Raw genomic sequence first — 57,105 nt, forward strand, 5'->3', positions numbered from 1 at the left:
GCCCAAGCCCAAGCCCAAGCCCAAGCCCAAGCCCATCGCATCCCAAGCGCATCCCAAGCGCATCCCAAGCGCATCCCAAGCGCTAAAAACCCGCCAGCCCACGCCGGCACACCGCACTGTGCAGAACGCTCCCAGCGCCAACCGCCCAAGCGAGCCTCGCCATCGACGGTAAAATACGGCCTCCGACCCGCCCGCCACCTCACTATGTACAAAGTCATCGCCACCGATCTTGACGGCACGCTGCTCAATGCCGACCACCAGGTCGACCCGTTCACGGTCGCCACCGTGCGCAAGCTCGAAAGTGACGGCGTGCAGTTCGTGATCGCCACGGGCCGGCATTTTTGCGACGTCGCCGCCATTCGCGACATTCTCGGCATCAAGCCGTATCTGATCACGTCGAATGGCGCCCGCATCCATGCGCCGGACAACACCGTAATCCATGCGGACGACCTGCCGCCCGCCGTCGTGCAGCGCCTCGTGCAGCCGGAAATCGTCGGCGCGCATGGTCGCGTGATCGTCAACCTGTTCGCCGACGACGCCTGGCTGATCGACCGCGACGCGCCGCATTTGCTGAAGTTTCACCAGGATTCAGGCTTCACCTACGAGGTGGCCGAACTGCTCGCTCATGACGGGGTGGACATCGCCAAGGTGCTCTACATCGGCGACCCAGCGGATCTCGCGCCGGTGGGGGCAAAGCTGGCTCAGGAATTCGGCGACGCGCTCTACGTGACCTACTCGCTGCCGGATTGCCTGGAGGTGATGACGTCCAATGTGTCGAAGGGGCGCGCGTTACAGATCGTGCTCGAGCGCTTGGGCGTGGACGCCGGCCACTGCGTGGCGTTCGGCGACAACATGAACGATATCGACCTGCTCGAAACCGCCGGTCATCCGTTCATGATGAACAACGCGAACCCTGACCTGATGACGCGGCTGCCCAACGTGCCCCGCATTGGCAACAACTTCGAAGCGGGCGTCGCGCACCACTTGCGCAAGCTGTTCTCCCTCGACGACGAGCTGATGGCCTGACGGCTTCCCCGCCTGGAGCGGTCAACTGGGGCAGCGGTAACGCCCCAACGCGAGCGCCGCAACCCATACGGCATCGGCGCACAGTCAGTGCCAAAAAACAAAGCGGGCGCCGCAGCGCCCGCTCGCTTACTACTAGGCTGCTACAGCCGACCAGCCAGAATCAGTCGAGCGCCAGCTTCTGCGTACTGCCGCTGCGGTTCTCCGCAATCAGCGGAAACAGCACGCCTGCAATCACGGCGCCCACAATCGGCGCGACCCAGAACAGCCACAACTGGTCCACCGCAGCACCGCCGACGAACAGCGCCGGACCGGTGGAACGCGCGGGGTTCACCGAGGTGTTGGTGACCGGAATGGAAACCAGGTGAATCAGCGTCAGGCACAGGCCGATGGCGACAGGCGCGAAACCGGCCGGCGCACGCTTGTCTGTCGCGCCAAGAATCACGAACAGGAAGAAGCCGGTCATCACGACCTCGCAGACGAACGACGCGGCGAGCGAGTAATGACCCGGCGAGCGCTCGCCGTAACCGTTGCTGGCAAAGCCGCCCGCGACCAGTTCGAAGCCGGGCTTGCCCGACGCGATCAGCGCCAGCACCGCGGCGCCCAGCACTGCGCCGATCACCTGCGCGACGATGTACGGCAGCAGATCGCGAGCGGGAAAGCGTCCGGCCACCGTCAGGCCGACGCTCACGGCCGGGTTCAGATGACAGCCTGAAATGTGGCCGATTGCGTAAGCCATGGTCAGCACGGTGAGACCGAAAGCCAGCGACACGCCGACGAAGCCAATGCCCAGGCCGTGCACCGGGCCGGCAAAGTTGGCAGCGAGAACTGCGCTCCCGCAGCCCCCCAGCACGAGCCAGAAAGTGCCGAACAACTCGGCAGCAAGGCGCTTTGACAACTGCATGATTGGTAATCCTAAAAATAGTTGATGCTTTGAAAGCACGGAGCCTGCTCGCGCGGCCGGTGCGGACGCGGGCACGTAAGCATCAATTCTAGGGAAAGAGGCGCCAATCGAGTGTCAAGAATTGTCAATGTCGGCAGGCTTTACCGTTTATTCCGCGATAAAGCCGTTTTGCAATTCAGTCATGTTTAATAATTATCAGAAGATACCTTCCTAAATCCGTATTCTTATCCATTGCGAATTTTTATAATTGCAGTTAGTCTGCGAGTCGAATGAGTTCTAAAGGGGAGAACCGGAATGTCTCAATATGCAGACCTCAAGGCGCAGATTGCCAAATTGCAGGCACAAGCAGAAGAAGCCCGCCGCACGGAAATCGACAATGTAGTAGCCGACATCCGCCAAAAAATCGCCGAATACGGCCTGACTGCCCAGGACCTCGGCTTTGCAGTGGCCGCCAAGCGGGGCCGTCCGCCCAAGAAGGCTCCGCTGCCGGCTAAATACCAGGACCCGAAAACGGGTAATACGTGGAGCGGCCGCGGCAAACCGCCCAAGTGGATCGTCGGCAAGAACCGTGAACGGTTTTTGATTGGCGCAAGCTGAGCGGTTGCGGGCAGCGCGAAAGCGGATTGAAGGACGATCGGCCGCTCGCGTTACTCGACTGTGCTAATCGGACAAGCAGGCGCATCCAAGCCGGCATTAAAAAGCCGCCTCTGCAAGGCGGCTTTTTCTGTAAAAGGAGCGCGATTAGTCGGGGTTACTGTTCGCGCAAACGATTCACATGGAAAAAACGTCCGGTTTGGTGCATCAAGCTCAAAGCGCATGCGACGAATCAGCGCGTATTAGAACTGGTGCCGGACGGTTCACAGCGCCGCAATCATAAAAACTGCGGCGCTCGCGCTCGGTCAGCCTACCGCGACCTGGCGAAGAATCGGCCGGCGTGCAGACTCGATAAGGGCCGAGTACGCGTCCACGTAGTTGCGCGCCATTGTCCTCGCGCTGAAGCGGCGCTCGAACTGGGCGCGGATTTCCGTGCGCGACAGCTCGTCCAGACGTTGCAGCGCGGCCACGGCGCCCTGCACGTCCTCGACAATGTAGCCGGTCACGCCGTGGTCGATCACTTCCGGCACCGAACCGCGGTTAAAGGCGATCACCGGCGTGCCGCAGGCCATCGACTCGATCATCACGAGGCCGAACGGCTCGGACCAGTCGATCGGGAACAGCAGCGCCTTGGCGCCTGACAGAAACTCGGGCTTTTGCGCCTCATTGATTTCGCCGACGAACTCCACGTGCGCCTGAGACAGCAGCGGCTCGATCTCGCGCTTGAAATAGTCCTGGTCGGCCTTGTCCACCTTGGCGGCGATCTTGAGCGGCAAACCGCTTTGCGCAGCAATCTTGATCGCGGTGTCCACGCGCTTTTCAGGGCAAATGCGGCCGAGGAACGCGAGGTACTCGGGCTTTTTGTGCGCCTGAGGCGTGAGCAGTTGCTCCGGCAGACCGTGGTAGATCGTGTTCAGGAAGTTCGCCTGCGGCAGCGGCACGCGCTGCGAGTCCGAAATTGAGATGACGGGCGCGCCGGGGAACGCGTCGAACACCGGCTGGAGCTCCGGCAGGTCGAGGCGGCCATGCAGTGTGGTCACGAACGGCGTGTCCATGGTGGAGAACAGCGGGAACGGCATGTAGTCGAGGTGAAAGTGCAGCACGTCGAATTCGTGCGCGACCCGGCGCACCTTCTCCATCATCAGCACGTGCGGGGCGAGTGCGTCGCGAATCGTCGGGTCGAGCCGCAGCGCACGAGGCCAGCACGCGTCGAGCTTTGCGGAAGTCACCGAGTCGCCGCTCGCAAACAGCGTGACGTCATGGCCTTCAGCGACCAGTGCTTCGGTCAGGTAGGACACGACACGTTCGGTGCCACCGTATAGTTTCGGCGGGACTGCTTCATACAACGGCGCAATTTGTGCGATTCGCATGCGTTTCTCCTTTCTGGATACGGCTTCGCACAGCAGCGCTCGGATAGAGCGGGGAGCGAATGCCTGACGGACGGTTGGGCGCGGTGAGCCGCCGCCCGGGGGTGCTCCGAACCTGCATCGGGTTATCCCTTAGCTTCATTATCGGGATCGCGCGCGCCGATTCGAGTTATTTTTCAAACGCTTAATGTTGTTACAGCGCGAAACATGGAGCGTTACACGCGCCATCGTCCGCCCCGCCTGCCTCTCGCGCCTTTTGGCACCCGCGCCTGGGGTGAGGGTGCCAAAATGCCGCGCTTCGTTGTAGCAAGCGCCGAGCCCGCCCTCCAACACAAAATATTACGCGGCGGTGAAATCGACATATAATTCCGCTCACCGTTGCACGGTGCGAGCTACGCGGCAGGAAAACTCACCGTTTAGTACACTAGGGGCGGTCCATCATGCAACGTGCATATTCAACTACGGCGCGCGTCCTGCACTAGCCGATTTCCCTCTCCGAGACCCAGCAATGTAGGAAAAAGACCTACATGAATGACGGATGAATCCGTCAAACATCCTGGGTGTCTGTCCGATTTTGTTTCCCTCCCCCTTTCGAGACAATGCTCGCAAGACTAGAGACGAGCCGATTCGTGCGTTCGAGTGCGCGCGTTCGAGCAAACGTTTCCGCAACGGCCTGACCAGCCAGATACACCCCGGGGGAATCATGAGCGCGACAAGCGAAATGCTCACTGAGATCAGAGAAGTCAACCTGTCTTATCTCCTGCTCGCGCAGCGCCTGCTGCGCGAAGACAAGCCGATGGGCATGTTTCGCATGGGGATTTCGGACCAGTTAGCCGATGTGCTCGCCAACCTCTCGTTGGCGCAGACCGTCAAGCTCGCCGCGTCCAATCAGGTGTTGTGCCGTTTCCGTTTCGACGACCACGCCGTGCTCTCCGCGCTCGCGGACAAGGGCAAGTCAAGCGCCGTCGCGCAGGCGCATTCCGCGATCCTGATGGCCAGCCAGCCAGTGGAGCAACTCGGCTGATGACGCCTGGCAGCCTGGGCAAGGCAATCGGGACGGGGACCTAAGCAGGATGGCATATAAAAGTGTGGTGCTCGAAGTCAAGGAAATCACCCTGGCCATCGAACTGATCGAACTCGGCGCGCGCCTGCAACTGCTCGAAGCGGAAACCAGCCTGTCGCGCGACCGGCTCATCAAGCTGTACAAGGAACTGAAAGGGGTGTCGCCGCCCAAGGGCATGCTGCCGTTTTCGACCGACTGGTTCATGACCTGGCAGCCGAACTTTCACTCCTCGCTGTTCTACAACATTTACCGTTTCATGGCCGACCATGGCCGCTGCGCGGGCATCCAGTCGATCGTGAAGAGCTACCGGCTCTACCTCGAGCACGTCCAGTTGCACGACGACGAACCCGTGCTCAGCCTCACGCGCGCCTGGACGCTGGTGCGCTTCTTCGACTCGGGGATGCTGCAGATCACGCCCTGCTGCCGCTGCGGCGGGCATTTTGTCGCACACGCTCACGACCCGCAGCATGGCTTCGTGTGCGGCCTGTGCCAGCCGCCCTCGCGCGCCGGTAAGACAAAGAAAGTCGCCGACGCCCGCGCGCGCGCGCGGCTGCTCGCGCTTCCTGCCTAGCTCTGGACGCCGCGGCTGCCGCTGCCGGCACCGCGCGGCGGCCTGCGCGTGCGCCCCGTACCGCGGGCCTTTACAGGCCGCTCACCAGGCCGCTTACCAGGCCCGCTCACCAGGCCGCCCGCACAGCGCGCAGCCGCTCTCTCGCCGCCTCGGCGCGCCTCTGGTTTACACCGGCGAGAGCCGCCGCTTTTCCACCAAAGTTTTCTGGTGCGTTGCCGTAAACCAGTTTAACGACGGTCACCGTCGCATCTTTGTGAGGGCTCGGCAGTGCTGATTTTCGTGGGAACACTCGTGACGCTTTTGTCCGTTTTCGGCGGTTACGCGCTGGAAGGCGGCCATCTCGGCGCGCTGTTGCAGCCCGTTGAAGTGCTGATGATCGTCGGCGCAGGCGTCGGCGCGTTCATCCTCGGCAACGGGATGAAGACGATCAAGGCAACGCTGCGCGTCATTCCAACCCTGTTCAAGGGCGCGAAGTACAACAAGGACGTCTATATGGAGCTGATGGCGCTCCTCTACGTCCTGCTTGCCAAGGCGCGCAAGGAAGGCACGCTGACGCTGGAGGCGGACATCGACGACCCGTCGAAGAGCCCGATCTTCACGCAATATCCGAAGATTCTCGCCGATCACCACATCATCGAGTTTCTGACCGATTACCTGCGGCTCATGGTGGGCGGCAACATGAACGCGTTCGAGATCGAAAGCCTGATGGACGAAGAGATCGAAACGCATCACCAGGAAGGCGAAGCGCCCGCGCATGCGCTCACCAAGGTCGGTGACGCAATGCCTGCCTTCGGTATCGTGGCCGCGGTGATGGGCGTGGTGCACACCATGGCGTCCGCCGACAAGCCGCCGGCGGTGCTCGGCGAAATGATCGCGCAGGCGCTGGTCGGCACCTTCCTCGGCATTCTGCTTTCGTACGGTCTCATCGGGCCGCTCGCGAGCGTCGCCGAACAGCGCGTGACCGAATCCACCAAGATGTTCCAGTGCATCAAGGTGACGATTCTCGCGAGCCTGAATGGGTACGCACCGGCGATCGCCGTCGAGTTCGGCCGTAAGGTGCTGTTCTCGACCGAGCGTCCGTCGTTCGCCGAGCTCGAAGAGCACGTGCGCCGCGTGAAGGCCAAGTAAGGGCGCCGGGACCGAACCGATGAGCAAGGACAAAGACCGCGCGATCGTCGTCAAGCGCTCCGCACCGAAGAAGTCCGGCCACCACGGCGGCGCGTGGAAGCTCGCTTATGCGGACTTCATGACCGCGATGATGGCGTTCTTCCTGCTGATGTGGCTGCTGAGTTCGGCGTCCACGGTGCAGTTAAAGGGCATTGCGGAGTACTTCAACCAGCCGTTGAAGATCACGCTGTGGGGCGGCGACCGCAGCGCGGAAGATTCGAGCATTCTGAAGGGCGGCGGCCGGGACATCTCGACCGACGCCCAGGGCGTGACGCGTTCCACCGACGGTTCGAGCAATCGCGCCGAGCGCACCGTCTCGCACAGCAACGAAGATTCGATGAAGCAGTTGCAGGGCGAACTGGAGCGTCGCGAGCAGGTCCGCCTGCACGATCTGCAGGTGAAGCTGATGGCCGCGATCGAAGCGAATCCGGTGCTGCGCCAGTTCAAGCAGCAGATTCGCATCGACTCGACGCTGACCGGCTTGCGCATCGAGATCGTCGACTCGCAGAAGCGGCCGATGTTCGCGACGGCGAAAGACCAGGTCGAGCCGTACATGCGCGACATTCTGCGCGAGATCGGCCACACGCTGAACGACGTGCCGAACCGCATCATCGTGCAGGGACACACCGACGCGGTGCAGTACGCGGGGGGCGAGAAGGGCTACAGCAACTGGGAACTGTCCGCGGACCGCGCCAATGCGTCGCGCCGCGAGCTGATCGCAGGGGGCATGGACGAAGCAAAGGTGATGCGCGTGCTCGGTCTCGCGTCGACGCAGAACCTGAACAAGGCGGACCCGCTGGATCCGGAGAACCGCCGCATCAGCATCATCGTGCTGAACAGGAAGTCGGAGGAGGCGCTCAATCATGACGACTCGACCACGACGACCTTGTCGGACGACGCAGCCGGCTCGAAGCCGCTGCTGCAAAGACTGGCGCCGCCCGTGACGGCCGCGCCGAAGGTACCGGCGGCAACGCCGGCGGCTCAGTAACAGGAAGGCGGTCGCCCGGCCGTCCCCGCGCCACGGCGGCGCGGCCAGCCAGGCGGCGCAAAGCGTAAGCGCAACGAGGTTTTCATGATCAGGCACATCCTGGCAATCGACGATTCGGCATCGATGCGGCAGATTCTTTCCGCGACGCTGACGGCGGCCGGCTATGAGGTGACGCTCGCGGCGGACGGCGCGGAAGGGCTCGAAAACGCGCTCGCCATGCGCTTTGACCTGGTGCTGACCGATCAGCACATGCCGGGCAAGACCGGCCTCGATCTGATCGCGGAGTTGCGCGGCAATCCGGCTTACAAGGAAACGCCCATCCTCGTCCTGACGACGGAATCGGGCGAGCCTTTCAAGGCCGCGGCGCGCGAAGCAGGCGCGACGGGCTGGATCGAAAAGCCGCTCGACCCCGATCTGCTGACCGAACTGGTGGCGGCGTTGGCCGAGCCAGATCACGCATAAAGCATCAACCCAGACAAGTTATAGAAGCTCTCGACGCTGCGGCAAGGTAGCCCAGGCCTAGACAGGAACTCTCGCGGTGACCCAGGCATGACACTCGACATCACTCAGTTCTATCAGACGTTCTTCGACGAAGCGGACGAACTGCTCGCGCAGATGGAGCAGTTGCTGCTCAATCTGGACGTCGCGCATCCCGACCCCGAAGACCTCGCGGCGATTTTCCGCGCCGCGCATTCGATCAAGGGCGGCGCAGCCACGTTCGGCTTTACCGCGCTGACGGAGACGACGCACATCCTCGAATCGCTGCTCGACCGTGCGCGCAACAACGAACTCGTGTTGCGCAAGGACATGATCGACACGTTCCTCGAGACCAAGGACGTATTGTCCGGCCAGCTCGCCGACTACCGTGCGAGCGCGGAGCCCGACGCGGCAGTCGCGAAGGCCATCTGCGCGAAGCTCGAGCAGTTGCACGCCGAAAGCCGGGGCGTTGCCGCGCCCGCTGCGGCCGCGCCGGCTGAAGCAGCGCAGGCGCCGCAGGCCGCGGTGAGCGCGCCCGTCGAGGCAATGGCAACAGTAGAAGAAGGCAGCCCGCCGGAGCACGTCGTCGAACAGGCGGTGCAGGCGGCGGGCGAATGGAATGACGGCGAACCGGCCCAGACCGGCGCAGCCGGCGACGCGAACGACGCCGCCGGCCCGCATCTGAAAATTACGCTACGGGGCGTTGATGAGAAGGACCAGGAACTGCTTGCCGAAGAGCTGGGCAACCTGGGCAGCATCGTCGGGCAGGTCAAGAGCGGCGGCGATCTGACGCTGTGGCTTCAGACCGATGTCACGTCCGACGACATCATCGCCGTGTGCTGCTTCGTGATCGACGAAAGTCAGATCTCGATCAGCCGCGGAACCGCACCGGCGGACGGCGCTCAGCAAGGCGAACCTGGAACGCCCGACGCTGCGCAACCGTCTCCGGCGCAAGCAGCACCGGCGGCTTCGGCCGCCACTCATACCGAAGCGCCTGCCGCACCGGCGCCGAGCGCCCCCGAGCCTGCGAAGGCCGCGGCTCCTGTTGTGGCTGCAGCCCCCGCTGCGGCTGCGAGCGCACCCGCGAAAGCGGCCGCACCCGCAGCAGCACCGGCTGCACCGACGGCACCGGCAGCGGCCGACTCCGACCGCAAAGCCGCGCGTCCGGCGGCAGCAGCGGCCGGCGCCGAGGGCAGTTCGATTCGCGTGGGCGTCGAAAAGGTCGATCAGCTGATCAACCTCGTCGGCGAACTGGTCATCACGCAAGCCATGCTCGCGGAAACCACCAGCACGTTCGACCCGGCGCTGCACGACCGGCTCTTCAACGGCATGGCGCAGCTCGAGCGCAACGCGCGCGATCTGCAGGAAGCCGTCATGTCGATCCGCATGATGCCGATGGATTATGTGTTCAGCCGCTTCCCGCGTCTCGTGCGCGATCTGGCGGCGAAGCTCGGCAAGGAAGTGGAACTCGTCACCTTCGGTCAGGCGACCGAACTCGACAAGAGCCTGATCGAGCGGATCATCGACCCGCTGACCCACCTCGTGCGCAACAGTCTCGACCACGGCATCGAAACCGTCGAGGCGCGGCGCGCCGCAGGCAAGGACGCGACCGGCCAACTGGTTCTCTCGGCGGCACACCATGGCGGCAACATCGTCATTGAAGTGAGCGACGACGGCGCCGGCCTGCGCCGCGACAAGATTCTTGCGAAGGCGGCCAAGCAAGGCATGCAGGTCAGCGAAAGCATGACCGACGACGAAGTCTGGAACCTCATCTTCCTGCCGGGCTTCTCGACGGCGGAGCAGGTCACGGACGTGTCGGGCCGCGGCGTCGGCATGGACGTGGTGAAGCGCAACATCCAGTCGATGGGCGGTCACGTCGAAATCACGTCGCAGGCCGGCAAGGGCAGCACGACGCGCATCATCCTGCCGCTCACGCTGGCGATTCTCGACGGCATGTCGGTCAAGGTCGGCAACGAGATTTTCATTCTGCCGCTGAACTTCGTGATGGAGTCGCTGCAGCCGCAAGCCGAAGACATCTACACGGTCGCCAACGGCGAGCGCGTGGTGCGCGTGCGCGGCGAATACCTGCCGCTCGTCGCGTTGCACGAAATATTCAACGTGGAAGACGCGAAGCAGGAGCCGACCCAGGGCATCGTCACCATCATGCAGACCGAGGGGCGGCGCTTTGCGATGCTGATCGACGAGCTGGTGGGGCAGCAGCAGGTCGTGGTGAAGAACCTCGAAACCAACTACCGCAAGGTGCATGGCATTTCCGCCGCGACCATTCTCGGCGACGGCAGCGTCGCACTGATCGTGGACGTGGCGGCGCTGAACCGCGAGTCGCGCAACGCGCATGGCGCAATGAGCCTCGCATGATGTCCGCGACAATCGCAGCAACACTCATTCAACCTGATTTATCCCAACCGTTTGGGGGCTAACGTGGCAGAAGTTCAATCCATCAATTCGAGCGTCGCGAACGCGACGAATGGTCGCCGCGACGCGCAGCAGGCCGACGCCGGCGGTCAGGAATTCCTCGTCTTCACGCTCGGTGCCGAGGAGTACGGCATCGACATTCTCAAGGTGCAGGAAATCCGCGGCTACGACAATGTGACGCGCATCGCCAATGCGCCCGATTTCATCAAGGGCGTGATCAATCTGCGCGGCATCATCGTGCCGATCGTCGACATGCGCATCAAGTTTCACCTGGGCCGCGTCGAGTACGACCACCAGACCGTCGTGATCATCCTGAACGTCGCGCATCGCGTGGTGGGCATGGTGGTGGACGGCGTGTCCGACGTGTTGACGCTCGCCGTCGACCAGATCATGCCGGCGCCCGAATTCGGCGCAACGCTGACGACCGAGTATCTGACGGGCCTCGGCACCGTCGACGGCCGCATGTTGATTTTGATGGACATCGAAAAGCTCATGACGAGCCGCGAGATGGCGCTCATCGAAACGCTCGGCGTGTAACGGCTGCGGCGTTCAGAAAAGTTTGCAACAGGGAGCAGTGAGATGCTAAGCAGGTGGTCGATTCGCACATCGCTCACGCTAGTGGGGATCATTCTCGTCGCGCTGACCATGGTGGTCGGCGTGCTTGGGCTGACGGCGCTCGGCAGCGCGAGCCGTTCGCTCGACCGTATTGCGCGCGGCGATCTGGTGGCCATTCACGCGCTCGACGACGCTTCGGCCTATCTGCTGCGCTCGCGCATTTCGCTCGACCGTGTCACCGCGCTCACCGCCGCGGGCGACACCGAAACGGCCAGAAAGGTGCTGGATCGCGCCGTCGAGCTTTATGGCTTCAGCAACAAGAACTGGCAGATCTATCTGGACGCGCCGAAGGCTGGCGTCGACCAGGCAAAGCTGGACGAGCTGGTCACGCTGCGCGGCACCCTCGTGCGCGACGGCGTGGAGCCTGAATTCGCGGCATTGCGCGCGAACGATCTGGCGGCTTACCACGCGATTGCGGACAAGAAGATCAGCCCGATGTTCGTCGCCTACGACAACGTGGCGGCCGTCGTGGTGAAGAGTCTGCAGCAGCAGGCAGTGGACCAGCAGGCAGACGCGCAGTCGAACATCTCGCTGATGACCACGCTGATCGTTGGTTTCGCCGCACTCGCGCTGCTGCTCGTGATCGGCCTGCGCTTCGCACTGCGCGGCCTGATCATTCGGCCGCTGCAGGATGCAACCGAATGCTTCGAGCGGATTGCCGCGGGCGATCTGTCGGAAACCATCGAGGTGCGCAGCCGCAATGAAATCGGCCGCCTCTTTGCGGGCATCAAGCGGATGCAGGAAAGCATGGCGTCGATGGTCACGGCGGTACGCAGCAGCACCGAGTCGATCGACACCGGCGCGCGTGAAATCGCAATGGGCAACACGGACCTGTCGCAGCGTACCGAAGAGCAGGCCGCCTCGCTGCAACAGACCGCGCAGAGCATGGAACAGCTCACGGGCACCGTGCGGCAGAACGCCGAGAACGCTCGCCAGGCGAGCCAGCTTGCAGTGAACGCATCCGACATCGCGACGCGCGGCGGCGACGTGGTGAGCCAGGTCGTGACGACGATGCAGGACATTGCGAGCAGCTCCAGCAAGGTTGTCGACATTATCGGCGTGATCGAAGGCATTGCCTTCCAGACCAACATTCTCGCGCTGAACGCGGCAGTCGAAGCGGCGCGCGCCGGCGAACAGGGCCGCGGCTTCGCGGTCGTGGCGGGCGAAGTGCGCAGCCTTGCTCAGCGCAGCGCCAGCGCTGCGAAGGAAATCAAGGAACTGATCGGCGACTCGGCCGACAAGGTGCAAAGCGGGTCGGCACTCGTCGGACGCGCGGGCACCACGATGGACGAGATCGTGCAGGCCGTGCGCCGCGTGACCGACATCATGGGCGAGATCAGCGCCGCTTCGGAAGAGCAGTCGGGCGGCATCGAGCAGGTCAATCGCGCGGTCGTGCAAATGGACGAAGTGACGCAGCAGAACGCCGCGCTCGTCGAAGAAGCCGCGGCTGCCGCGGCGTCGCTCGAAGACCAGACGCGTCAGTTGCAGGCCGTGCTGAGCGGCTGGAAGGTCGCAAGCCATGCGGCGCGTGGTTTCAACGCGCCGGGCACGTCGGCTGCGCAGCAAGTGAAGGCGCGTGTGGGCGGCGGCACGAGAAAGCCCGCTGCGAAGCCCGCGCCGCGCGCCGCGCAAGCGGCGGCCAGCGCGCCGGCCGCTCACACCGCTGCGGTTAATGCAACCAATGAGACTAACGCGACTAACGCGGCGTCGCATGCGACGACCAACGCATCGGCTCATGCAGGAAGTCATGCAGGCGCTCACGCAGCAGCCGCGAGCGCTGCACCGGCTTCGGGCAGCCACGAAGCAGGCGCCGGGCGCATCGAACCGGCACTGAAACCAAAGGCGCCGCGCGCGGCATTCGAACCGGCCGCCCGTCCGGCAGCGGCGAGCGTGAGCTCGGCGGGCTCGGACGCGGACTGGGAAACCTTTTAAACATGACGATGAAACATGCAGTCATTCGGTATCTCGCGGCTCGTGGCGCGAATCATCGAAGCACGTCCGAACGGCGTGTCGCGGGCCGACTGCATGGTGGCGCAACGTGCGGGCGGGCGCGACCCCGTACAAACAATCCCCTGCTCGCCGGCGCTGTCGTCGGGCAGGCGTGATGGCTCGTATCGCAGGCAGGAACTTTCATGATGGCAACGCGCGCACAGCAACGCACCGACCGGGCTGACCCAATCAGGTCTGGCGAACAGGGACGTGATTTCGAATTCACTTCCGCGGATTTCACCCGCATTCGCGAACTGATTCACCGCAGCGCCGGCATTTCCCTTTCCGATCACAAGCGCGACATGGCGTACAGCCGCCTTGCGCGCCGGCTACGCGCCCGCGGCCTCGATTCGTTCAGGCAGTATCTGGATCTGCTCGAAGCGGAGAACGATCCTGCCGAATGGGAAGCGTTCACCAATGCGCTCACCACGAACCTGACCGCGTTCTTTCGCGAGGCGCACCACTTTCCGATTCTCGCCGACTTCGTGGCGCGCCGCGCCCAGCCGGTTTCTGTCTGGTGCTCGGCGGCTTCGACCGGCGAAGAGCCGTATTCGATTGCAATGACGCTGATCGAAGCGCTCGGCGAAAGCGCCGCGCGCCAGGCCACGGTGCTTGCCACCGACATCGACACGCAGGTGCTCGCCAAGGCCGAAGCGGGCATGTATCAGTTCGATCAGGTCAAGCACCTGTCGCAGGAACGGCTCAAGCGCTTTTTCCTGAAAGGCACCGGCCCGCATGCAGGCATGGTCAAGGTGCGGCCGCAAGTGCGCGCGATGGTGCGCTTCGAGCAACTGAACCTGACCGACCGCGATTACCAGTTGCGCACGCAGTTCGACGCGATCTTCTGCCGCAACGTCATGATCTATTTCGACAAGCCGACGCAAGCGCAGGTACTTGGGCGCTTCGAGCCGCTCATGAAGTCGGGCGGCCTGCTGTTCGCCGGCCACTCGGAGAACTTCACGTACGTCACGCAGGCGTTCAGGCTGCGCGGCCAGACGGTCTACGAACTGACGCGCGACGCCGCCGGCGCACGCGCGCCGGCACGTGCAGCGGCAACTGCGAGCAGCACGCCGACGAGCGGGGTGACGGTATGAGCAGTGCCTTGCCTATTGCAACCAATCTCTACTACGACAACCACTTCCAACGCCCGGGCGTGAAGCTGTTGCCCAACGAGTTCTACACCACCCATGAAGACATGGTGCTCGTCACCGTCCTCGGCTCGTGCGTCGCGGCCTGCATTCAGGACCGCACGGCGGGCATCGGCGGCATGAATCACTTCATGCTGCCCGACGACGGCGCCGAAGTCGGCCAGCCCGCATCCGATTCGATGCGCTACGGCGCCTACGCGATGGAAGTGCTGATCAACGAACTGATCAAGGCCGGCGGCCGGCGCGACCGTTTCGAGGCGAAGGTGTTCGGCGGCGGCGCGGTGCTCGCGGGCATGACGACCATTAACATTGGCGATCGCAACTCGGAATTCGTGCGCCGTTATCTCGCGCTCGAAAAGATCCGCATCGTCGCTGAAGATTTGCAGGGCTCGCACCCGCGCAAGGTCGCGTTCATGCCGCGCACGGGGCAGGTGATGGTGAAGAAGCTGCGCTTGCAGCAGGACCCGGGCGTCGCCGAGCGCGAACAGGCGCTGGTGCGCCAGAGCGCCGAAGCGCGCGCCGAGCGGCTTGCAGCCGCCAGAAAACGGGTCGAGCTGTTCGCGGCTCCGGCGGCCGCGCGGCCGAAGGTGGAACTGTTCGGTTCCTCCTCGGGCGCGGCGAAGCCGAAGGTGGAGCTATTCGGCTCGACAGGCGGTGCGGGTGGCGCGGCAGGCGGCGCGACCTCGGGCGCCACGAAGTCGCGCGTCGAACTGTTCAACTCCACCGCGCGTCCCATCAATTCAAACAACGCCAGAACCGCAGAGGAGGCGTGAGCGCTGTGCAAAAGATCAAAGTATTGTGTGTCGACGATTCGGCGCTGATCCGCAGCCTGATGACGGAGATCATCAACGGCCAGCCGGACATGACCGTCGTCGCGACCGCGCCCGATCCGCTCGTCGCGCGTGAGCTCATCAAGCAGCACAACCCGGACGTGTTGACGCTCGACGTCGAAATGCCGCGCATGGACGGCCTCGACTTTCTCGAGAAGCTGATGCGCCTGCGGCCGATGCCGGTCGTGATGGTGTCGTCGCTGACCGAGCGCGGCAACGAAATCACGCTGCGTGCACTGGAACTGGGCGCCGTGGACTTCGTCACCAAGCCGAAGGTCGGCATTCGCGACGGCATGCTCGATTACTCGGAAAAGCTCGCGGACAAGATTCGCGCCGCGGCACGCGCGCGCGTGCGCCAGGCCGCGCCCGTGCAGCATGCGCCCGCAGGCGGCGCGCATGCGCCGGCCGGCGCGGCGCCGCTCTTCAACAATCCGCTGCTGAGTACCGAGAAGCTGATCATTGTCGGCGCGTCGACGGGCGGCACCGAAGCGATTCGCGAAGTGCTCGTGCCGCTGCCGCCGGACGCGCCTGCCGTGCTCATCGCGCAGCACATGCCGCCCGGTTTCACAAAATCTTTTGCGCAACGCCTCAATGGTTTGTGCCGAATTACCGTTAAAGAAGCTGAGCACGGCGAACGCGTGCTGCCGGGACATGCGTATATCGCGCCCGGTCACGCTCACCTGCTGCTTGCCCGCAGCGGCGCGAATTACATCGCGCATCTGTCGGACGATCCGCCGGTGAACCGGCATCGTCCTTCGGTGGACGTGTTGTTTCGCTCGGCCGCGCAGCACGCGGGCAAGAACGCGGTCGGAGTGATCCTGACCGGCATGGGGCGCGACGGCGCCGCGGGTCTGCTGGAAATGAAGAAGGCAGGGGCTTACACCCTTGCGCAGGACGAAGCGAGCTGTATCGTGTTCGGCATGCCGCGCGAGGCGATTGCGCTCGGCGCGGCCGACGAAATCGCGTCGCTGCCGGACATGAGCCGGCGCGTGATGGCGCGTCTTGCGTCGATGGGCGATCGGGTTCAGCGCGTATGATGCGCCATTGGGATTGAAGCGGTCATACGCCGCACCGTGAATCAAGTAAAGGGAATCAAATGGATAAGGCAATGAAGTTTCTGGTGGTGGACGACTTTCCGACGATGCGCCGGATCGTTCGCAACCTTCTGAAAGAGCTGGGCTACGGCAACGTCGACGAAGCCGAAGACGGCCAGGCCGGTCTGTCGCGTCTGCGCGGCGGTGCATATGACTTCGTGATCTCCGACTGGAACATGCCGAACCTCGACGGTCTCGCCATGCTCAAGGAAATCCGCGCCGACGCGAACCTCAAGCACCTGCCGGTGCTGATGGTGACGGCCGAGTCCAAGAAGGAAAACATCATCGCGGCGGCTCAGGCGGGCGCGAGCGGTTATGTCGTCAAGCCGTTCACGGCTGCGACGCTGGACGAGAAGCTCAACAAGATTCTCGAGAAGATGGCCAAAACCGGGAGCTGATGTGAACCTGCCGACCGAAGCGCCTAGCACCGAAGCGGTCAACGAGAGCGGCGACTTCGCGTCAGACCGCATTCTCGCCCGTATTGGACAACTGACACGCACGCTGCGTGATTCGATGCGCGAGCTCGGGCTCGACAAGCACGTCGAGCGCGCGGCGGAAGCCGTACCCGATGCACGCGACCGTCTGAAGTACATCGCGAACATGACCGAGCAGGCCGCCGAGCGCGTGCTGTCCTCGATCGACATCGCGAAGCCCATTCAGGAGCAGTTGCAGAAAGACGCCGGCGACCTCGACGCGCGTTGGGAGCAATGGTACGCAGCGCCGATCGAGCGCGCGGAAGTGCGCGCGCTGATGAACGACACGCGCGAGTTTCTGCGCGGCGTGCCCGAGGCGACCACCGCGACCAATTCGCAGCTCATGGAGATCATGCTGGCGCAGGATTTCCAGGATCTGACCGGCCAGGTGATCAAGAAGATCACCGACGTCGTGTATCTGATCGAGCAGCAATTGCTTGGCGTGCTGGTCGAGAATATCGCGCTCGAGCGGCGCGAGCAGTTCGCGGCACACGCCGCGGCGCTGGTGGCGGAAACATCGCCCACCGGCAGCCCCGAGCATCTGCTGAACGGTCCGCAGATCAATCCGGAAGGCAAGACGGATGTGATGCAGGATCAATCGCAGGTCGACGATCTGCTCGCAAGCCTCGGTTTCTGAGCGGTCCGCGCCCTTGCGGCGCGCGGCCGAATCAGTCTTCGTAGCAAGTCGCGCTCCCGGGCGGAAGTGCTGTCTATCGACGCAAATGCAGGCATACTGCAAGGTCAGCGAGGGGCGCGGCAGAAGGTGAACGCCTATCACCAGGGCTTGCAAAACGAGGCTTTAGTCGAATTTGCGGCCCGCTTCGTGTCCTATGATTTGCCTACATGCAGCCGGTCAGCACGCAGTGCGCGCCGCGCGGCAGCCAGGGAGGAATGTCGATATGTGGAGTCACGTACGCCGCGCCGGTCGGGTCACGGCGCTTGTGTTGCCCTTTGTATTACCCGGTTCGTTTTCAGCGGTGCAGTCCGCACACGCGGCACTTGGCGGCGCGCCCATGACGCCGCCCGCAGACGCATCGGTCTCGTCGCGCACCATGCATCCTTCCAGCGCCGTGTTGCGTTCGGCATCGGGTGCCGCGTCTTCCGCTTCGGCTTCCACCACGACCGCGTACACGGTTCGTCAAACCACGCTCGGCAACGGCACGGTGGTGCGCGAGTATCTCGCGGCCGACGGCAGTGTGTTCGGCATTGCGTGGAATGGCCCGCAAATGCCCGATCTGAATGAAATGCTCGGTAGTTACTTTCCGCAGTATGTCGCGGGTGTGAAAGCAGCGCGCGCGGCGCGCGGCGGCGCTCGCGGGCCGGTCGCGGTCGATCAGAGCAGCCTCGTCGTGCAGTCCGGCGGCCACATGGGCGCTTTCAGCGGCCGCGCGTGGCTGCCGCCCGCGCTGCCCGCGGGCGTGAGCGGCTCCGACATTCAGTAACGGCGAGGACGAACGATGCACACCATGCAGATTGCAAAGAAACTCAAGGACTGGACGCAGGTTGCGGCAACCGTCGTGCTCGTGTCGGCGCTTGCCGCGTGCGGCGGTGGCGGCGGCGACAGCGGCGGCTCGACGTCCACGAGCGGTTCCACGGGCGGCTCGACCAGTGGTTCGACCAGCGGCAGCTCCTCGAGCAGCTCGTTGCCGGCGAGCCCCACGCAGCAGCCGATCGCGGCAACCGCCGCGAACACGGTGGCAATCACCGTCGGCCACGGCGTGACCGGCGTGATCAACATTCCCACGATCAGCGTGACGGTCTGCGTACCCAACACGTCGACCTGTCAGACCATCGACAACATTCAGGTGGACACGGGCTCGTTCGGGCTGCGTATCGCCAATTCGGCACTCAATTCGACCATGCAGGCAGGTCTGGTCCCGAGCACGTCGACCACCGGCGGCCAGCTCGCCGAATGCGCGACTTTCGCGGACGGCTACACGTGGGGCACCGTGCGCACCGCGACCGTGACGATCGGCGGCGAAACCACGACCGCGCCCGTGCCGTTGCAGATTATCGGCGACAAGGACGCGAGCACCACACCGACGTCCGGTTGCGGCAGCGGCTCGGCCGAGAACACGCCGAGCGACCTGGGCGCGAACGGCATCATCGGCATCGGCACGGCGCTGTATGACTGCGGCGCGACCTGCGCCAACGCCTCGACTGCCGCGACCTACAGCAACTACTTCTCGTGCCCGAACGGCACCGCCTGCACGCGTGCCACGGTTCCGCTCACAAGCCAGGTGGCCAACCCGGTCGCGAAGTTCCCGGTCGACAACAACGGCGTGATCGTGCAGATGCCGCCCATCGGCAATAACGGCGCAGCCTCGGCCACCGGCACGCTGGTGTTTGGCATCGGCACGCAGTCGAACAACGGGCTGGGGTCCGCGCAGACTCTGACCACCGACGCCTATGGCGACCTGACCAACAGCGTGTTCAACGGCAGCACGATCACGGCGTTCCTGGATTCGGGCTCGAACGGCTATTTCTTCAACGATAGCTCGCTCACGCTGTGCGGCAGCAACTTCTCGGGCTTCTACTGCCCGTCCACGCCGCAGACCCGCTCCATTACGCTGGTGGGCGCAAACAGCGTCAAGACGACGGCCAATATCGGCATCATGAGCGCGTCTACGCTCTTTAACAGCGGCAACAACTACGCGTTCAACGACCTCGCCGGCCAGCTTGGCGGTCTCGCCGCGTTTGACCTCGGTTTGCCGTTCTTCTACGGGCGCCATGTCTATCACGGCTTCGACCTGCGCCCCAACGGCGGCACCCAGGCGCCGTTCGTGGCCTACGCCAGCTGATCGGCGGCAACGCGCTAACTGAGCGCTAAGCCATAACGCCCGCGCAAAACCGCGCGGGCGTTGTTTTTTTGCGGCGGCGCGCGGCCTTGCGCGCCGCTTGCCGATCCGCCGAAAAGCCCCCGTTTCTCCTTCCTTATCCGCCGATCGGCACTTGCGCCGAGCGGGAATAATCGCTCTCACTGGAAAGAGGCGCTGTGCCTCGCCCACCTGGAGAGCTTCGTGGCAGAGGAAAGCGACCTCGAAAAAACCGAATCAGCCACCCCCCGGCGCCTGGAGAAGGCGCGCGAGGAGGGGCAGATCGCGCGTTCGCGGGAGCTGTCGACGTTCGCGCTGCTCGCGGCCGGCTTTTTCGGCGTATGGGCGATGTCGGGCAGCATTGGTCAGCATTTGCAGGACATGCTGCGCACGGCCTTTACGTTCGACCATGCCACCGTTTTCGAAACGCGCCGCATGATGACCGGCGCCGGTACGGCGAGCCGCGAGGGCCTCTACGCATTGCTGCCGATTCTCGCGCTGACCGGCGCGGCGGCATTGCTCGCGCCGATGGCGCTGGGCGGCTGGCAACTGTCGACCAAAGGGCTCGAGCCCAAGTTCGACCGCCTCAATCCGATTGCCGGCCTCGGCAAGATTTTCTCGATCAACGGACCGGTCCAGCTCGTCATGTCGATCGCGAAGACGCTGGTGGTGGGCATTATCGGCGGCACGGCCATCTGGAATCGTCGCGAGGAAATTCTCGCTCTTTCCACGCAGCCGCTGCACCTTGCGCTCGCCAACACGGTGCATCTGATCGCCGTGTGCTGCGCAATGACGGTGGCGGGCATGTTCGTGGTCGCCGCGCTGGATGTGCCGTATCAGCTCTGGCAGTTCCATAAGAAGCTGCGCATGAGCAAGGAAGAAGTGAAGCGCGAGCATCGCGAAAGCGAAGGCGATCCGCACGTCAAAGGCCGGATTCGCCAGCAGCAGCGCGCCATTGCCCGCCGCCGCATGATGACCCAGGTGCCGAAGGCCGACGTGGTGGTCACGAACCCGACGCACTTCGCGGTCGCGTTGCAGTACACGGACGGCGAGATGCGCGCCCCGAAGGTGGTCGCCAAGGGCGTGAACCTCGTGGCCGCGCGGATTCGCGAGCTTGCCGCCGAAAACAACGTGCCGCTGCTGGAAGCGCCGCCGCTTGCACGTGCGCTCTATCACAACGTCGAGCTCAACCGCGAGATTCCCGGCCAGTTGTATGGCGCGGTCGCGGAAGTGCTTGCGTGGGTGTACCAGTTGCGGCGCTTCAAAACCGAAGGTGGCACGGCGCCGGTCGCACCGACCGAGCTCGACGTGCCCGCGGAACTCGACAAGGGCGGTGTATCGGATCAGGAAGCCGATCAGGAAGCCGCCGACACGCTTAACCCTGCTAACGATGACGGAGCCTCCGCATGAACGCTCGCGCCGGTTTCCTCGCTCGACGGCCCGATGCCCTGAGCAGCACCAATTTGCGCGCCTTAGCCGGCCCGGTGCTGATCTGCATGATCCTCGGCATGATGATCCTGCCGTTGCCGCCGTTCCTGCTGGATCTGCTGTTCACCTTCAACATCGCGCTTTCGGTGATGGTGCTGCTCGTCAGCATGTACACCATGAAGCCGCTCGATTTCGCGGCTTTTCCGAGCGTGCTGCTGTTCTCGACCTTGCTGCGGCTTTCGCTGAACGTCGCGTCCACACGGGTCGTGCTGCTCGAAGGCCACACCGGTCCGGACGCCGCGGGCCAGGTGATCGAGTCGTTCGGCCACTTCCTCGTGGGCGGCAACTTCGCGGTCGGTATCGTCGTCTTCATCATTTTGATGGTCATCAACTTCATGGTGATCACCAAGGGCGCAGGGCGGATCGCGGAAGTGTCCGCGCGCTTCACGCTCGACGCCATGCCCGGTAAGCAGATGGCGATCGACGCCGACCTGAACGCCGGCCTCATCAACGAAGAACAGGCCCGCAAGCGTCGCGCTGAAGTCTCGCAGGAAGCCGAGTTCTACGGCTCGATGGACGGCGCGAGCAAGTTCGTGCGCGGCGATGCGATTGCCGGCCTGCTGATCATGGTGATCAACATCTTCGGCGGACTGATCGTCGGGATGGTTCAGCACGGCATGGACTTCGCGTCCGCGGGCAAGAACTACACGCTGCTCACCATCGGCGACGGCCTCGTCGCACAGATTCCGTCGCTCGTCATTTCGACGGCTGCCGGCGTGATCGTGTCGCGCGTCGCGACCAACGAAGACATCGGCACGCAGCTCACCGGCCAGCTCTTCACGAATCCGCGCGTGCTGATGATTACCGGCTGCATTCTGGTCCTGATGGGCCTGATTCCCGGCATGCCGCACTTCGCGTTTCTGATTCTGGGCGGCGGTCTGATTCAGCTCGGCCGCACGATGAAAAAGCGCGCCGAAGAACGCAAGAACACCACGGCGCTCGTGGATGTCGCGCCGGCCGCGGTTGCCCCGGTCGAAAACACCGAAGCAAGCTGGGACGACGTGACGATGATCGACACGCTCGGCCTGGAAGTCGGCTACCGGCTGATCCCGCTCGTCGACAAGAACTCGGACGGCGAGCTGCTCAAGCGGATCAAGAGCATCCGCAAGAAATTCGCGCAGGAAATTGGCTTCCTGCCGCCTGTCATCCACATTCGCGACAATCTCGAGTTGCGCCCGAACGGTTACCGCATTGCGTTGAAGGGCGTGGAAGTGGGCGTGGGCGAAGCGTATCCGGGCCAATGGCTCGCGATCAACCCGGGCCAGGTGTCGGCCGCGCTGCCAGGCACGCCGACGCAGGATCCGGCGTTCGGACTGCCCGCCATCTGGATCGATACGAATTTGCGCGAACAGGCGCAGGTGTACGGCTACACCGTGGTGGATTCGAGCACCGTGGTGGCGACGCACCTGAATCACCTCGTGGTCACGCATGCGTCCGAACTGCTCGGGCGCCGCGAAGTGCAGGCGCTGCTCGAGCGGATGCAGAAAGATACGCCGTCGCTCGTCGACGATCTGGTGCCGAAGACGCTGCCGCTCACCACGCTGCAAAAGGTGCTGCAGAACCTGCTGGAAGAAGGGGTGCCGATCCGCGACCTGCGCACCATTCTCGAAGCGCTCTCGGAGCACACGCCGAAGCTCACCGACCCGCACGATCTCACCGCCGCTGTGCGGCTTGCTCTGGGCCGCGCGATCACGCAGCAGTGGTTCCCGGGCACCGGCGACATGCAGGTGATGGGCCTCGACTCGAATCTGGAACGCGTGCTCTCGCAGGCACTCTCCACCGGGTCCAACCCCGGCCTCGAGCCTGGCCTCGCGCATACGCTGATGACCGAAACACAGAAGGCGATGAGCCGTCAGCAGAACATGGGCCTCGCGCCGGTACTGCTCGTGCAGCACGCGTTGCGGCCGATGCTCGCGCGCTTCCTGCGCCGCAGCCTGCCGCAGCTCAAGGTGCTGTCGTATGCGGAAGTGCCGGACACGCGCAACATCAAGGTGGTGAATCTGATCGGCGCGCATGGTTGAAGCACGACGGCGAGCGCAGCGCTTGCCGTGCACATGACGAGTGGGCGAGCGGAGCCTCACTCCACAGATTGGCCGGCGCCCGAGGGCGCCGGTTTTCATTTCCGCGCCTCTTTTTGTACCGCGCGGGTACGCGTTGATGCATGCCGCGCTCGCGCTAGCCGCCCGCACCCGCGTGGCGTCAAGCGGCATGTTCGTCCGCTGCCGCGAACGTAGCTGACGGCTAGCCTCCATCGTTCGAATTACCCACGTTTCCCGGCCTTTATCCACCGATCGTCGCCCGACGGGTTTCGCAATAATGATCTCAATGGGAAGCGGTGTGTTGCCGGTCCGTCAGTCCGTATACCTCATCGGGGGTCCAGCTTGAACATTCGTAAATTTATAGGTGCCACGAGTCGCGACGCATTGCGTCTAGTGCGCGAAGCGCTGGGCGCCGACGCGGTCGTGCTGTCCAATCGGACAATGGATGACGGCAGTGTCGAAATCGTCGCGTTGGCCGACAGCGACCTCGCGGCGATCACGCCGAAAGCTCCGCGCGCAGACAACGGCGCGGCGCCTGCCGCATCGGCCAGTGCTGCGCTAGCGCAGCCCGCGTTGGCTGCATCCGCGGCGCCGCGCGCAGTGTCCTCCACACAGCCGATGCAGGCGAATCCGTATGCGAGCGGTATGCCCGACGTGTTCTCGTCGGTGTTCGGCGCGAGCCCCGAAGCCGGCACCGAGGCGACGGGCAACGCTGCCGACTCCGCGCTTGCTGCCGGCCACGATACGCAGCCCGCCGCCAAGGTAGTTCCGAGCGCGGCCATGAATGCGGCGATGAAGGCAGCGAGACCCGCCGCCGCACAGGTCGAGACCCGCAACAGTGCACTGGCCGGCGCATCTGGCTCCACGTCGGCCGCCGCAGCCGCAGCAGCGAAACAAGCAGCGGCGCCGCAAGCGCCACAGATTCACGTCGGGCAGCCGAGCGCGCGCACTGCGGCAGCACGTCTTACCGAAGACATTCGCGCCGATCTGCTGAAGGCGGCCGGCGTGCCGGCTGCGTCTGCCGCGCCCACCGCCGACATGCACGGCCCGCGCACGCTGGCCGAGTCCAATCCGTGGCTGATCGATCACGCACGACGCATTGCCGCCGAACAGGAACAGCACGGCGACTACCGTGCACGTCCGGCCACGATGACGCCGGCCGACGCAATGGCCAAGGGCCTTGGCGCCGCGGTCGAGCCGGGCAGGGTTGCCGCGGCGGCTAGCGACAACACGCCGGACTGGGCGCGCGAAGCCGCCCAGGTCGCCGCGCGCCGCGCCGCGCAGAAATTCACGCCGACGCCTCCTGCAGCCGACGACGCGCGCACGCCTGCCGCGGTCGCGGAAGCGATCAAGGCGCGCATGGAACAGGTCGTCAAGGAAACCGTGATGAGCGAGCTGTCGTCGCTGCGCGGCATGATGGAAGAACAGTTCGCGGGCCTCATGTGGGGAGACCGGCAGCGCCGCAACCCGGCGCACGGCGCCCTCACCAAGCATCTCTTTGCCGCCGGTTTCTCCGCGCAACTCGTGCAGATGATGGTGGACAACCTGCCCGAGGACGTCGACAACATGGACGACGGCATGGACTGGGTGCGCTCGGTGCTCGCCTCGAATCTGCCGGTCATGGAAGACGAAGACACGCTGATGGAACGCGGCGGCGTATTCGCGCTGATGGGCCCGACGGGCGTGGGCAAGACCACGACGACCGCCAAGCTCGCCGCGCGCTGCGTGATGCGTTTCGGCGCCAGCAAGGTCGCGCTGCTCACGACCGACAGCTACCGGATCGGCGGCCACGAACAACTGCGCATCTTCGGCAAGATTCTCGGCGTGTCTGTTCACGCGGTGAAAGACAGCGCCGACCTGCAACTGGCGCTCTCCGAATTGCGCAACAAGCACATCGTGCTGATCGATACGATCGGCATGAGCCAGCGCGACCGGCTCGTTTCCGACCAGATCGCGATGCTGAGCCGCGCGGGCCAGCCGGTGCAGCGCCTGTTGCTGCTCAACGCAACGAGCCACGGCGACACGCTCAACGAAGTCGTGCAGGCGTATCAGCGCGGACCGGATCAACAGCCGCTCGCCGGCTGCATTCTCACCAAGCTCGACGAAGCCACTAACCTGGGCGGCGTGCTCGATACGGTGATCCGCTACAAGCTGCCGGTGCACTACGTGTCGACCGGTCAGAAGGTGCCGGAGAACCTCTACGTCGCAACGAAACGCTTTCTGATCAAGAGCGCGTTCTGCATTCCGCGCGATCACTCGCCGTTCGTCCCGCACGACGACGACGTGCCTGCGCTGCTCTCCGCGCTGTCCGCGCGTTCGACCGCTGAATTGCACGAGGTCCGCTTTGGATAAGCTCGTCTCCGATCAGGCAGAAGGACTGCGGCGCCTCCTCGCGCGCAGCGGCTCGCGCGTGATTTCGGTGACGGCGGGCTCGCTGGGTGCGGGCTGTACGTCCACGGTGATCAACCTTGCGGCCGCGCTCGCGCAGCAGGGCAAGGACGTGCTCGTGATCGACGAATGCGTAGGCGGGAAGTCGGTGAGTGCGCTTGCCGGCAACCTGCGCGACGCCGGGAATTTCGCCGCCTTGATGCGCGGCGAGACGACGCTCGACGACGCCGTGTCGCGGCATCCGCTCGGCTTCTCGGTGCTGAGTGCCGCGCGTGCGCATCGCGAGGGTTATAGCGCGGCGCAATTCGGCGTGCTGCTGCATGGCCCGGCCGACATTGTGCTGATCGACGCCCAGCTCGACCCGCACGGGCATCTGTCCGCGCTCGCCATGCAGGCGCACGACGTGATGATCGTCACGCGCATGGCCGCCCAGGCGATCACGGACGCGTATGCCTGCATGAAGCGACTGCACTACGCACATGCGATCGCGCAGTTTCGCGTGCTGGTGAACCACGTGCAGAGCGTGGAAGACGCTCGCACTGCTTTTGCAAACCTGGCCGGCGTGGCCGGGCGCTACCTCGCGGTGGCGCTGGAAGACGCCGGTTGCATTGCCGCGGATGCGCGGATGGCGCGAGCCGAAGAGTTGTCGCGTTGTGTCGTCGACGCCTTTCCGTCGACACCGGCAGCGCGCGATTTCCGGCACCTCGCAGCCGAATTGCAGTACTGGCCGATGCGGCCAGCGATGTCGTCGCAAACGCCATGGATGGCGCCTGCGACAGTTTCATCGGCGCAACACGCCGACCAACCGTCTGCGCAGCACGCCTGAGAGGCGGCACAAGGACAAGGGGAGCACGATGTATAACGCTCAGGGAAAGATTTCCCAAGCCGATGTTTTGACGAAGTATGCACCGCTCGTGCGTCGCCTCGGCTTGCAGCTCGTTGCCAAAATGCCGGCCAGCGTCGATCTCGACGATCTGATCCAGGCCGGCATGATTGGCCTGCTGGATGCCGCGAGCCGCTACAAGGAAGATCAGGGCGCGCAGTTCGAAACCTACGCGAGCCAGCGGATTCGCGGAGCAATGCTCGACGAATTGCGCAGCAACGACTGGTTGCCGCGCAGCTTGCGGCGCACTTCGCGAGAAGTGGAAACGGCCGTGCACAAGGTGGAGCAAAACCTGGGACGCTCGGCGAGCGAAACGGAGATTGCGGAACACCTGCAGATGCCGCTCGACGAGTACCAGTCGATGCTGCAGGATCTGCACGGCAGCCAACTGATCTACTACGAAGACTTCGATCGTTCCGCAGACGACGAGCCGTTTCTCGACCGCTACTGCGTCGACCACTCGGACCCGCTCTCGGCCCTGCTCGACGAGAGCCTGCGCTCGGCGCTGGTCGATGCGATCGACCGCTTGCCGGAACGCGAGAAGCTGCTGATGTCGCTGTACTACGAGCGCGGCATGAACCTGCGCGAAATCGGCGCGGTGATGGAAGTCAGCGAGTCGCGTGTATGCCAGTTGCACAGCCAGGCAGTGGCGCGTTTGCGCACGCGCCTGCGCGAAATGGCCTGGGCGAATGCCGAGGCAACCTGAGCGGTTTGCGTTGCGCACCCATGCTACGTGACGCGATTGCGTTGTGAACGTGGTTGCGCAATAAGTCTGGACGGCGAAACAGTGGGCGCTGCACGCGCCCGATGTCAGGCGTCCGCCATTTCATGCTCGGCCGCAAGCGCAAGAAAAGCCGAACGCGACATGCCACGCGCCTGCGCGTATTCGTCGATGTCGTGCACCAGCGCCTCGGGTAACGAGATGTTGATGCGCACCGCTTTTTTCAGCGCGGGAATGTTGCGGGTTGTCACGAACCCCCACGTGAAACCCGCGTAGTCAGGATTACGCCGATGCTCGTCTAGCGTCAGCCTTTCGGGAATCGGCAAACCTTCGTCGAGCAGCGTGTCCAGATGCGCCTCGATTGCTTCTTTCGCGTTCGCGTAAGCCTCCTCCAGCGTATCTCCCGCCGAGTGACAACCAGGAATATCCGGCACGATGACGCCGAACGCGTGTTGCGCGTCGCCCGGCTCGATGGCGATCGGAAAGATCAGGTTTTTCATTTCAGTCCTGCCTGTTTCAAGATGCTGTTCAGCGTGCCGGGCGGGAGGTCTCGCTTGGGGTGAGGGATGGTCAGGACCCCGGCTTTCAATTCGTGCCGGTAATGATAATGACTGCCCGATATGCGCACGAGCCGCCACCCGTCCGCCTGAATCAGTTTGACGACCTCGCCACTGTTCATTTTGCACTCCCCGCACTATACACACGATTACACAACTCCGCTAGGGTGAAGTTTCGCCACGTGGCGCGCGGCGCCGCCGAAACCGGGCGCAACTGCGCACGCGCGCTGCGGGAAACGTCAGGAAAAAGAGGAGATTTGAACGCGGAAGGCCGGCTTAGCGCCACCTGGCCGGACGGCCAGTCACGAGGAAGAGGCAGAAGGCGAATGCGCGAGAGCTGCGCGGCGGGCGGAAACAAAAAGGGGTTCGTCGTGGCGACGAACCCCTTGTTCAGTGGTGCTTCGGTTCGAGTGCTTTGGTTTGAGTACTTCGGTTTGAGTGCTTCAGTTCGGGTGCCCGAGTTTCAGCGCCCGGGTTTCAGTGCGACAGCCATTGACCCGCTATCAAGCCGGGACGCGCGCGGGAATCCGCCCGTCCGGTCCATAAAAGCCGGCCTTTTGCGGCACCACGACCTGCAACGCTGCCAGGGCGCGCTGGTTGTAATCCATGCGCACGCGTATCAGTTCGCCGTTGTTCGTGTTCGAACGGCGTGCACGCTCGGCGGCTTTTTGCAGCAGCGACCATTGGGCGGCAATGCGCTCGTCGGTGCTGGCGGCGAGCTCCATGCCGGCCCAGCCGGCTGGAAAGCCCATGCCGGCGAGCAGTTCGTCGCGGCGCGTTTCAAGCTGGGCGAGTTCGCCGATCAGCTCGGTCTTTTTGTCGATCACCGACGGCAGCAGCTCGACCGGCGACAAGGCGGTCAGCGCCTTGGTCTCGAGCGTCAGTACCGACGCAAACGCCTCGACGGCGGAATACTCTTCGGAGAGGGTGGCAAGCAGGGCGTCTTTCATCTCAACAACTCGCTGAAAACGACGGCTCGCGCTGGATAGGCGAGCCGGGTCTGTCGAAAGTCGCCCGGCCATTCACCGTACTTCGATGCGTCGATTAATTGCCGGTCGACGAGGATTTGTTCTGCAACAGCTCGCGTGCGGTGCTCAGCACGCCGTCGGCGATCTTGCCGGAGTCGATGCTCAGCGTGCCGTCCTTGATGGCCTGCTTGATCGACTCGACGTGAGCCGTGTCGATGTCGGCCGAGCCGGTCGCTGCGAGGCTGCGCAGATGCTGCGACAGACCCGACAGGCTGACGCTGGCGTCGCCCGAGCTGCTGGGTGTGGGCTGCGAGGCAGTGCCCGCAGTCTGCGCGCTGGTGTTCGCGGTCGCGGCGTCGCTTTGCTGCGAGCGCGACAGCGGGTCCTTCAACGTCGGCAGATTCGAATTGGTTTGGGAATCGACTTTCACGATTGGCTTCCTGAACGATTTGATTCTGATAACGGCAAGCGTCGATCAAAACTTTAGCGCAATCGCTACAGCTTTTTCCTTGTCTATCAAGACGATCCGGCCCTGAAACGGGCGGCGCGGCCCAACTGCTGGCGACGCGCGGCGCGCTCGCTTTCACAGCTGAATCTCCACCGTCGAGCCGTCTTTGACGATGCCCGAGATGATCTGGCCGTTGGCGGTCTTCACGCGAACCTGCTGGCCCGGCGACGCGTTGTTCATCGCGCTGCCTTCCGACGAAATCGCGAAGCCGTCGCCGGCAGCCACCACCTTCACCGTCTGCCCGATCGATACCGCCGACGCGCTTCTCAGCATGTCGCGGCGCAGCGGCATGCCGGGGGAGACGCGCGTCAACGTGAGCGAGCCGACCGCCTGCGACGGGTCCGTGACGATGGCCTGCGGCAAGCCGGTCAGATCGCCTTCGCGCGCAACGAGATCGGCGGCGGTGAGGACTTCGCCTGCCGACATCGCACGCGCCGCGAGGTAGTAGGTCGCGTGCAGCGAAATGCGCGCTTGCAGATAGATGGTCCACGGACGCTGTCCCGCGCAACGCACGCCGACGGTCACACGACCCCACATGCGCGCGCCGCTCGGCATGAACGGCTCGAGCGTCATGCAGGCTGCGAGACCGCGCGGAAACGCGGGCGCGACGGTGATATCCACTTTGCCCGGCAAGCCCGCCGACTGCTGTTGCAAAAACGCCAGCGCCACCGCGCGGATCGCTTCCGGATCCTGCTGGCCTGGCAGCGGCGCGGGCTGCGTTGCCGCTGCACGCGGATTCTGCTGGGCGACCGAGGCCGCAGGCGAGGCGGGCCGTGTCGCCGATAGGCGGGCGTTAGGCGCGGCGCCCGTGCTGTTCGCCGAATTGACTGGCGCGCTCGGGCGAGCCGGGACCGGTCTGCCGTCCGCGCCGATTTGCGGCGGCTCGCCGCGCGACGCGAGCGTGTCGAAGCTGTCCGGCGCGGAAGCGTCCACAGTGGCGGCCGAAGGTGCCGAAGCGTTCGCTCCCGCCGACCGGGACATGCGCGCCGCTGCACGGCTTGCCACGCTCGACGGCGCATTCGCCGCCACCGGCTGGACGCCCGCGTTCTCGCGTGTGCCGTTGGATTGAGGCGCCGGTGTCACGACAACCGGCACGACGCGGCGCGAAGCCTGCGCAAGATTGACGCGAGTCGAAGCGCCGGCCGGGCTGGGCGGATCCGCCGCGTTGGCCGCATCGGGAAGGTTGGCCGTATTCATCGCGCCGGCCCCCGCGCGCCCCGGTGCAGGAATGGTCACGACACCGTTCGCATCCGGCTTGAAATTCGTGCGGATCATCTGCGGCGCAGCGGGCGTGTCGCCTGATCCCGCTATCACAATGGAACCGCTCGCATTGGCGGCACGCACGAACGGGTCGGTTTCGCGCGTGGAAGGACCTCGCGACAGGGACTGCGCGGTGGCGGCGGCGAGCGTGGCGGCCGAGCCGCTACGTTTCGCGGGCGCGGCCTGCATATGCTGGGCAAGTTCAGCAAGCGCCGCCGGATTCTGTTCGTTCGGACCCGCAATCACAATCGGGCCGTCCGCTTCGCCCGCCTGCGCAGCCCCGGCGAGCAGCATCAAGCTGCCGCCGACCGCGCACACGCCGGAAGCCGAACTCAACGCCAATGCCACGGCGACCCGCAACGCCGCCGCACTCATATGATGCCCAGCCGTGCGTTTTGCGCGGGGCGTCGGATCGGAAGTGGGCTGGTCCATCGGGGTTCTCCATCGAATGCATTCGGTACGCCTTGCATTCTATTGAGCGCCCCCTTTGCGCAAACGTTGAATAGAAGCCCCCTTTCCCGGTTATTCGTCCGATTGCTGCTTGCGCCCCGCCCATAAGATGCTCCTCATGCAAAAAGGCCTTCCCGTCTGATGCAGTCCTCACGCGAGGCGCACGGGAAGCCTCGGGACCGTTCTCCGGAGATTCTTATGCTGGACAAACTCGATGCCGAATTCGCTTTTGGACGTGAGGCGCTCGATGTGCGCGCTTATCGCCAGGAGCTCCTGTCGTCGAATATCGCCAATGCCGACACGCCCGGCTACAAGGCGCGCGACGTCGACTTCGCCTCTTCGCTCGCGGGCGCGCTGAAAAAGACCGGCGCGGCCGGCCACACGGCGTCCAACACCGCGACGCTCGCGATGGCCCAGCCGGCCGGCGTGACGAGCGGCATGTCGATGGCGGCGACGGCGCCGGGCCATCTGTCCGGCAAGTCGACCTTGCGTCCGGCAGGCGGCACTACCGACGACTACGGCAATCTGCAATACCGCAATCCGACGCAACCGGCGCTCGACGGCAACACCGTCGACATCGACACCGAGCGCGTGCAGTTCGCGGACAACACGTTGCACTTCGAATCGGGCATGACGGTGCTGTCGAGCCAGATCAAGACGATGTTGTCGGCGATCCAGTCTGGCTCGTAAGAGCGCCGCGGGCAACGCGCGGCGCGTGAAGAAAACGCTACGGGAACTCATTTGAAGCCGGCTCGAACCGGCACGAAAGGTCAGCAAACATGCCTTCTTTGATGAACATATTTGGTGTTGCAGGCTCCGCGATGTCCGCGCAGTCGCAACGGCTCAACGTGACGGCGTCGAACCTCGCCAACGCGGACAGCACCACCGGCCCGGACGGCCAGCCGTACAAGGCCAAGCAGGTCGTGTTCGCGGTCGCGCCGCTCGGCGGCGCACGCACGGGCTCCGGCCAGCAGGTCGGCGGCGTGCAGGTCACCGGCGTGGTCGACGACCCGACGCCGATGAAGACCGCCTACGATCCGGGCAACCCGGCGGCCAACGCCGACGGTTACGTGACGCTGCCCAACGTCGACCCGGTGCAGGAAATGGTGAACATGATTTCGGCGTCGCGCTCGTACCAGGCCAACGTCGAAACGCTGAACACCGCCAAGACCCTGATGCTGAAAACGCTCACGATCGGAACCTGAGGAGAGCACCTTGACCACTAGCACCACCATCGGCAGCAACGGCACCACGGTGTCGCAAACGCTGCTCGACACGATGAACGGCACGAACAGCGCGTCGAGCTCGAGCAATTCGACGAGCGGCACGTCCGGCACCTCGGCGACCGATCTGCAGAACACCTTCCTGAGCCTGCTCGTGGCGCAGTTGAAGAACCAGGATCCGACCAACCCGATGGACAGCTCGCAGATGACCTCGCAGCTCGCGCAGATCAACACCGTGTCGGGCATCAGCCAGTTGAACACGACGTTGAGCTCGCTCGCCACGCAAATGTCAGCCGGCCAGCAGTCGCAAGCCGCGCTTCTGATCGGCTCGACGGTGCTCGCGCCGGGAAGCTCGGTGTCGGTCGCAAGCGGCAAGGCGGACGCGTTCGGCGTGCAGCTCGCGAATTCGGTGAACGACCTGCAGGTCGTGGTGAAGAACTCGGCGGGCACGATCGTCAAGACGATCGATCTCGGCAAGCAGTCGGCCGGCACGATTCCGGTGGGCTGGACGCCGACCGACTCCTCCGGCAACGCGCTGCCCGACGGCACCTACACGATCAGCGCGGTCGGCACGATCAACGGCCAGCAGGCCACGGCCACCACGCTCGCGAGCGCGACGGTGCAAAGCGTCGTCATGCAGAGCAACGGTACGCCGGGCCTCGTGTTGTCGAACGGCTCGACTGTCGCGTTGACCGGCGTGGCCGCCATCCTCTAATTCAGATTCAGTCAGTTACGACTTTCCAGACACGGAGACCGTCATGGGTTACCAACAAGGTTTAAGTGGTTTGTCCGCATCGTCGAGCGATCTCGACGTGATCGGCAACAACATCGCCAACGCGAATACGGTTGGCTTCAAGAGCGGCGCGGCGCAATTCGCGGACATGTACGCAAATTCGGTCGCGACGGCAGTGGGCAACCAGGTCGGCATCGGCACGAAACTGTCCGAAGTGCAGCAGCAGTTTTCGCAAGGCACGATCACGAGCACGAACCAGGCGCTCGACGTCGCGATCAACGGCAACGGCTTTTTCCAGCTGTCGAACAACGGCTCGCTCGTGTATTCGCGCAACGGCGTGTTCCAGCTCGACAAGAACGGCTTCATCACGAACGCACAAGGCCTGCAACTGATGGGCTACGCCGCGAACAGCTCCGGCATCATCAACACCGCGCAGACCGTGCCGTTGAGCGTGCCCACCGCGAACATCGCGCCGAAGGCCACCACCAACATCTCGGCCGGCCTGAACCTGAACGCGCAGGACCCGCTGATGCTCGGCACGCCGAGCGTCACGGCCAACGCCTTGAACACCGGCACGCTCACCACGCCTGGCGCGACCATCACCAATACCGCGTCGGGCACGAACAACGACAACTACACCGTCACGTTCACCAGCGCGACCACCTACACGGTGACCGATACGACGCTCGGCACCTCGACGACCGGCACCTACAATGCCGGCTCGCCGATCCAGCTCGGCAACGGTCAGACCGTCACGTTCAACGGCGTGCCCGCGACGGGCGACAGCTACGCGATCGCGCCGACGCCGGTGGCGTTCAACCAGAACAGCTCGTCGACGTATAACTACTCGACCAGCACGACGGTGTACGACACGCTCGGCGGCTCGCAGACGGTCAATATGTATTTCGCCAAGACCTCGGCCGGCACGTGGGACGTGTATGCGGGCGTGTCGACCGGCACGGCGACGCTCGTCGGCCACGCGAACTTCAATTCGTCGGGCACGCTGCTCGGCACGACCGACGCGTCGGGCACGGCAACCACCACGCCGTACGTCTTCAACTTCTCGGTGCCCACCACCGACGGTTCGGCGACGCCGCAGGCTCTGACGCTGAACATTGCCGGCACCACGCAATACGGCGGCAAGAACGGTGTGAACTCGCTGCAGCCCGACGGCTACGCGGCCGGCACGCTGACGAGCTTCACGATCGGCGCCGACGGCACGCTGACCGGCAACTATTCGAACCAGCAGACCGCGGCGCTCGGCCAGATCGCGCTCGCCAACTTCTCGAACCAGAACGGTCTCGTGAACCTCGGCAACAACGTGTTCCAGCAGACGTCGCAGTCGGGCGTCGCGCAGATCTCGGCGCCGGGCTCGACGAACCACGGCGTGCTGCAAGGCGGCGCGGTCGAGAACTCGAACGTCGATCTGACGAGCCAGCTCGTGGACCTGATCACCGCGCAACGCAACTATCAGGCGAACGCGCAGACGATCAAGACGCAGCAGACCGTCGACCAGACGCTCATCAACCTGTAAGCGAGCAGGACGGACCCATCATGGATCGGCTGATCTACACCGCGATGTCGGGCAGCACACAAGCGCTCGAACAGCAGGCCATCGTTGCGAACAATCTGGCGAACGCGTCGACCACGGGCTTTCGCGCGCAGCTGGCGACGTTTCGCGCCGTGCCGATGTCGTTCGGCGACGGCAGTTCGATCAACGACAACACCACGCGCACCTTCGTGCTGTCGTCGACGCCGGGCGCGGACTACACGCCCGGCCCGATCCAGCAGACGGGCAATCCGCTGGACGTCGCCATCGAAGGGCCGGGCTGGCTTGCCGTGCAGACCGCCGACGGCGGCGAGGCCTACACACGGGCCGGCAATCTGCATATCGACCAGAACGGCCAGTTGGTGAACGCCACCAACCAGGTGGTGCTCGGCAACGGCGGGCCGATGGCGGTGCCGCCGGGCGCGCAGATCACCATCGGCCGTGACGGCACCGTGACCGCGCTCACGCCAGGCGATCCGCCGACCGCCGTGGTGACGATCGATCAGCTCAAGCTGGTCAATCCCGATCCGCAAACGCTCACGCGCGGCGACGACGGCCTCTTTCGCACCGCCGACGGCAACCCCGCCGAGGCGGACCCGACAGTCGCGGTCGCGCCCGCATCGCTCGAAGGAAGCAACGTGAATCCGGTCAGCGCAATGGTCGCGATGATCACCAACGCGCGCCAGTTCCAGATGCAGACCAAGCTGCTGGAAAGCGCCGACAAGAACGATCAGTCGGCCAACCAGTTGCTGAGCTTTAGCTAACGGGCCGCTCACGGGTCCGCAACCAGTTGCATGTGACTGAGTAAGCGCAGCGCGCTAGCCCGGTCGACAGGAGAATAGATTTATGAACCGCTCACTCTACATTGCCGCTACCGGCATGAATGCGCAGCAGGCGCAGATGGACGTGATCTCGAACAACCTCGCGAACGTCAGCACGAATGGCTTCAAGGGCTCGCGCGCGGTGTTCGAGGATTTGCTGTACCAGACCGTCCGCCAGCCGGGCGCAAACTCGACGCAGAACACGGAACTGCCCTCGGGCATCCAGCTCGGCACCGGCGTGCAGCAGGTGGCCACCGAGCGTCTGTACACGCAGGGCAACCTGCAGCAGACGGGTAACTCGAAAGACGTGGCCATCAACGGTCAGGGCTTTTTCCAGGTGCAGATGCCCGACGGCACGACCGCCTACACGCGCGACGGCTCGTTCCAGACCAACGCGCAGGGCCAGCTCGTCACGTCGAGCGGCTACCAGGTGATTCCGGCGATCACGGTGCCGAGCAACGCGACCTCGCTCACCATCGGCAGCGACGGCGCGGTGTCCATCAGCGTGGCCGGCTCGACCAACACGCAACAGCTCGGCACGATGCAGCTCGCCACCTTCATCAACCCGGCCGGTCTCGACGCAAAGGGTGAAAACCTGTTCGCGGAAACCGCGTCGTCGGGCGCGCCCAATGTCGCGCAGCCTGGTCTGAACGGCGCGGGCACGCTGAATCAGGGCTACGTGGAAGCATCGAACGTGAACGTGGTGCAGGAACTGGTCAACATGATCCAGACGCAACGCGCTTACGAAATCAACAGCAAGGCCGTGACGACGTCCGACCAGATGTTGCAGACGCTCAGCCAGATGCAGATTTAACGCTGCAGTCAGCGGGAATTAACAGGCGGTAATCAAGATGTCGTACTTCACTCGTAATCCGGTCCATTCGCGCGCTGCCGTTGCGCTCGCGCAGCTTGCGCTCATCGCGGCGCTCGGCGGCTGCGGCCTCGTGCCGAAGCAGCCGATCACGCAACAGCCGATGACGGCGATGCCGCCTATGCCGCCGCAGGCGCAGGCGCCCGGCTCGATCTACAACCCGGGTTACGCAGGCCGGCCGTTGTTCGAAGACCAGCGGCCGCGCAATGTCGGCGACATCCTGACCATCGTGATCCAGGAAAACGTCAACGCGACCAAGTCGTCCGGCGCGAACGTGAACCGCAACGGCACGACGAGCTTCGACGTGCCGACCGCCGGCTTTCTCGGCGGGCTGTTCGGCAAGGCGAACCTGAGCGCGAACGGTGCCAACAAATTCACCGCGGCCGGCGGCGCGAACGCGTCGAACACGTTCAACGGCACCATCACGGTGACGGTGACTGGCGTGCTGCCGAACGGCAACCTGATGGTCAGCGGCGAAAAACAGATGCTGATCAACCAGGGCAATGAATTCGTGCGTTTCTCGGGCATCGTGAACCCGAACACGATTTCGAACCTGAACGCGGTGTACTCCACCCAGGTGGCGGACGCAAAAATCGAATACTCCGCGAAGGGCTATGTCGACGAAGCGCAGAACCTCGGCTGGCTGCAACGCTTCTTCCTCAACGTGTCGCCGTGGTGATCATGGGTACTGTTTCTCTTCGCTTTCTCGCGCGCGCCGGCAACATCGGCCGGGCACTTGCCTTCGTCGCGCTCGCATGCGCGGCGCTGCCGGCGGCCACGCCTGCTCACGCGGAGCGTCTGAAAGACCTCGTACAGATCCAGGGCGTGCGTGACAATCCGTTGATCGGCTACGGCCTCGTCGTCGGTCTGGACGGCACGGGCGACCAGACCACGCAAACGCCGTTCACGACGCAGACGCTTGCCAACATGCTGGCGAACCTCGGCATCTCGATCAACAACCAGGCGGCCGGTTCGAGCAACTCGCAATCTTCGCTGTCGAACATCCAGTTGAAGAACGTCGCCGCGGTCATGGTGACGGCGGTACTGCCGCCGTTCGCGCGTCCGGGCGAACAGATCGACATTACCGTGTCGTCGCTCGGCAATGCGAAGAGCCTGCGCGGCGGCACGCTGCTGCTCACGCCGCTAAAGGGCGCGGACGGCCAGGTGTACGCGCTCGGCCAGGGCAACCTCGCGGTGGGCGGCGCGGGTGCCAGCGCGAACGGCAGCAAGGTGCAGGTCAATACGCTGGCGGCGGGCCGCATTGCCGGCGGCGCAATCGTCGAACGTGCCGTGCCGACCTCAGTCTCGCAAGCCGGCACGATGCAGCTGGACCTGAACGAGATGGACTACGACACGACGCAGCGCGTGGTGGCGGCAGTCAACAACGCATTCGGCAGCGGCACGGCAACGGCGCTCGACGGCCGCACGATCCAGTTGCGTGCGCCGACCGATCCCGAGCAGCAGGTCGCGTTCATGGCGCAGTTGCAGAACCTCGACGTGAAGCCGGCCCAGGCCGCCGCGAAGGTGATTCTGAACGCGCGCACCGGCTCGATCGTGATGAACCAGATGGTCACGCTGCAAAACTGCGCGGTCGCGCACGGCAACCTCTCGGTGGTAATCAACACGCAGCCGGTAGTGAGCCAGCCGGGCCCGTTCTCGAACGGCCAGACGGTGGTGGCCAAGCAGTCGCAGATTCAGATGAAGCAGGACAACGGCGCACTGAAGATGGTGACGGCCGGCGCGAACCTCGCCGAAGTAGTGAAGGCGCTCAACGCCTTGGGGGCGACGCCCGCGGATCTCATGTCGATCCTGCAGGCGATGAAGGCGGCGGGCGCTCTGCGCGCCGACCTGGAAATCATCTAAGGAAGAGAAGAGATGAATTCGGATACGACCAATTCCGCCGCGGCGGCGAACGATCTGACCCAGCGCTTCGCGCTCGACGTGCAGGGTTTCGCGAAGCTGAGTGCGCAGGCGAAAGCGTCGCCGCAAGCCGGCATGAAGATGGCGGCGCAGCAGTTCGACGCAGTCTTCACGCAGATGATGTTAAAGAGCATGCGCGATGCGACGCCTCAGGACAGTCCGTTCGATTCGCACGACACCGCGACCTTCACGTCGATGATGGATCAGCAGTTGTCGCAGCAGCTGTCGCAAAAGGGCATTGGCGTCGCCGACGCGATGCTCAAGCAGTTGATGCGCAACCAGGGCATGCAGGTGAGCGGTGCTAACGGAGCGAGCGGCGCGGGCGGTCTCGTTGGCATGGCCAACGCGCTCGGCGGCGGTAGCGGCGGCGACGAAGGTCAGACCGCGGCGCTCAACGCGCTCGCCAAGGCTTACGGCAACGCGCAAGCCAACGGGCAACTGGCCATGGGCAAGGGTTACTCGGCCAACAGCGCGCTCACGCCGCCGTTAAAGGGCGACGGCAGCTCGCCGAAGGTCGACGCGTTCGTCGACAAGCTGGCAGCGCCTGCCCAGGCCGCCAGCGCCGCGACCGGCATTCCGGCGCGCTTCATTATCGGTCAGGCCGCACTGGAGTCGGGCTGGGGCAAGAGCGAGATCAAGAAAGCGGACGGCACCACCAGCCACAACGTGTTCGGCATCAAGGCGACCAAGGACTGGACCGGCAAGACGGTTTCCACGCTCACCACCGAATATGTGAACGGCAAGCCGCAACGCGTGGTCGAGAAGTTCCGCGCGTACGATTCGTATCAGGAAGCCATGACCGATTACGCGAGCCTGCTCAAGGGCAATCCGCGCTACGCACAAGTAATCAATTCGGCGCATGACGTAAAGGGTTTCGCCACGGGCATGCAGCGCGCCGGTTATGCGACGGACCCGCATTACGCGAAGAAACTGATGTCGATTATGAGCAAGATGGGTTGAAACACCGCAACCATGCACGCGACGGGGCCAGGTGCATGACAAGACGGACGAAGCCGGCTGCTGCAAGCGGCCGGCTTACCCGCGAAGCACATCTGCAGAAACCGCCGCGTTGAAAATGCGCCTTACGATTTACCCACGCGTGATCGGCACGTTGTCAGCACGTTATAGCCGCGTTATCCAGCTTTTAACGTTTGCGCGGTGCAATGCCAAATAATTCATTGGGCGCCCCTAAATTTTAGCGGGATACTGCCGCTAATCCGTTAGAGCCCATACCGGAAGCGTTTATCTCCGGTTGAATGCGCGTGCCACGGTCTGCATGGAAAAAAGACCGCGTGAAAGCCCCGGCAGGAGCTCTGGCACGTGCCCGCAAGAACATGCATACCGGCAAGCCCATGGAAACCAATCAGTCGAACGGCCAGACCGACTCGCAGATCCAGCCGCCCGTTTCGTCAGACGACAGCGCTCACGATTTCGGCCGGCGCAATCCGCTGGAGATCGGCGTGCAGTTGCGCAACCTCGTCAATCGGGGCGATTTCCTCACCGTTCAGTATCCGGGAGGGCAGCTCGTCACGCGTCTGCTCGACGTCGACGTGCGCGCACGCACTTTCACCTTCGACTGGGGTGCGTTATCCGAGCAGAACCGCGGCCTGCTGGCTGCCGCGGGCTGCCAGTTCCACGCGGCGCCCGAGGGCGTGCGCGTGGAGTTCGAGACAGGCACGCCGCGCGAAACGCGCTTCGAGGGACTGCCGGCGTTCGAAGCCGACTTTCCGCCCGTGCTGTTCTACGTGCAGCGCCGCGAGTATTTCCGCGTCGACGCACCGATTCTCGATCCCTACACGTGTAGCGGGCGTCTGCCGGACGGCGATTCGTTCCGCTTCGAAGTGCACGACCTGTCGCTTGGCGGCGTGGGCATGCGCACGTCCGACGAACGCGTGGCGGAACTGCCGATGGGCACGCGCCTGGACGATTGCGAACTGTCGCTTGGCCGGTTAGGCCGCCTGTCGCTCGATCTGCAGCTCGTGTCGCATCGCTCGCTCGCGCTGCCCAACGGCACCCAGCGTTATCAGCTCGGCTTCCGTTTCCTGACGCTGCCGGGCAGCGCGGAAAACACGCTGCAGCGCCTCATCACGCAACTGGAAATGAAGCGTCGTTCGCTGGTTCGCTAACGCACCGGCGCAGCGGGCGCAACCCACCGGCCGTGCGGCAGCGGACTGTCTTCGCATGCCCGCCGCGCCAGCCTCGCAAACGTTGAATCGAAGTTGTGCAAGCGTCGTGAATGGCCTCAATTTTCCGTCGCGAAAGCCGTTAAACAGTAAGTTCAAGTAACGCGGCGGCATGTGTACGGTGTCGCCCTTCAGGATGACGCATGTCCAATCTCATCAATCTTGGTCTCAGTGGACTGAACGCAGCCCAGTGGGGACTCACGACGACCGGCCAGAACATCAGCAACGCGTCGACGCCCGGCTATACGATCGAAACGCCCGTCTATGCCGAATCCGGCGGGCAGTACACCGGTTCGGGCTATCTGCCGCAAGGCGTCTCGACGGTCACCGTTACGCGTCAGTACAGCCAGTACCTGACGACGCAGCTCAATGACGCGCAGTCGTCGAGCAGCTCGCTCGCCACGTATAACTCGTTGATCTCGCAACTGAACAATCTGATCGGCAGCCCGACTGCGGGCATTGCCAGCGCGATCACGAGTTATTTCACGGGCATGCAGAACGTCTCGAACAATGCTTCGAGCCTCGCCACCCGCCAGACGGCGATGAGCGGCGCGCAAACGCTCGCGAACCAGATCAATGCCGCCGGCCAGCAATACGACGCGCTGCGCCAAAGCGTCAACACGCAGTTGAACAACACCGTTTCGCAGATCAACAGCTACACGCAGCAGATCGCGCAGCTGAACGGCCAGATCAACGCCGCCAGCACGCAAGGCCAGCCGCCGAACCAGTTGCTGGATCAGCGCGACCTCGCCGTGTCGAACCTGTCTCAACTGATCGGCGTGCAGGTCGTCAACAGCAACGGCGCGTACAGCGTGTTCATGAGCAACGGCCAGCCGCTCGTGTCGGGCGGCAACAGTTTCAACCTGGGCACCGCGCCTTCTACCGGCGATTCGAGCGAGCTCTCCGTGCAGTACCTCGGGCAGGCCGGTGCGAATCCTGCAGCGGCGCCGCAGGACTTGCCCGACAGCAAGATCGAGGGCGGCACGCTGGGCGGACTCGTCGCGTTCCGCAGCCAGACGCTCGATCCGGCAGAAGCGCAACTCGGCGCCATTGCCGTCAGCTTCGCCTCGCAGGTCAACGCGCAAAACGCGCTCGGCATTACGCTTGCGGGCGTGCAGGGCGGCGCACTGTTCTCGGTGGGCGGGCCCACGGTGTATGCGAACACCCAGAACACCGGCAATGCGTCGCTTAGCGTGTCGTTTGCCGACGCCACCCAGCCGACTACCGGCGACTACACGCTCGCGTACAACGGCAGCAGCTACACGCTGACCGACAATTCGACGGGCAAGGTAGTGGGCTCCGCAAGCAACCTGAGCCAGCCGATCAACGGCCTGAACTTCTCGACGACGGGCACCATGAACGCCGGCGACTCGTTCACGGTCGAGCCGACGCGTGGCGCGCTGAACAGCTTCGCGACCGCCACCACGGACGCCGCGGCGATTGCTGCCGCATCGCCGGTACTGGGCGCGGCCGCGTCGACCAACACGGGCACCGGCGCGATTTCGTCGGGCACGGTGACGGCCGGCTACACGATGCCCAGCTCGACCACCACGCTGACCTACAACGGCACCGGCCTGACCGGCTTTCCGGTCGGCTCCACGGTGACCGTGGCCGGTTCGCCCGCGACCACGTATCCGATTACGAGCGCGACGACCGTCGTGCCGTATTCGTCGAGCACCGGCGCGACCCTGACGATCAACAACACGACCGCCGGCCAGATGAACAACGTGTCGGTGACCATCAGCGGCGTGCCCGCTGCCGGCGACAAGTTCACCATCGGCCCGAACACCGGCGCGAACAACGACGGCCGCAACGCGCTTGCGCTGTCGAACCTGTCCACGGCCAATTCGATGAACGGCGGCACGGTCACGCTGACGGGCGCGTATGCGAACTACGTCAACGACGTCGGCAACCAGACCAATCAGATTCAGACCTCGAGCAAGGCGCAGGCTTCGCTGGTGACACAGATCACCACCGCGCAGCAGTCGGTCTCGGGCGTCAACATCAACGAAGAAGCAGCCAATCTGCTTCAGTATCAGCAGCTCTATCAGGCAAACAGCAAGGTGATTCAGACCGCGCAGACCCTGTTCCAGACGCTGCTTGGCATCTTCCAGTGAGGCGTTGAACATGCGCATCTCAAGCACGCAGTACTTCACCATGAACGTGGCGACGATGAGCGATCAGCAGGCTCAGTTGTCGCAGCTTTACGCGCAGATTTCGAGCGGCGTGAGCCTTTCCACGCCGTCGGACAATCCGCTCGGCGCGGCGCAGGCCGTGCAGTTGAGCTCCACCGCGACGAGCCTCGCCCAGTACACGAGCAACCAGAACACGGCACTCGCGTCGCTGCAGCTCGAGGACTCCACGCTTGGCAGCGTCAACAACGTGCTGCAAAGCATCCACACGCTAGTGCTGCGCGCCGGAGACGGCTCGCTGAACAACGGCGACCGCGGCTCCATTGCTACCGAACTGCAAAGCCTGCGCAGCCAGTTGATGACGCTCGCCAATGCGACCGATCCGCAGGGCAACTACCTGTTCGCGGGTTATCAAAGCAGTGCGCAGCCGTACAACACGAATTCGGCCGGCGTAGTCACGTATTCCGGCGACACGGGCACGCCCGCCGTGCAGATCACCAACTCGCACGTCGTACAGACCGGCGACAACGGCATTTCGATCTTCGGCAGCGTGGCGCCTATCGGCACGAGCGCGGTGCCGGCCGCAACCGCGGGTAACACGGGCACGGGCGTCATCAGCACGGTGAGCCTGAACAATCCGACCGACCCGACCAACGCGGACACGTACTCGATCAACTTCACGTCGTCGACGACCTACACCGTGAGCCAGACCGATCCGGCGACGGGCACGGTCACGACAAGCGGTCCGCAAGCATTCACCGCGGGCTCGGCGATCACGCTAGGCGGCCAGTCGGTGACCATCAGCGGCGCGCCGAACGCAGGCGACAGCTTCTCCGTGACGCCCGCCACGCAGGGCAGCATGGACGTGTTCGCGAACCTGAGCCAGTTGATCAGTACGCTGCAATCGCCGATCTCGGGCGGTGCTTCGACGGCCAGCTTCCAGAGCGCGCTCGTCACCAGCATGACGCAGCTCGAAAACACCATGAACAATGTCGTGACCGCGCAGGCGACAGTAGGCGGCCGCCAGCAGGAGATCAAGGCGTTGCAGACGGTCACCCAGACGAACACGCTGCAAACCGCGAACGACCTGTCGGACCTGACGCAAACCGACATAGTCAAGACCGTCGGCAAATACACGTTGGCGCAGAACGCACTGCAAGCGGCACAGCAGGCGTTCGTGAAGATTCAGAACCTGTCGTTGTTCCAGTACCTGAACTGATTGCACGAGCGGCTAGCCGCTCCATGAAGAAAGGGCGGAAACCGGTGTGAGCCGGTTCCGCCCTTTCTGTTTTTCCAGCGTACCGATCGTCGGGTGTTACGAGATGGGGCTCGGCAAAAAGCGGGCTTATCTGAAGCCCAGCGCAACGCGCCCCATCTGGTCGATGCCCACCGTGAACAGACGTGCGAAGAACGGAATCATGTTCGGGATCATCAGTTGCAGAAGCAACAGACCGATCAGCATGGTGAGCGGAAAGCCGATCTGGAACACGCCGATCTGCGGCGCCGCGCGGTTCAGAATGCCGAGCGCGAGGTTGGTGATGAGCAGCGCGGCGACCACGGGCAGGGACAGCAGCAGTCCGGCCGAGAAGATCGTGCTGCCGAAGCTGGCGAGCGTGCGCCAGCCAGGCGCGCCGAGAATATTCGCCGAAACGGGCAGCGAGCTGAACGACGCAAGCAGCGCGCTGATCATCTGCAAATGACCGTCGATCACGAGGAACACCAGCATCGCGATCGTGTACATGTAGCTCGACAACACCTGGCTCGAACTGCTCGCCTGTGCGTTGAAGAAGGTTGCGAAGCCGAGACCCATGCCGAGGCCGACGAAATCGCCCGTCGCGCTGATGGCCTGAAACACGATCTGCATGGTCATGCCGAGCGCCACGCCAATCAGGAACTGGTTGACGATGATCCACACGCCCTCGGCGGAGAACACCGTCACTTGCGGCAACGCGCCGAGCGTCGGCGCGACAATGATGGTCACGAAGGCCGCGAGGCCGATCTTCACGCGCAGCGGCAGCGAACGGTTGCCGAGCACAGGGGCGGTCGCCACCAGAGCCAGAATCCGCACGAACGGCCACAGAAACGCGGTGAGCCAGGCGTTCAGTTGCGCATACGTGACGGAAAACATGGCAGCGGCTCGGCTCGTTGGGAAAAGAAAAGCGCGGCGCTCAGTTGACGAGCGTCGGAATATTGGTGAGCGTCTGGCGCAGATAGTCGAGCATCGTGGTGAGCATCCACGGACCGGCGATCACCATGGTGACCGCGATTGCCAGCAGCTTCGGAATGAACGACAGCGTCGATTCGTTGATCTGCGTGGCAGCCTGAAAGAGGCTCACCACCAGACCGACTACCAGCGCGACGAGCAGAAGCGGCGCGGCGAGCAGCAGGCCCACATACATGGCCTGATGCGCGAGTGTCATGACGGATTCTGAATTCATGGCGATTCAACCAGAAGCGTGAACAACGTGAAGGACGTGAGCGGGAACGGCCGCGCGGGCGAGCGGTGAAACGCCGCCGCGCGTCGCGTTCAGACAAAACTTTGCGCGAGCGAGCCGAGCAGCAACTGCCAGCCGTCGACGAGCACGAACAGCATCAGCTTGAACGGCAGCGAGATCGTTGCGGGCGAAACCATCATCATGCCCATCGACATCAGCACGCTCGCCACCACCATGTCGATGATGAGAAACGGAATGAAGATCGTAAAGCCGATCTGAAAGCCCGTCTTCAACTCGCTCGTGACGAACGACGGCACCAGCAGCGACAGCGGCACGTCTTCCGGACCCTGCATCGGCGCGGCATGCGAGATGCGTGCGAAGAGTGCCAGATCGCTTTCGCGCGTCTGGCGCAGCATGAACGTCTTGAAGGGCGCGAGGCCGCGGCTCACCGCCGTTTCCATCGGCACCGTGCCTTCGGAGAAGGGCTTGTAGCCGTCCGTGTACGCCTTGTCGAGCACCGGCGACATCACGAACAGCGTGAGAAAGAGCGCAAGGCCGACCAGCACCTGATTAGGCGGCGTGGTCGTCGTGCCGAGCGCCTGGCGCAGCAGCGACAACACGATGATGATGCGCGTGAAGCTCGTCATCATCAGCACCATGGCCGGCAGGAACGACAGCATCGTGAGCAGCAGCATCGTCTGCACGCTCAGCGAATACGTGGTGCCGCCGTTCGGGCCCGGGCTCGTGTTGAAGGCCGGCAAACCGGCAGTTTGTGCGAAAGAGAGCGTCGGCAGCGCGAGCATCAGCGCGGGCAATGCAACCGAGGCGACGGGCGCGGCGCGGCGCAAACCGCGCAAGACTGCAGAGACGGCCCGCGAGCGGCGGGTGGAGTGCGCGTCATGCGCCGAGTGAAGACTGAACTGCATTACCGAACCCCGTTGCCTTGCCCGTTGAAACGTTTGCTCACTTCGCCTTTCAAGGCATCGCGAAAGCGCTGGCCAAAGCTGCCGGACAATGCGCTGCCGCTGGTGCCGCTGGTGCCGCTGCTGCCGCCGAAGTTGCCTGCGCCCGGCGAGCCGCCTTGCGCCTGGCCCACCGTTTCGATGGCGACGGAGCCGGCCGGCATCGAATGAAGCAGACGCACGTTGCCGGGCGCCGCACCGAGTACGAGCCACGTATCGCCGATTTCGACGACCGCGACGCGCTCCTTGCCGCCGAGCGACGCACCGCCGACCGTTTTCACGAGCCCGCTGCGGCTGCCCGGCTGCAAGCCGAAGCGGCGAGCGAGCCACGCGCAGCCGAACACCAGACCGATCACGACGACGAGCCCGACGACGGTCTGCAACACCGCGCCGATACCCAGCGCGGGGACTGCGCTGCCGGCCCCGACGTTCGAGGCCATCTTCGCTGCGTTGTTGACGGCGTTCATGTCGGCCGCGTGAGCGCCGAGCGGTGCGCTGAGCGCGTAGCACAGCGCCGTCGCGGACAGCACCGCGCTCATCGCGCGGGAACGGGCGTGACGCGACGCTGCGAACACGGCGCGGCTAACTGCGGGTTTCATCGATTCAACTTCCGGATACGTTCGGACGGCGTGATGATGTCCGTGAGGCGAATACCGAACTTGTCGTTCACCACCACGACTTCGCCTTGAGCAATCAGGCAGCCGTTGACGAGCACGTCCATCGGCTCGCCGGCCATGCCGTCCAGCTCCACCACCGAACCTTGCGCGAGTTGCAGCAGGTTGCGGATCGCGAGCTTGGTGCGGCCCAACTCGACGGTCATCTGGACCGGAATGTCCAGAATCATGTCGATGTCGTTGCGCGTCGTGGTCGGCGCGACTTTCGACAGCGGCTGGAACACGCCAGCCGTGCTCGCGCTGATCTCGCTGCTGTTGTCGTTCTGCTCGGCGAGCGCGCTTGCCCAGTCGGCGAGCGCCGCTTCGTCGTCGGCGCTCGCCGCGTCGGCGGCAACCTGCGCCGTGGCGGAGCTCAGCTCTTCCTCGGGCTTTGCGTTCAGATCACTCATATCCACCTTCCTTCATCGTGTCGGCTGCGCTGATCATCCTCTGCACGCGCAACGCGTATTGACCATTGAAAATTCCGTAGCCGCATTCCATTACCGGCACACCGTCGACTTTCGCGGTGATCTGCTCGGGAATGTTGATCGGCAGAACATCGCCCTTGCGCATGTTCAGGATCTGTTCGAACGTGATCGGCACCTGCGCGAGGTCGGCCGTCAGTTCGACTTCCGCCGACTGCACCTGCTGCGACAGCACGCGGACCCAGCGGCGGTCGACTTCGAGCGCCTCGCCCTGGATCGGCGACGACAGGATGTCGCGAATCGGTTCGATCATTGAGTACGGCATGCAGATGTGCAGCGTGCCGCCCGTCGTGCCGAATTCGATCGAGAACTGCGTGACGATGACAATTTCGTTCGGCGTCGCGACGTTCGCGAATTGCGTGTGCATTTCCGAGCGCATGTATTCGAACTGCAGCGGGCGCACGCTCTTCCACGAGGCCGCGTAGTGCTCGAACACAAGGTTCAGCAGCTTGCTGATGATGCGCTGCTCGGTCTGCGTGAACTCGCGGCCTTCGACGCGCGTATGAAACCGCCCGTCGCCGCCGAACAGGTTGTCGACGACGAAGAACACCAGGTTAGGATCGAACACGAACAGCGACGTGCCGCGCAACGGCTTGACATGGACCAGATTCAGATTGGTCGGAATCGGCAGGTTGCGGGTGAACTCGCTGTACTTCTGCACCTTCACCGGACCAACGGAGATTTCCGCCGAACGCCGCATGAAGTTGAAGATGCCCACGCGCAACAGGCGCGCGAAGCGGTCGTTGATGATTTCGAGGCCGGGCATCCGGCCGCGGACGATGCGCTCCTGCGTCGCGATGTTGTAGGGACGTACGCCTACACGCTCGCTTTGCTCGGCTTCGGAGTCGGACTCGCCGGTTACGCCCTTGAGGAGGGCATCGACCTCCTCCTGGGACATGAACTCTTCGTGGCCCATTTCTATTCCTCGTGCATACCGTGGCGGTGAATGAGGGCAGTGCGCAACCGCGTCACTGCACGACGAATTCGGTGAACAGCACGTCCTGGACGTGGATCGGCGCGGCGCCCTTGTCGGTCGGCTGCTCGATCAGCGTGCGCAGCTCGGTGGCGAGTGCACGCTTGCCGTCCAGCGGCGCGAGTTCATCGGGATGATGGTTCGACAGCGCGAGCAGGATGCGGCTGCGGATCTCCGGCATGTGTTCGGTGAGTTCCTGCTGCGTTTTCGGATCGGTGAGCTTGAGCGTGAGGCCGATGCGCAGGAAGTGCTGCTGGCCGTCGTCCGATTGCAGGTTGACCGTCATCGAGTCGAGCGGGAAGAACGTGGGCGCCGGAGCGGGGGCGGGCGTTGCCGCCGCCGTGGCGGCCGGGGCGCGCTTCGACATGAAGAACCACACGCCTGCGCCCGCGGCGCCGGCGGCGACGATAGCGATGAGGGCGATCAGGATGATGCGCTTCATGGGGCCCGGCGTTGCGGGCGCGGCTTGCTGATTTGCGGGAGTGGTAGCCATGAGGTTTGCTGTGCTTGCCGTTAGTGCTGGTGATAGTGATTGTTGTTGATTTGCCTGCGGCGCGATGGGTCGAACAGAAGGGTTAATGCGGGCTATCTCTGGTTTTTGGGCCTGCCGGCGGTGCTTGTGGTTTTTGTTCTTTTCTGGATTGGCTTTTGGGTGAGCCCTTGGCCTTTCCTTGAATTCACGGTGGTCTATTGGCGTTGCCCCTGTGCGGGGCGGCACCTACTTTCTTTGCCGCCGCAAAGAAAGTAGGCAAAGAAAGCGGCTCAAACCGCCAGCTCATAAGTGGGTCCCCCGGCTCGCAGATGGCAGTGGTGCATCTGGAATCCGCGCCCTCGCACATTCCGCCCTGGTGACAAGGCCGTCATACTTCCCGCCTCGCACTACGTGCTCGCCGGAAGGGCCGGGCCTAAAACCGGGAGCTCGGTATGGCGGGAACAGCAAAGACCCGGCGCGCGAAGCATGCGACGGTTGGGGAACGACCGCTGCGGCGCGCGCAGCGTCGCCGGAAGAATGACTGCCTTGTCACCAGGGCGGAATGTGCGAGAAGGCAGATTCCAGATGCACCACTACCCCTTCCAGTCCGAGGGGCCCACTTACGAGCTGGCGGTGTGAGCCGCTTTCTTTGCCTACTTTCTTTGCGGCGGCAAAGAAAGTAGGTGCCGCCCCGCACAGGGGCAACGCCAATAGACCGCCGTGACCTCAAGGAAAGGCCAAGGGGGTCAACGCCCAAAAGCCCCATCCAGAAAAGAACAAGACTAGGCGAACGTATCGACGAGCCCCACAGTCCGCCGCGCAGCGGCACCGTCAGAACCGGCAACCACGCCAGCAGCACCAGCCCCAAACCGGTCGCCACCGCCCGCTGAGCGGCCACCATTGCTCCCGGAATCGGCATTCTGCTGCTGCCCGCTCTGGCGTGCGAACCCGTCGCTGACGCTCGTGCTGCCGAGCCCGATACCGTTGGCTTCCATCGCCTCGCGCAATTTCGGCAAAGCCGCCTCGACGGCCTCCCGCACCTGCTGATGCTGCGACACGAACAACGCATGCGCATGGTTGTCGGCCACCTGCAACACCACCTGCAGCGGCCCGAGATCCTTCGGGTTCAACGTGAGCTCGGCGCTCTGCGAATGCGCATTCGACAGGAACACCACCTTCTGGCTCAACGCCTCCTCCCAGTCGGGCGTGCCGACCTGCGGGCCCAACGCATTCGCCGCTTCGGCCGCGCTCGCGTTGCCCGTGGTCTGCACCGCGGCAGTCGTGCTCGCCGCGCTTGCGGCCGCGCTTGCCGCCGCCTGGCTCGCGGCGAGCGCCGCCGTGGCCGCGTCAGTTGCGCTTCTGAACGACGCCAGATCCGTCGGCAACGCGCCCGCCGTATCTGCCGACGTCAGCGCGCCCGCCGCAGCCGCCGAAGCCGCCGCGTTGGGATCGGCAACGGTCGTCGCCGCCGCCGTCAGGGCGCCGCGCGCCGCGGCCGAACCCTTGCCGCCGGCCGACAATCCGCCTTCGAGCGTCTTGCTGGTCGTGTCGTTCAGCGCAGCATTCGCGCTCGCCAGACCGTTCGCGGCTGCGACCGCTGCCGCGCCGCTCGCCAGTGCCTGCGACGGCACCACCGCCTGGCCGTTCGCGAGTGCAGCCAGCGCCGCCTGCAAAGAGTCCTGCAGCGAGCGTGGATCGGTCGGCGTTTTCTTGCCCGGCAGGCCGGGAGAAGTGGCATCCGTAGCTGCGCCGGTTGCGGTCGGGTCCGTATTCGCCGCGGCGGCGAGATTCACGCCGGCCGGATCGGCGGCCGCATTTGCGTCGGCCTGAGCCTGGGCTTGCGCCTGGGCCTGCGCGGCGGCGGCTGCGGCCGCGCTGCCGGCGTCGTTGGCACTCGCCGCATTGGCGGGCTTCGCGGGCGCGGCGTCGGCCTTGTCCGTCGATGCCTGTTGCGGCTTTTCCGCCGGGGCGGGGGGCGACGCCGCGTCTGCCGCATTGGTGTCGTCGCTGTGGCTCTTCGCGTCGTCGGCGCTCTGCGTCGCGGAATCGTCCGGCGGCGGCGCGTCATGCACGCTGGAGCCCTGCGACACATCCGCGGACGGCCGGCTTGCGCCGGCGTTCACGTCGGCCGACGCGCTCGCAGCGTTATTTGCCGCGGCACTGGCAGCGGTACTCGCAGCCGCGGAATTTTGCAGGTCGATGCTTTGCTGCAGCGTCCGCGAAAACGGCTTGGCACTGGCAGCGGCAAGCGCCGCCGCGTTGCTGGAATTGCTCGAGTTGCTGGCGGAGCTGCTGCCGCTCGTGCCGAGCAGGGAGCCGATCTGTGAGAGAAACGACATAGGTGTCCTGTCAATCCGTCAAAGGGTACGGTGTCGAGTCAGTAATCAGTGAGTGAAGGGCGGCACGGGCGTCAGGCGCCTTCCGCGCGCATCCTCAGAATTCTTGCGGCGTGTTCGTCGGCGTCGCGCTGATCGCGCCGCGCGACGGTCTTCGCTTCGGCCGCTTCGCCGCGCGCCTGCAGCACTTCATATGAGCCGAGCTTCTGCTTCTGACGCTGCCAGTCCGGCTTGGCCGCCTCCAGCCGGGCGGTCGCCGCGGCGAGCAGCTTGCGCTGCTGTTCGATGGCGGCGTCGAGCGTGTCGATGAACGCCTGGAAATTGCGCATGTTGCCGGCGGGCATGCCCGTCTGGGCGGTCGCCGTGAAACGCGCGTGGTATTCGTCGCGGTACTGGATGAGGGAATTCAGCTGCGCCTCGACTTCGTTGCGCTCGCGCTGCGCGCGGCCAAGACGTTGCGCGGCGGCGTCGACATCGTCCTGCGCGAGACCAATCAGCGTCTTGATCGGAAAGTGTTTTGCCATCGTCAGCCTCCCTGGGCAAACAGCGCGTCCAGCATCTCGATACTCGGTTCAAAATTCGCGCATTCGCGAAAGCCTTGCTGCAGGAAGGCTTCCATCCGCGGATACAGCGCGATGGCGCGGTCGAGCAGCGCGTCGCGCCCGCTGGAGTAAGCGCCCACGTTGATCAGATCGCGGTTACGCTGGTAGCGCGACAGCATCTGCTTGAACATACGCGTTTTGTCCAGATGGTTATCGTCGATCAGCGCGGTCATTGCCCGGCTAATCGACGCTTCGATGTCGATCGCCGGATAGTGGCCGGCTTCCGCGAGCGAGCGCGACAGCACGATGTGGCCGTCGAGAATCGCGCGCGCCGAGTCGGCGATGGGGTCCTGCTGGTCGTCGCCTTCGGTCAGCACCGTATAGAACGCAGTGATCGAGCCGCCGCCCGCCGGGCCGTTGCCGGTGCGCTCGACGAGCGCGGGCAGCTTGGCGAACACCGAGGGCGGATAGCCCTTGGTCGCGGGTGGCTCGCCCACGGCAAGCGCGATCTCGCGCTGCGCCATCGCGTAACGGGTGAGCGAATCCATCAGCAGCAGCACGTGCTTGCCCTGGTCGCGGAAGTATTCGGCGAGCGAGGTCGAGTAGGCGGCTGCCTGCATTCGCAGAAGCGGCGAAACGTCGGCAGGAGCCGCGATCACGACGGAGCGCGCGAGACCTTCCTCGCCGAGAATCTGTTCGATGAACTCCTTCACTTCGCGGCCGCGTTCGCCGATCAGACCGATCACGATCACTTCGGCGCTGGTGTAACGCGCCATCGTGCCGAGCAGCACCGATTTACCCACGCCCGAGCCGGCGAAGAGGCCCATGCGCTGCCCGCGTCCGACCGTCAGCAGCGCGTTGATCGCGCGCACGCCGACGTCGAGCACCTTGTGGATCGGCTCGCGGTTCAGCGGATTGATGACCGGTGCGGAAAGCGGCGCATCGGCATGCGCGCCGAGCGGGCCGAGACCGTCGAGCGGCCGGCCGGACGCGTCGAGCACGCGGCCGAGCAGTTCCCAGCCGACCGGCAGGCGCTTCGCGCCCGCCATCGGGTCGGCGATGGGCGCGCTCTCGAGCGGAAAGACCCGCGCGCCGGGTAAAAGGCCGATCACTTCGGTGGTCGGCATCAGGAACAGTCTGTCGCCGGAAAAGCCGACAACTTCGGCTTCGGCCATCGGCAAGGAGCTGCCGGGCGGCAGCTCGATCATCACTTCGGCGCCGACCGAAAGGCGCAGCCCGACCGCTTCGAGCACGAGACCCGCGGCGCGCGTCAGGCGTCCGCACGCGCGCATCGGCTTGGCGATTGCGTTGCGCGCGCGCAGGGCGTCGAGCTGGCCGCGCCAGGCCTGCACGTGCGGATTGCTGTCAAGCTTCGGATCGTAGGGCGCGGCCGCCGGTGCGCGGGACGCGGCGCGCGCGGCGCCCGGCGTGCCGGCGCCGGTTTGGGCTGCGGGTGCCGACTCGCGGCTTGCGGCCGCGCCGGTCAGCGGGTGAGCGTGGCTCCCCGCTGGCACGTGCGTCAGGTCGGTCAAGTCCGTCAGGTCCGGCACGCTCGCCGCGTCCGCCGGGTCAGTGGCCGAGGCGGCCGAGGCCGCCGGTGCGTCGGCGAACAGCGTATCCGCGGGCGCCTGCGCGCCGAACGATGCCAGCGCCAGCTCGCGTTCGAGCGGCGTCAGGTCGCTTGCGCGGATTTCCTCGAGGGTCGGCTTCACCATGTACTCACTTTGCCGAGCGCCGCGGCAACGCGTTCCCAGCGTGTCTCGATGCCTGCATCCACTTCGCCGCTGCCGGCCTGTGCGCGGCAGCCGCCGCGCTCAACTGCCGGATCGGTGCGCACGGTCCAGCCGCGCGTTTGCAGTTCTTCCATCAGATAGGCTTCGACCACCGGCAGATCGGCGGGGCTCACGATCAGCGCAGGCGCGCCCGTGAGCGCGGGCTCGGCGGCCAGCACCTCGCGCGCGGCGGCGATCAGCGCCGTCGGGTCATGCTGCACGTGCTGGCGCACCACCTGTTGCGCGATGTCGAGCGCGAGCGCGACGAGCATCTCCGAAATGGCGCCTTGCGCGCCGTCGAGCGCGACCTTGAAGGTTTCGGCGAGTGCGGCGAGCCGTGCGGCCTCCTCGCGCGCTTCGCTTCTACCCTGCTCGAAGCCTTGCGCATGACCTTGCTCGTAGCCCGCCTGATAGCCGAGCGCCTGACCGGCCACATGGCCGGAGGCGATGCCCTGCGCGTGCGCGGCTTCGCGCAGGCGTTCGAGTTCGGCGGCGAGCGCGGCTTCGTCGGCCTCCGAGTTCGGCGGCGCGGGGGGCACCGGATCGAACGAGGCCATCTCCCAGCGCTGGTAGGCCGAGAGGCTTTCCTTCGCCGCGGAGTTCCGATTAGACATATGCATCTTCCGCCTTGCCGCCAATCACGATCTGGCCGCTTTCCGCCAGATTGCGCACGATCTGCAGGATGCGGCGCTGCTGCGTCTCCACTTCGGAAACGCGCACCGGGCCGCGCGCGTCGAGGTCTTCGGCGAGCAGTTCTGCCGCGCGCTGCGACATGTTGGAGAGGAACTTCTGACGCAGCGCGGGCGCGGCGCCCTTCAGCGAGATGATCAGCGCCTCGGATTCCACTTCCTTCAGCAGCAGCTGGATCGCGCGGTCTTCCAGGTCGAGCAGGTTCTCGAACACGAACATCTGATCGACGATCTTCTGCGCGAGCTCCGCGTCGTACTGGCGGACGTTCTCGATAACGCCTTCCTCGTGATTGCTCGACATGAAGTTGAGAATTTCCGCCGCCGTGCGAATACCGCCCATCGGGCTGCGCTTGAGGTTGTCGCTGCCGGACAGCAGGTGCGTGAGCACGTCGTCGAGTTCGCGCAGCGCCGCCGGCTGAATGCCGTCGAGCGTGGCGATGCGCAACAGCACGTCGTTACGCAGGCGGTCCGTGAAGCACGAGACGATTTCCGACGCCTGATCGCGGTCCAGGTGCACGAGAATCGTCGCGATGATCTGCGGATGCTCGTTCTTGATCAGTTCCGCGACGGCCGGCGAGTCCATCCACTTCAGGCCCTCGATACCGCTCGTATCGCTGCCCTGCAGGATCCGGTCGATGATCGCGCCGGCCTTGTCGTCGCCGAGCGCCTTGGTCAGCACGGAACGGATGTACTCGTTGGAGTCGAGCGACATGCCGGTGTGCTTTTCCGCCTCACGCACGAACTCGTGCAGCACCGCGTCGATCTCCTCCCGGGTCACGGCCTTCATCGCGGCCATCGCGACGCCGATCTTCTGGACTTCGCGCGGTCCAAGGAACTTGAACACCTGCGCAGCTTCTTCCTCGCCGATCGACATCAGCAGAAGCGCGCTCTTCATTACGCCTTCAGCGCTCATCGGTCACCCAATTCTTGACGACAGTTGCAACGATCTTCGGATCCTGGCGCGCGATGCTGCGCGCGAACTCCAGGTTCCGCTCATATTTGTGTTTCGCGTTTTCGAGCGCGAGCAGTTCGGCGTCGCCCGTGTCGATTTCGACGCTGCCGTTGGCGGCGCGCTCCGCGGCCGGAATGCCGTCCAGCAGGATCGGCTCGTCCGGCGAGGGCAGCGCGGCTGCCACGACCGGCTCCGGCGGCGGGAACGCGCGGCGCAGCGCCGGCTTCACCATCACGAAGTAGAGGAACAGGGCCACCGCGCCGATGCCGAGATACGTCGCGATCTGCTTGTAGAGCGCCAGCATGTCCGGCGTGCGCCACCACGGCAGGTCCGCGTTCGGGTCGAGCTCGGCGGTGAACGGGCTGTTGACCACGTTGACCGAGTCGCCGCGCTGCGCGTCGAAGCCCATCGCGTCCTTCACGAGCTGGTTGACCTGCGCGAGCTTGTCGGCGCTGACCGGCTGCATGGTGGCGCGGCCCTTGCCGTCGACCACGCGCAGATAGTTGACCACCACCGCCACGGACAGGCGCTTGATGCCGCCCATCGGCTGCTCGAGGTGACGCACGGTCTTGTCGAGCTCGTAGTTGGTCGTCATGTCCTTGCGGTCGCTGACCGGCGTGGTGGTGACGCTGCTGCTCGCGCCGTTCGGCGCATTGATCGGCGCCGAGGCCGGCTGCGGCGGCTGGTTCGACAGCGCGCCCGGCACGCCGGAGGCGCCGCCTTGCGACATTTCGGTTGCCGTGCTGGATTGCTGGCTGCGAATGGCCGCCTGTTGCGGGTTGCCGTTCGGGCCGTAGGCTTCCGAGGTCTGCTCGCTGCGCGAGAAGTCGATGTCGGCGCTCACCTGCGAATGCGCGTTGCCGGCGCCGAACAGCGGCGCGAGGATCGCGTCGATGCGCTGCTGGGTGTTGCGCTCGATCTGCTGACGGTACTTCAGTTGCGACGCGTCGAGCCCGCCGCCCACCGACGGCTGCGTGAGCAGATTGCCGTCCTGGTCGAGAATGGTCACGCCCTTGACCGGCATTTCCGGCACCGCCGACGACACCATGTGAGTGATCGCGAGCACCTGGCCTTCGTCGAGCGCGCGGCCCGGGTACAGGTTGACGAGCACCGACGCCGACGGCGCTTCCTTGTCGCGCACGAACACGGAGGGCTTCGGAATCGCCAGATGCACGCGCGCCGACTTCACCGAAGAAATGGACTGGATCGTGCGTTCCAGCTCGCCTTCGAGCGCGCGCTGATAGTTGATCTGCTCGGCAAACTGGCTGATGCCGAACTTCTGGTTGTCCATCAGTTCGAAGCCAACCGAGCCGCTTTTCGGCAGACCGAGCGATGCAAGGCGCAGCCGCATCTCATGGACCTGCTCGGCAGGCACCAGAATCGCACCGCCGGCATCGGAGAACTTGTACGGAATGTTCGCCTGCTGCAGCGCCGTGATGATGGCGCCGCCGTCGCGGTCCGACAGGTTGCTGTAGAGCACCTTGTAGTCCGGCGCGCGCGACCACAGGAACAGGCCCGCCACCACGGCGACTAGAACCGCCACCGCGAAGATCAGCGGGGCGCGCGGGTTGCCGCGCATCTGCGCGAGGCCCGACAGGCGCTGGCCAAAATTGCCGCCGAGGCCGCCACCAAGGCCGCCCAGGTCTGCGTTGCCGCCGGGCTGGCCGGCGCCTGCCGCGGCCGCGCCGGGCTGCGCGCCGGCGAGGCCCATGCGGGCGTCGGGGTTAATCAAAGAGTTGGCTGACGAATCCATGCGTCGGGTTTCTCCGGGATGCCTTTGCGTTCTGCCGCGCTACCGCGCCGACGGCCGGCGGGAGTACGGACAGATACTTTCACGACTGAAATTATCCGCACGGCAGGCGCGCCCGATTGCTTGAATAGAGCCGGGTTTCCCCCCTAGTTTCGGGGCTTTCGCCGTAAGGCCGCTGCTATGCTTTCGTCCAGATCGGTACGGTTTGGTCGTGCCGCTCGTCATTACTGGAGAGAACATGACTTTGCCCGTGAACGCGATTTCGTCGGCGCTGCAACAGTTGCATTCGATGGCGGCCCAGGCGGCCGGCGGCAGCACCGCGGCGAGCGGCGCCCCGGCCGCAGGGGAGTCCGGCGCAGCCACGGCCGGCGGCTTTGCGTCGGCGCTCAAGGCTTCGCTAGACAAGATCAGCGGCGACCAGACGAAGGCGATCGGCGAATCGCAAGCCTTCGAACTGGGCGCCTCGAACGTGTCGCTGAACGACGTGATGGTCGACATGCAGAAGGCCAACGTGGGCTTCCAGTTCGGCCTGCAGGTGCGCAACAAGCTGGTCTCGGCCTACAACGACATCATGCAGATGCAGGTCTGAACCCGACTGCGGTCCACGGCGGCAAGAATTTCCGCCCGCTGTGGCCGCAAACGCCCGTCCGCACGCGCATGCGCGCCGCGAGGCGTGCTCGCGCGGCTTGAGCCCTTAATCCTCCTTACACCGGCCTAAAGCTTTTTCGCTGCGTATCCGATAACCAGATACAGGCATGAATCCGGGTTGCGGCGACGCATCCGGGTGGGCTGCCACGACCAACCGTAGTTGCAATTGAGGAGGAGCGCCGATGTTTTC

At 64.5% G+C, this 57,105-nt stretch carries 56 protein-coding genes (1 of these 56 only partly in view); 36 read left to right on the plus strand and 20 right to left on the minus strand.

Features of this window, described 5'->3' with window-relative positions:
- Window positions 1–204 precede the first annotated feature (204 nt).
- A complete protein-coding gene (locus tag JNB89_RS21540; RefSeq protein WP_013340873.1) occupies window positions 205–1,026 on the plus strand; it encodes a Cof-type HAD-IIB family hydrolase in 822 nt (273 codons plus the stop codon).
- 160 nt (window positions 1,027–1,186) lie between these two features.
- On the opposite strand, the gene aqpZ is transcribed toward JNB89_RS21540, so the two are convergent.
- Window positions 1,187–1,927 (minus strand): aquaporin Z, encoded by a 741-nt coding sequence (gene aqpZ / locus JNB89_RS21545; protein WP_220363538.1) that lies wholly within the window; start codon window positions 1,925–1,927, stop codon window positions 1,187–1,189.
- 294 nt (window positions 1,928–2,221) lie between these two features.
- On the opposite strand from aqpZ, the gene JNB89_RS21550 reads away from it, so the two are divergent.
- On the plus strand, window positions 2,222–2,524 hold the full coding sequence (locus tag JNB89_RS21550) for an H-NS family nucleoid-associated regulatory protein (protein WP_013340871.1): 303 nt from the start codon (window positions 2,222–2,224) through the stop codon (window positions 2,522–2,524).
- Between the two features lie 302 nt (window positions 2,525–2,826).
- Here JNB89_RS21550 and JNB89_RS21555 read toward each other — a convergent pair whose 3' ends face one another.
- On the minus strand, window positions 2,827–3,891 hold the full coding sequence (locus JNB89_RS21555; RefSeq protein WP_013340870.1) for a glycosyltransferase family 4 protein: 1,065 nt from the start codon (window positions 3,889–3,891) through the stop codon (window positions 2,827–2,829).
- 700 nt (window positions 3,892–4,591) lie between these two features.
- Here JNB89_RS21555 and flhD point away from each other — a divergent pair.
- The 20 genes from flhD to JNB89_RS21655 all read left to right on the plus strand — a co-directional run bounded on the left by flhD (window position 4,592) and on the right by JNB89_RS21655 (window position 27,056).
- Window positions 4,592–4,912 (plus strand): flagellar transcriptional regulator FlhD, encoded by a 321-nt coding sequence (gene flhD, locus JNB89_RS21560; protein WP_013340869.1) that lies wholly within the window; start codon window positions 4,592–4,594, stop codon window positions 4,910–4,912.
- Between the two features lie 49 nt (window positions 4,913–4,961).
- On the plus strand, window positions 4,962–5,522 hold the full coding sequence (flhC, locus tag JNB89_RS21565; protein WP_220363539.1) for a flagellar transcriptional regulator FlhC: 561 nt from the start codon (window positions 4,962–4,964) through the stop codon (window positions 5,520–5,522).
- 267 nt (window positions 5,523–5,789) lie between these two features.
- Window positions 5,790–6,650: a flagellar motor stator protein MotA gene (motA, locus tag JNB89_RS21570; RefSeq protein ID WP_013340867.1), complete on the plus strand. Its 861-nt coding sequence runs from the start codon at window positions 5,790–5,792 to the stop codon at window positions 6,648–6,650.
- A gap of 19 nt (window positions 6,651–6,669) precedes the next feature.
- Entirely contained in the window at window positions 6,670–7,677 is a 1,008-nt protein-coding gene (gene motB / locus JNB89_RS21575) for a flagellar motor protein MotB (RefSeq protein ID WP_013340866.1), read from the plus strand.
- 84 nt (window positions 7,678–7,761) lie between these two features.
- Window positions 7,762–8,139, plus strand: a complete 378-nt coding sequence (locus tag JNB89_RS21580; protein WP_013340865.1) for a response regulator — start codon at window positions 7,762–7,764, stop codon at window positions 8,137–8,139.
- An 87-nt stretch (window positions 8,140–8,226) separates the two neighbouring features.
- A complete protein-coding gene (cheA, locus tag JNB89_RS21585; protein WP_220363540.1) occupies window positions 8,227–10,530 on the plus strand; it encodes a chemotaxis protein CheA in 2,304 nt (767 codons plus the stop codon).
- 63 nt (window positions 10,531–10,593) lie between these two features.
- Window positions 10,594–11,124 (plus strand): chemotaxis protein CheW, encoded by a 531-nt coding sequence (locus JNB89_RS21590; RefSeq protein WP_013340863.1) that lies wholly within the window; start codon window positions 10,594–10,596, stop codon window positions 11,122–11,124.
- A gap of 42 nt (window positions 11,125–11,166) precedes the next feature.
- Entirely contained in the window at window positions 11,167–13,134 is a 1,968-nt protein-coding gene (locus JNB89_RS21595) for a methyl-accepting chemotaxis protein (RefSeq protein WP_220363541.1), read from the plus strand.
- A gap of 200 nt (window positions 13,135–13,334) precedes the next feature.
- Window positions 13,335–14,285: a CheR family methyltransferase gene (locus JNB89_RS21600; protein WP_013340861.1), complete on the plus strand. Its 951-nt coding sequence runs from the start codon at window positions 13,335–13,337 to the stop codon at window positions 14,283–14,285.
- Window positions 14,282–15,112, plus strand: coding sequence for a chemoreceptor glutamine deamidase CheD (gene cheD / locus JNB89_RS21605; RefSeq protein WP_220363542.1), 831 nt, complete (start codon window positions 14,282–14,284; stop codon window positions 15,110–15,112). The genes JNB89_RS21600 and cheD overlap by 4 nt, the downstream gene beginning before the upstream one ends.
- Before the next feature lie 5 nt (window positions 15,113–15,117).
- Entirely contained in the window at window positions 15,118–16,206 is a 1,089-nt protein-coding gene (locus JNB89_RS21610) for a chemotaxis-specific protein-glutamate methyltransferase CheB (protein WP_013340859.1), read from the plus strand.
- 59 nt (window positions 16,207–16,265) lie between these two features.
- Window positions 16,266–16,661, plus strand: coding sequence for a chemotaxis response regulator CheY (gene cheY / locus JNB89_RS21615; RefSeq protein WP_013340858.1), 396 nt, complete (start codon window positions 16,266–16,268; stop codon window positions 16,659–16,661).
- Window position 16,662: 1 nt separating this feature from the next.
- Window positions 16,663–17,373 carry a protein phosphatase CheZ gene (gene cheZ / locus JNB89_RS21620; RefSeq protein WP_013340857.1) on the plus strand — a complete coding sequence of 237 codons (711 nt, stop codon included), beginning with the start codon at window positions 16,663–16,665 and terminating at the stop codon, window positions 17,371–17,373.
- Between the two features lie 262 nt (window positions 17,374–17,635).
- Entirely contained in the window at window positions 17,636–18,178 is a 543-nt protein-coding gene (locus JNB89_RS21625) for a DUF2844 domain-containing protein (RefSeq protein WP_013340856.1), read from the plus strand.
- Window positions 18,179–18,193: 15 nt separating this feature from the next.
- On the plus strand, window positions 18,194–19,537 hold the full coding sequence (locus JNB89_RS21630) for a DUF3443 domain-containing protein (RefSeq protein WP_220363543.1): 1,344 nt from the start codon (window positions 18,194–18,196) through the stop codon (window positions 19,535–19,537).
- Window positions 19,538–19,756: 219 nt separating this feature from the next.
- Window positions 19,757–20,962: a flagellar biosynthesis protein FlhB gene (gene flhB / locus JNB89_RS21635; RefSeq protein WP_013340854.1), complete on the plus strand. Its 1,206-nt coding sequence runs from the start codon at window positions 19,757–19,759 to the stop codon at window positions 20,960–20,962.
- Entirely contained in the window at window positions 20,959–23,061 is a 2,103-nt protein-coding gene (gene flhA, locus JNB89_RS21640; protein ID WP_013340853.1) for a flagellar biosynthesis protein FlhA, read from the plus strand. The genes flhB and flhA overlap by 4 nt, the downstream gene beginning before the upstream one ends.
- A 360-nt stretch (window positions 23,062–23,421) precedes the next feature.
- Complete coding sequence (gene flhF, locus JNB89_RS21645) at window positions 23,422–25,431, plus strand: flagellar biosynthesis protein FlhF (RefSeq protein ID WP_220363544.1); 2,010 nt, start codon at window positions 23,422–23,424, stop codon at window positions 25,429–25,431.
- Window positions 25,424–26,293: a MinD/ParA family protein gene (locus JNB89_RS21650; protein ID WP_220363545.1), complete on the plus strand. Its 870-nt coding sequence runs from the start codon at window positions 25,424–25,426 to the stop codon at window positions 26,291–26,293. Before flhF ends, JNB89_RS21650 begins: the two co-directional genes overlap by 8 nt.
- A gap of 28 nt (window positions 26,294–26,321) precedes the next feature.
- A complete protein-coding gene (locus JNB89_RS21655; protein ID WP_013340850.1) occupies window positions 26,322–27,056 on the plus strand; it encodes an RNA polymerase sigma factor FliA in 735 nt (244 codons plus the stop codon).
- A gap of 104 nt (window positions 27,057–27,160) precedes the next feature.
- Here the strand turns inward: JNB89_RS21655 and JNB89_RS21660 are convergent, their stop codons facing one another.
- The 5 genes from JNB89_RS21660 to flgA form a co-directional block, all read right to left on the minus strand.
- Complete coding sequence (locus JNB89_RS21660) at window positions 27,161–27,571, minus strand: type II toxin-antitoxin system HicB family antitoxin (protein ID WP_013340849.1); 411 nt, start codon at window positions 27,569–27,571, stop codon at window positions 27,161–27,163.
- Window positions 27,568–27,750, minus strand: a complete 183-nt coding sequence (locus tag JNB89_RS21665) for a type II toxin-antitoxin system HicA family toxin (RefSeq protein WP_220363546.1) — start codon at window positions 27,748–27,750, stop codon at window positions 27,568–27,570. Before JNB89_RS21665 ends, JNB89_RS21660 begins: the two co-directional genes overlap by 4 nt.
- A 381-nt stretch (window positions 27,751–28,131) precedes the next feature.
- On the minus strand, window positions 28,132–28,578 hold the full coding sequence (locus JNB89_RS21670) for a flagella synthesis protein FlgN (RefSeq protein ID WP_220363547.1): 447 nt from the start codon (window positions 28,576–28,578) through the stop codon (window positions 28,132–28,134).
- A gap of 94 nt (window positions 28,579–28,672) precedes the next feature.
- A complete protein-coding gene (flgM, locus tag JNB89_RS21675) occupies window positions 28,673–29,026 on the minus strand; it encodes a flagellar biosynthesis anti-sigma factor FlgM (RefSeq protein WP_013340846.1) in 354 nt (117 codons plus the stop codon).
- Window positions 29,027–29,179: 153 nt separating this feature from the next.
- Window positions 29,180–30,796, minus strand: coding sequence for a flagellar basal body P-ring formation chaperone FlgA (gene flgA, locus JNB89_RS21680; RefSeq protein ID WP_220363548.1), 1,617 nt, complete (start codon window positions 30,794–30,796; stop codon window positions 29,180–29,182).
- 216 nt (window positions 30,797–31,012) lie between these two features.
- On the opposite strand from flgA, the gene flgB reads away from it, so the two are divergent.
- The 12 genes from flgB to flgL all read left to right on the plus strand — a co-directional run bounded on the left by flgB (window position 31,013) and on the right by flgL (window position 43,465).
- A complete protein-coding gene (gene flgB / locus JNB89_RS21685; protein ID WP_013340844.1) occupies window positions 31,013–31,504 on the plus strand; it encodes a flagellar basal body rod protein FlgB in 492 nt (163 codons plus the stop codon).
- A gap of 89 nt (window positions 31,505–31,593) precedes the next feature.
- Window positions 31,594–32,019 carry a flagellar basal body rod protein FlgC gene (gene flgC, locus JNB89_RS21690; protein WP_013340843.1) on the plus strand — a complete coding sequence of 142 codons (426 nt, stop codon included), beginning with the start codon at window positions 31,594–31,596 and terminating at the stop codon, window positions 32,017–32,019.
- Between the two features lie 10 nt (window positions 32,020–32,029).
- Window positions 32,030–32,752: a flagellar hook assembly protein FlgD gene (gene flgD / locus JNB89_RS21695; protein ID WP_135892626.1), complete on the plus strand. Its 723-nt coding sequence runs from the start codon at window positions 32,030–32,032 to the stop codon at window positions 32,750–32,752.
- 43 nt (window positions 32,753–32,795) lie between these two features.
- The gene (locus tag JNB89_RS21700; RefSeq protein WP_220363549.1) at window positions 32,796–34,304 is read left to right on the plus strand and encodes a flagellar hook protein FlgE; all 1,509 of its coding nucleotides are present in this window, start codon (window positions 32,796–32,798) and stop codon (window positions 34,302–34,304) included.
- 20 nt (window positions 34,305–34,324) lie between these two features.
- Window positions 34,325–35,083 carry a flagellar basal-body rod protein FlgF gene (gene flgF / locus JNB89_RS21705; protein ID WP_013340840.1) on the plus strand — a complete coding sequence of 253 codons (759 nt, stop codon included), beginning with the start codon at window positions 34,325–34,327 and terminating at the stop codon, window positions 35,081–35,083.
- An 82-nt stretch (window positions 35,084–35,165) separates the two neighbouring features.
- A complete protein-coding gene (gene flgG, locus JNB89_RS21710) occupies window positions 35,166–35,954 on the plus strand; it encodes a flagellar basal-body rod protein FlgG (RefSeq protein ID WP_013340839.1) in 789 nt (262 codons plus the stop codon).
- A 37-nt stretch (window positions 35,955–35,991) separates the two neighbouring features.
- Complete coding sequence (gene flgH, locus JNB89_RS21715; protein WP_135892628.1) at window positions 35,992–36,690, plus strand: flagellar basal body L-ring protein FlgH; 699 nt, start codon at window positions 35,992–35,994, stop codon at window positions 36,688–36,690.
- Window positions 36,691–36,692: 2 nt separating this feature from the next.
- Window positions 36,693–37,874 carry a flagellar basal body P-ring protein FlgI gene (locus JNB89_RS21720; protein WP_013340837.1) on the plus strand — a complete coding sequence of 394 codons (1,182 nt, stop codon included), beginning with the start codon at window positions 36,693–36,695 and terminating at the stop codon, window positions 37,872–37,874.
- 12 nt (window positions 37,875–37,886) lie between these two features.
- Window positions 37,887–38,891, plus strand: a complete 1,005-nt coding sequence (gene flgJ / locus JNB89_RS21725; protein ID WP_220363550.1) for a flagellar assembly peptidoglycan hydrolase FlgJ — start codon at window positions 37,887–37,889, stop codon at window positions 38,889–38,891.
- A 392-nt stretch (window positions 38,892–39,283) separates the two neighbouring features.
- The gene (locus JNB89_RS21730; RefSeq protein ID WP_220363551.1) at window positions 39,284–40,057 is read left to right on the plus strand and encodes a flagellar brake protein; all 774 of its coding nucleotides are present in this window, start codon (window positions 39,284–39,286) and stop codon (window positions 40,055–40,057) included.
- A 200-nt stretch (window positions 40,058–40,257) separates the two neighbouring features.
- Complete coding sequence (gene flgK, locus JNB89_RS21735; protein ID WP_220363552.1) at window positions 40,258–42,231, plus strand: flagellar hook-associated protein FlgK; 1,974 nt, start codon at window positions 40,258–40,260, stop codon at window positions 42,229–42,231.
- A 10-nt stretch (window positions 42,232–42,241) separates the two neighbouring features.
- The gene (flgL, locus tag JNB89_RS21740) at window positions 42,242–43,465 is read left to right on the plus strand and encodes a flagellar hook-associated protein FlgL (protein ID WP_013340833.1); all 1,224 of its coding nucleotides are present in this window, start codon (window positions 42,242–42,244) and stop codon (window positions 43,463–43,465) included.
- 126 nt (window positions 43,466–43,591) lie between these two features.
- Here the strand turns inward: flgL and fliR are convergent, their stop codons facing one another.
- From fliR to fliF, 13 genes are all read right to left on the minus strand, one after another.
- Window positions 43,592–44,374: a flagellar biosynthetic protein FliR gene (gene fliR / locus JNB89_RS21745; RefSeq protein WP_220363553.1), complete on the minus strand. Its 783-nt coding sequence runs from the start codon at window positions 44,372–44,374 to the stop codon at window positions 43,592–43,594.
- Between the two features lie 40 nt (window positions 44,375–44,414).
- On the minus strand, window positions 44,415–44,684 hold the full coding sequence (fliQ, locus tag JNB89_RS21750) for a flagellar biosynthesis protein FliQ (RefSeq protein WP_013340831.1): 270 nt from the start codon (window positions 44,682–44,684) through the stop codon (window positions 44,415–44,417).
- A gap of 89 nt (window positions 44,685–44,773) precedes the next feature.
- Complete coding sequence (gene fliP, locus JNB89_RS21755) at window positions 44,774–45,607, minus strand: flagellar type III secretion system pore protein FliP (protein WP_220363554.1); 834 nt, start codon at window positions 45,605–45,607, stop codon at window positions 44,774–44,776.
- A complete protein-coding gene (gene fliO, locus JNB89_RS21760) occupies window positions 45,607–46,242 on the minus strand; it encodes a flagellar biosynthetic protein FliO (RefSeq protein ID WP_220363555.1) in 636 nt (211 codons plus the stop codon). Before fliO ends, fliP begins: the two co-directional genes overlap by 1 nt.
- A complete protein-coding gene (gene fliN / locus JNB89_RS21765) occupies window positions 46,239–46,706 on the minus strand; it encodes a flagellar motor switch protein FliN (protein WP_013340828.1) in 468 nt (155 codons plus the stop codon). Before fliN ends, fliO begins: the two co-directional genes overlap by 4 nt.
- Entirely contained in the window at window positions 46,699–47,697 is a 999-nt protein-coding gene (fliM, locus tag JNB89_RS21770) for a flagellar motor switch protein FliM (protein ID WP_013340827.1), read from the minus strand. The genes fliN and fliM overlap by 8 nt, the downstream gene beginning before the upstream one ends.
- 52 nt (window positions 47,698–47,749) lie before the next feature.
- Complete coding sequence (gene fliL / locus JNB89_RS21775) at window positions 47,750–48,247, minus strand: flagellar basal body-associated protein FliL (protein ID WP_013340826.1); 498 nt, start codon at window positions 48,245–48,247, stop codon at window positions 47,750–47,752.
- Between the two features lie 761 nt (window positions 48,248–49,008).
- Window positions 49,009–50,565, minus strand: coding sequence for a flagellar hook-length control protein FliK (locus JNB89_RS21780; RefSeq protein ID WP_220363556.1), 1,557 nt, complete (start codon window positions 50,563–50,565; stop codon window positions 49,009–49,011).
- A 71-nt stretch (window positions 50,566–50,636) separates the two neighbouring features.
- Window positions 50,637–51,086, minus strand: coding sequence for a flagellar export protein FliJ (gene fliJ / locus JNB89_RS21785; protein WP_013340824.1), 450 nt, complete (start codon window positions 51,084–51,086; stop codon window positions 50,637–50,639).
- A 2-nt stretch (window positions 51,087–51,088) separates the two neighbouring features.
- Window positions 51,089–52,819, minus strand: coding sequence for a flagellar protein export ATPase FliI (gene fliI / locus JNB89_RS21790; RefSeq protein ID WP_013340823.1), 1,731 nt, complete (start codon window positions 52,817–52,819; stop codon window positions 51,089–51,091).
- Complete coding sequence (gene fliH / locus JNB89_RS21795; RefSeq protein WP_220363557.1) at window positions 52,813–53,496, minus strand: flagellar assembly protein FliH; 684 nt, start codon at window positions 53,494–53,496, stop codon at window positions 52,813–52,815. Before fliH ends, fliI begins: the two co-directional genes overlap by 7 nt.
- Window positions 53,483–54,478, minus strand: a complete 996-nt coding sequence (fliG, locus tag JNB89_RS21800) for a flagellar motor switch protein FliG (protein ID WP_013340821.1) — start codon at window positions 54,476–54,478, stop codon at window positions 53,483–53,485. The genes fliH and fliG overlap by 14 nt, the downstream gene beginning before the upstream one ends.
- Window positions 54,468–56,270 carry a flagellar basal-body MS-ring/collar protein FliF gene (fliF, locus tag JNB89_RS21805; RefSeq protein WP_220363558.1) on the minus strand — a complete coding sequence of 601 codons (1,803 nt, stop codon included), beginning with the start codon at window positions 56,268–56,270 and terminating at the stop codon, window positions 54,468–54,470. Before fliF ends, fliG begins: the two co-directional genes overlap by 11 nt.
- A gap of 235 nt (window positions 56,271–56,505) precedes the next feature.
- On the opposite strand from fliF, the gene fliE reads away from it, so the two are divergent.
- On the plus strand, window positions 56,506–56,856 hold the full coding sequence (fliE, locus tag JNB89_RS21810) for a flagellar hook-basal body complex protein FliE (protein ID WP_013340819.1): 351 nt from the start codon (window positions 56,506–56,508) through the stop codon (window positions 56,854–56,856).
- A gap of 241 nt (window positions 56,857–57,097) precedes the next feature.
- On the plus strand, window positions 57,098–57,105 hold the 5' end (the start) of the coding sequence (gene fliS, locus JNB89_RS21815; protein ID WP_013340818.1) for a flagellar export chaperone FliS. 427 nt of this gene lie beyond the right edge of the window; only the first 8 of its 435 coding nucleotides appear in the window; its start codon is at window positions 57,098–57,100; its stop codon lies beyond the right edge, outside the window.

It is taken from the genome of Paraburkholderia phenoliruptrix (genome assembly GCF_019511605.1).
GTDB classification, from domain to species: domain Bacteria; phylum Pseudomonadota; class Gammaproteobacteria; order Burkholderiales; family Burkholderiaceae; genus Paraburkholderia; species Paraburkholderia phenoliruptrix_A.

Excerpts from the sequence above, each read along its gene's own strand:
- JNB89_RS21540 (WP_013340873.1), top strand. The coding sequence starts at position 205 with ATGTACAAAGTCATCGCCACCGATCTTGACGGCACGCTGCTCAATGCC.
- aqpZ (WP_220363538.1), bottom strand. The coding sequence starts at position 1,927 with ATGCAGTTGTCAAAGCGCCTTGCTGCCGAGTTGTTCGGCACTTTCTGG.
- JNB89_RS21550 (WP_013340871.1), top strand. The coding sequence starts at position 2,222 with ATGTCTCAATATGCAGACCTCAAGGCGCAGATTGCCAAATTGCAGGCA.
- JNB89_RS21555 (WP_013340870.1), bottom strand. The coding sequence starts at position 3,891 with ATGCGAATCGCACAAATTGCGCCGTTGTATGAAGCAGTCCCGCCGAAA.
- flhD (WP_013340869.1), top strand. The coding sequence starts at position 4,592 with ATGAGCGCGACAAGCGAAATGCTCACTGAGATCAGAGAAGTCAACCTG.
- flhC (WP_220363539.1), top strand. The coding sequence starts at position 4,962 with ATGGCATATAAAAGTGTGGTGCTCGAAGTCAAGGAAATCACCCTGGCC.
- motB (WP_013340866.1), top strand. The coding sequence starts at position 6,670 with ATGAGCAAGGACAAAGACCGCGCGATCGTCGTCAAGCGCTCCGCACCG.
- JNB89_RS21580 (WP_013340865.1), top strand. The coding sequence starts at position 7,762 with ATGATCAGGCACATCCTGGCAATCGACGATTCGGCATCGATGCGGCAG.
- cheA (WP_220363540.1), top strand. The coding sequence starts at position 8,227 with ATGACACTCGACATCACTCAGTTCTATCAGACGTTCTTCGACGAAGCG.
- JNB89_RS21595 (WP_220363541.1), top strand. The coding sequence starts at position 11,167 with ATGCTAAGCAGGTGGTCGATTCGCACATCGCTCACGCTAGTGGGGATC.
- JNB89_RS21600 (WP_013340861.1), top strand. The coding sequence starts at position 13,335 with ATGATGGCAACGCGCGCACAGCAACGCACCGACCGGGCTGACCCAATC.
- cheD (WP_220363542.1), top strand. The coding sequence starts at position 14,282 with ATGAGCAGTGCCTTGCCTATTGCAACCAATCTCTACTACGACAACCAC.
- cheY (WP_013340858.1), top strand. The coding sequence starts at position 16,266 with ATGGATAAGGCAATGAAGTTTCTGGTGGTGGACGACTTTCCGACGATG.
- JNB89_RS21625 (WP_013340856.1), top strand. The coding sequence starts at position 17,636 with ATGTGGAGTCACGTACGCCGCGCCGGTCGGGTCACGGCGCTTGTGTTG.
- JNB89_RS21630 (WP_220363543.1), top strand. The coding sequence starts at position 18,194 with ATGCACACCATGCAGATTGCAAAGAAACTCAAGGACTGGACGCAGGTT.
- flhA (WP_013340853.1), top strand. The coding sequence starts at position 20,959 with ATGAACGCTCGCGCCGGTTTCCTCGCTCGACGGCCCGATGCCCTGAGC.
- JNB89_RS21655 (WP_013340850.1), top strand. The coding sequence starts at position 26,322 with ATGTATAACGCTCAGGGAAAGATTTCCCAAGCCGATGTTTTGACGAAG.
- JNB89_RS21660 (WP_013340849.1), bottom strand. The coding sequence starts at position 27,571 with ATGAAAAACCTGATCTTTCCGATCGCCATCGAGCCGGGCGACGCGCAA.
- JNB89_RS21665 (WP_220363546.1), bottom strand. The coding sequence starts at position 27,750 with ATGAACAGTGGCGAGGTCGTCAAACTGATTCAGGCGGACGGGTGGCGG.
- JNB89_RS21670 (WP_220363547.1), bottom strand. The coding sequence starts at position 28,578 with ATGAAAGACGCCCTGCTTGCCACCCTCTCCGAAGAGTATTCCGCCGTC.
- flgA (WP_220363548.1), bottom strand. The coding sequence starts at position 30,796 with ATGGACCAGCCCACTTCCGATCCGACGCCCCGCGCAAAACGCACGGCT.
- flgB (WP_013340844.1), top strand. The coding sequence starts at position 31,013 with ATGCTGGACAAACTCGATGCCGAATTCGCTTTTGGACGTGAGGCGCTC.
- flgC (WP_013340843.1), top strand. The coding sequence starts at position 31,594 with ATGCCTTCTTTGATGAACATATTTGGTGTTGCAGGCTCCGCGATGTCC.
- JNB89_RS21700 (WP_220363549.1), top strand. The coding sequence starts at position 32,796 with ATGGGTTACCAACAAGGTTTAAGTGGTTTGTCCGCATCGTCGAGCGAT.
- flgF (WP_013340840.1), top strand. The coding sequence starts at position 34,325 with ATGGATCGGCTGATCTACACCGCGATGTCGGGCAGCACACAAGCGCTC.
- flgG (WP_013340839.1), top strand. The coding sequence starts at position 35,166 with ATGAACCGCTCACTCTACATTGCCGCTACCGGCATGAATGCGCAGCAG.
- flgH (WP_135892628.1), top strand. The coding sequence starts at position 35,992 with ATGTCGTACTTCACTCGTAATCCGGTCCATTCGCGCGCTGCCGTTGCG.
- JNB89_RS21720 (WP_013340837.1), top strand. The coding sequence starts at position 36,693 with ATGGGTACTGTTTCTCTTCGCTTTCTCGCGCGCGCCGGCAACATCGGC.
- flgJ (WP_220363550.1), top strand. The coding sequence starts at position 37,887 with ATGAATTCGGATACGACCAATTCCGCCGCGGCGGCGAACGATCTGACC.
- JNB89_RS21730 (WP_220363551.1), top strand. The coding sequence starts at position 39,284 with ATGGAAACCAATCAGTCGAACGGCCAGACCGACTCGCAGATCCAGCCG.
- flgK (WP_220363552.1), top strand. The coding sequence starts at position 40,258 with ATGTCCAATCTCATCAATCTTGGTCTCAGTGGACTGAACGCAGCCCAG.
- flgL (WP_013340833.1), top strand. The coding sequence starts at position 42,242 with ATGCGCATCTCAAGCACGCAGTACTTCACCATGAACGTGGCGACGATG.
- fliR (WP_220363553.1), bottom strand. The coding sequence starts at position 44,374 with ATGTTTTCCGTCACGTATGCGCAACTGAACGCCTGGCTCACCGCGTTT.
- fliQ (WP_013340831.1), bottom strand. The coding sequence starts at position 44,684 with ATGAATTCAGAATCCGTCATGACACTCGCGCATCAGGCCATGTATGTG.
- fliP (WP_220363554.1), bottom strand. The coding sequence starts at position 45,607 with ATGCAGTTCAGTCTTCACTCGGCGCATGACGCGCACTCCACCCGCCGC.
- fliO (WP_220363555.1), bottom strand. The coding sequence starts at position 46,242 with ATGAAACCCGCAGTTAGCCGCGCCGTGTTCGCAGCGTCGCGTCACGCC.
- fliN (WP_013340828.1), bottom strand. The coding sequence starts at position 46,706 with ATGAGTGATCTGAACGCAAAGCCCGAGGAAGAGCTGAGCTCCGCCACG.
- fliM (WP_013340827.1), bottom strand. The coding sequence starts at position 47,697 with ATGGGCCACGAAGAGTTCATGTCCCAGGAGGAGGTCGATGCCCTCCTC.
- fliL (WP_013340826.1), bottom strand. The coding sequence starts at position 48,247 with ATGGCTACCACTCCCGCAAATCAGCAAGCCGCGCCCGCAACGCCGGGC.
- JNB89_RS21780 (WP_220363556.1), bottom strand. The coding sequence starts at position 50,565 with ATGTCGTTTCTCTCACAGATCGGCTCCCTGCTCGGCACGAGCGGCAGC.
- fliJ (WP_013340824.1), bottom strand. The coding sequence starts at position 51,086 with ATGGCAAAACACTTTCCGATCAAGACGCTGATTGGTCTCGCGCAGGAC.
- fliI (WP_013340823.1), bottom strand. The coding sequence starts at position 52,819 with ATGGTGAAGCCGACCCTCGAGGAAATCCGCGCAAGCGACCTGACGCCG.
- fliH (WP_220363557.1), bottom strand. The coding sequence starts at position 53,496 with ATGCATATGTCTAATCGGAACTCCGCGGCGAAGGAAAGCCTCTCGGCC.
- fliG (WP_013340821.1), bottom strand. The coding sequence starts at position 54,478 with ATGAGCGCTGAAGGCGTAATGAAGAGCGCGCTTCTGCTGATGTCGATC.
- fliF (WP_220363558.1), bottom strand. The coding sequence starts at position 56,270 with ATGGATTCGTCAGCCAACTCTTTGATTAACCCCGACGCCCGCATGGGC.
- fliE (WP_013340819.1), top strand. The coding sequence starts at position 56,506 with ATGACTTTGCCCGTGAACGCGATTTCGTCGGCGCTGCAACAGTTGCAT.